Raw genomic sequence first — 55,625 nt, forward strand, 5'->3', positions numbered from 1 at the left:
GGCCTGCAGCATCTTGCGAGTCCGCTCCGTCTGGTACAGCATCAATGCCCGCCACTTGGCGTCCAAGCGGCCGGCGGCGATCTGCGCCTCGTCGATGCCGAAACGCGCCAGATCCTCCTGCGGCAGGTAAACCCTGCCCTTGCCCCAGTCCACCGCCGCATCCTGCCAGAAGTTGATCAGTTGCAAGGCGGTGCAGATGCCGTCGGACTGCGCCAGGCTGCGCGCGTCGGACTCGCCATACAGCGCCAGCATCAGCCGGCCGACCGGGTTGGCGGAGCGGCGGCAGTAGTCGACCAGCTCCGCGAAGCTCTGGTAGCGGGTCTTGGCCACATCCTGGCGGAAGGCGGACAACAAATCGCGAAACGGCTGCAATGGCAAGGCATGCGCGGCGATGGCCGCCGCCAGCGGCGCCATCAGTTCGATCCGGGGAGGCTCGCCCGCCGCGATGCGGTCCAGATCGGCCTCCAGGCGGTCCAGTTCAGCAAGGCGCTCGGCTGGACCGGCATCGCCCTCGTCGGCCACGTCGTCCGCATAGCGGGCGAAATGGTAGATGGCGTGGACCGCGCGCCGCATCTTGCGCGGCAGCAACAGCGAACCCACCGGGAAATTCTCGTAGTGGCCGACCGACATCGCGCCCTCCTGCGTATCCGGGCCGCCGATTATACCCGACGCCCCCTCGCAGCGTCCTGCCCGCTGACAATGCCATGCCCGCATGTCCTGAGCCATGCCGACAGCGCCATCGCGGCAATTTTCACTTTTTGCACGGCAAGGTATTTACAAGCCAAAAAGACACGCATAGAATGCTCAGCACTGTGAACGCAGCGACGGACCAACGGGGGTATAGCTCAGCTGGGAGAGCGCTTGCATGGCATGCAAGAGGTCAGCGGTTCGATCCCGCTTATCTCCACCAATAACTGCTTCACGATGAAACAAGCCCGCTCATGCGGGCTTTTTTCATTTCCCCTCTTCGCTGCAAATTCTCCCGACGCAACTATCATAAATTAACCCGGCCCAGCCTGCCGGCATCATTCCCATCGTTGCGGCGACTCCACCATGACGAGAAAGCGCTACACCTCCTCCGCCATCAGCTGGGCGGCGGCCACCTTGTTGCTGGGACTGTCGCTGACCGCCCTCGCCTGCCAGTACATCGAGTGGCGCAACGCCGATACGCTGCAGCAGGCGGCCAATCAGCAAGCTCAACTCACGCTCAACGACATCGTCGAACGCCTGCAGCGCTACGAATACGGACTGCGCGGCGCCCGCGGCGCATTCATCGCCGCCGGCGACGGCGGGCTGAACCGCGAAACGTTCCACCGCTACGCCCAAAGCCGCGAACCCGGACGGGAATTCCCCGGCGCGCGCGGCTTCGGCATCATCCGCCGGGTGGCGGACGCCGAGCTGCCCCACTTCATCGCCGCCATGCGAGCAAGCGGAAGCCCAGATTTCAAACTACGCCAATTCCGCCCCTACCGCGGCGAGCACGAAATCATCCAGTTCATCGAACCGATATCGGGCAACGGCCCGGCCATCGGCCTGGACATCGCCTCGGACCCCGCGCGCCGCGCCGCGACGCAAGAGGCGACCGATACCGGGCAGGCCAGACTGTCGGAACCCATCACACTGCTGCAGGCGACGCCGCTGCGCGGCCAGGGCTTCTTGCTGCTGTTGCCGATCTACCGCGGCATCGTCGTGCCGGCCGATCGCGACGAGCGCCGCCGCCGAATCAGCGGCTGGAGCTATGCGCCGCTGGCCATGCCGGAAGTGCTCGCCAGCCTGGAGCAAATACCGCGGGATGGCTGGATAGAGTTGAGCGACGCCAGCAACCCGGCGCGGCCGACGCGCTTTTTCCGCAGCGCGGACAATGCGGCCGGCGCCACCGTGGCGACCGCCACCCAAAGCGCCCCGCTGTTCGGCCGGGTATGGCGGCTGAACTTCCACGCCAGCCCCGTCTTCGCGGAAGCCTTGCGGCTCCTCAATCCCAGGCTGATCGCGCTGGCCGGCCTGCTGGCCAGCCTGGCCAGCGCGGCGCTGGCCTATGCCTGGCGCAGCAACGCGCTATCTCGCCGCAAACTGCAGGACACCCGCGAAGACTTGGCCGCCATCGTCGAGAGTTCGATCGACGCCATCATAGGCAAGACGCTGGACGGCGTCGTCATCAGCTGGAACAAGGGGGCGCAGCAAATGTTCGGCTACGCCTCCGACGAGGCCGTGGGCCAATCGCTGCTGCGGCTGATCGTGCCCGAGGACAGGCAGGCCGAGGAACAGGACATCCTCGCCCGAATCGCCCGCGGCGAGCGCATCGCCCATTTCCAGACCACTCGCCGCCGCAAGGACGGCAGCCAGCTAGAGGTGGCGGTTTCCGTAGCCCCCATTTACGGCGACGACGGCAAGGTGACCGGGGCCGCCAAAACCGTGCGCGACATCACCCGGCAAAAGGAAATGGAAGCGGAGCTGCACGCGCTGAACACCAGCCTGGAAGCGCAGGTGGCCGAGCGCACCCGGCAGCTGGAAACCGCGCGCCGCGACCTGCGCACCGTACTGGACGGCGTGCCGTCGATGATAGGCTACTGGGACAAGGAGCTGATCAACCGGGTGGCCAACCACGCCCACCACGCCTGGTTCCACCGGGAGCCGGACACCTTGCCGGGCACCTGGCTGCCGGAACTGCTGGGCGAGGAGTCGTTCGCGATCAGCCGACCCTATGTGGAGGCTGCGCTGGCAGGCCATCCCCAGAGCTTCGAACGCACGCTGGAAGGTCCTGACGGCGAGTTGCGCCATACGCTGGTCCACTATCTGCCCGACAGGGAAAACGGCGAAGTCCGCGGTTTCTACTCGGTGGTGCACGACGTCACCGAGCTGGTGGACGGCCGCACCCGGCTCGCCGCCGCGCTGCGCGAAAACGAAGCGCTGCTGGGCATCATCAACGAACAGCTGCAGTACTCGGAAATCGACGCCGCCGGCCGCTTCCTGGAAGTGAACGAACGCTTCTGCGAAGTGAACGGCTACGCGCGCGGCGAGCTGATCGGCCGCAACCATCTCATGCTGACCGGCGATCTTCAGGACCGGCCCTTCTGGCGTGAGCTGAAACAGACACTGCGGCGCGGCGACGCCTGGCACGGAGAGATATGCAACAAGGCGCGCGACGGCAGTCTGCGCTGGTCCGACACCGTGATCGCGCCGCTGCTTGACGGCAACGGCGCGCTAGAAAGAGTGATCGCGCTGCGGATCGACACCACCCGCCGTCGGCTGGTGGACGCTGAGATCAATCGCCTGAGCCTGCTGCTGAGCAATGTGCTGAGCGCGGCGTCCGAGGTCTCCATCATCGCCACCGACCACGATGGCCTGATCACCGTTTTCAACGCCGGCGCCGAACGAATGCTGGGCTATGCGCAGCAGGAAATGGTGGGCAGCTGCACGCCGGCCCGCTTCCATCTGGAAAGCGAAGTGATGGACAGAGGCCGCGAGCTCAGCGCGCTGTTCGGCGAGGAGATCGGCGGCTTCAGGGCCTTTGTCCACATGCCGGAAATATTCGGCGCGGAAACCCGCGAATGGACTTATGTGCGCAAGGACGGCAGCCATGTGTCCGTCTCGCTGGCGGTGACCGCGATTCGCGCCGCCGGCGGCGACATCATCGGCTATGTCGGCATCGCCACCGACATCACCGAGCGGCGCCGCTCGGAAGCGCAGTTGCTGCAAGCCAAACAGCTGGCCGAGCAAGCCAACCAGGCCAAGAGCCGCTTCCTCGCCAATATGAGCCACGAGATCCGCACCCCGCTGAACGCGGTGCTGGGCCTGCTGCAGCTGATGCAGCACACCGCGCTCGACTTGCGGCAGCGAGACTACGTGTCCAAAACCCAAACCGCCGCCAAATCGCTGCTTGGCCTGCTGAACGACATTCTGGACTTCTCCAAGATAGAGGCCGGAAAGCTGCAGCTGGACAGCCACCCCTTCCAACTGGACGGACTGCTGCGCGACCTGGGCGTCATCCTGTCAGGCAACCGCGGCGACAAGGATGTGGAAACGGTATTCGAGATTGATCCGTCATTGCCGGCAGCAGTCTCCGGCGACCGGCTGCGGCTGCAGCAGATCCTGATCAATCTGGCCGGCAACGCGATGAAGTTCACCGAGCGCGGCCAGGTGGTCGTCAGCGTCGTCCAAACCAAGCGCCGGGGAAAACTCGCGGCCTTGCGCTTCTCCGTCAGCGATACCGGCATCGGCATCGACGCGGAGCAGCTGGGCCGCATCTTCGACGGTTTCACCCAGGCCGAGGCCTCGACCGCGCGCCGCTTCGGCGGCACCGGCCTGGGCCTCGCCATCAGCCAAAGGCTGGTGCGCATGATGGACGGCCGGCTGGAAGCGCAAAGCGAGCCCGGCCGCGGCAGCCGCTTCTGGTTCGAGATCGAACTGGAAACCGCTGACGCCGCGCCGCTGGTGGAAACCGACTCGGAGCTGCCCGCCGACCTGCGCGTGCTGATCGTTGACGACAATCCGCTGATGGGAGAAGTGCTGAGCCGCACGCTGGAGGCGGCGGGCTGGCGCGCCGACTACGCCTCCAGCGGCGACGAAGCGGTGCGGATGGTCAAGGCTGGGCGCCGCTACGACGTGGCGCTGATGGACTGGAAGATGCCGGGCATGGATGGCATCGAGGCGGCGACGCGGATACGCGCAACCTCCTCCGAACCGCCTCGAATAATCATGGTCACCGCCTTCGGCCGGGAAGCGCTGTCTGACCTTCCCGACGGCGTCGATCCACCCCTCGCCGATCTGCTCGCCAAGCCGGTGACGCCGCAGCAGTTGCTGGATGCGATCCGCCGCTGCCTGCGCGGCGAGAGCGCCCCGCCCGCGCCCGCGTCCTCCCGGCAGCGCCTGGCCGGCATGAGACTGCTGCTGGTGGAAGACAACGCGCTGAACCGACAGGTCGCCTCCGAGCTGCTCAGCATCGAGGGCGCCAGGGTAGAGCTGGCCGAAGGCGGCCTCTCCGGCGTCGAGCTGGCCACCGCCGCCGACGCCGACTACGACGTGGTGATCATGGACATGCAGATGCCGGACATTGACGGGCTGGAGGCCACCCGCCGCATCCGGGCCAGCGGTTGCGACACCCCCATCCTGGCGATGACCGCCAACGCGACCAGCGCGGACCGCGCCGACTGCCTAGCCGCCGGCATGAACGACCACATCGGCAAGCCGATCGACATCAACCAGTTGGCACCTCGCCTGCTGGCGCTGTCCGGCCGCTCGCCGGATGCCGAGCCTCCTCCACCGCCGCAAGCCGCTCCAGTCGGCGACATCGAGCCTGAAGAGTGGGTGTTGCAGCGCTTCGGCCAACAAGTCGAAGCCATGCACAAGGCGCTGCGCCGATTCAGCCCGGCAGTCTCCCGGCTGACAACCGATCTGTCGCGTCAGCTGGAGGATGGCGATATGGCGCAACTGGCGATGACCCTGCATTCGCTGAAAGGCATCGCAGCCACCGTCGGCGCTTCGGCGCTGGCTCGTTATGCCGGCGAACTGGAACAGTCAGCCCAGCCGGCAAAGGACCCCGAGCTGGATGCCCAAGCCTGGCGCCGCGCAGAATCGGCATTGCGGAAACTGGCGCAAGACAGTGTGGAAAAACTGCACAGCCGGCTGCCGCCCCTGACCGTCGACGAGCCGGCAGCGCCGCCCCCATCCCTCGCGCCGGAAGAATGGAAATCGCGGCTGGAGGCAATATTGCCGCTGCTGGAAAACGGCAATCTCGCCGCCATCGACCAGGCGATGGCGCTGCTGCCGCTAGCCAGCGAACACACCCGGCGGCAAGTGGAAAATCTGGCGGAGCACGTTGGCAAGCTGCAGTTCTCCCATGCCGTCCAGATCGTCAAAACCCTGATAGAGAGCGAGCCCTGACATGGATCTTCCGCTGATGGACAAGCTGCCCGGCGCCGAGCGGCCGCGCATCCTGGTGGTTGATGACCAGACCTCCAACATCTTGCTGATTCGGGAGCTATTCAAGAACGAATACGAGATTTTCATGGCGCAGGACGGCGAACAAGCCATCGCGCAATGCCAGGCGCTGATGCCGGATTTGATCCTGATGGATCTGATGATGCCCGGCATCGACGGCTTCGAAGCATGCCGCCGGCTGAAAGACAACCCGCTCACCCGGGCGGTGCCCATCATTTTCGTGTCGGCGCAGCGCGAAGAGGCCGACGAAGCGCGGGGATTCGAGTTGGGCGGCGTCGACTACATCATCAAACCAGTCAACCACACCATATTGCGCGCCCGGGTGCGCACCCATCTGGCGCTGAAATTCCAGGCCGACCTGCTCAGCTCGATCGCGCTGCAGGACGGTCTGACCGGCGTGGCCAACCGCCGCAAGTTCGACGAAGCGCTGCAATCCGACTGGCTGCAATGCGCCCGGCAGCAGCAGCCCGTCTCCCTGCTGATGCTGGATGTCGACCATTTCAAGCGCTTCAACGACCGTTACGGCCACCAGGCCGGAGACGACTGCCTGCGCCGGGTCGCCCAGGCGATACGCTTGTCGCTGCGCAGGCCCAGGGACCTGGCGGCGCGCTACGGCGGCGAGGAGTTCGCCTGCCTGCTGCCGGAAACCGACCTCGAAGGCGCATCCAGCCTGGCCGACGAAATCCTGCAGGCGATCAGGGCGCTGGGCATCCCACATGAAGCCTCCGACGCGGAGCCGACAGTGACCGCCAGCATCGGCGTCGCCTCCATGATCCCAAACGGCTCGACGGCGCCGCAAACGCTGGTTGAGCGCGCGGACCACCAGCTCTACCAAGCCAAGCACGAAGGCCGCGCGCGCGTCAGCGCCGGCTGAGCCGACAGCCGGCGGATCAGATCTGCACCAGATCCCTCGCCCCGGCGGTCAGCGTGGACACATATTCCGCCGTGCGGGCTTCGCGCGGCGCGCCGAAAATCTGCGCGGCCGGGCCCGCCTCGACCACGCGGCCGTTCTCCAGAAACACCACATCACGGGCGACGCTGGAAGCCAGACGCAGATCATGCGTCGCCATCAGCATGGTGACGCCATCGGCGGCCAGCTGGCGCAACACCGCCACCACCTCGGCCGCCAATTCAGGATCCAGCGCCGAGGTCGGCTCGTCGCACAACAGCAGTTGCGGCGACGGCGCCAGCGCGCGGGCGATCGCCACTCGCTGCTGCTGGCCGCCGGACAGCGTGGACGGCCAGGCGTCGGCTTTGTGCGCCATGCCCACCTTGTCCAGCAACTCGCGCGCCCGCGCCTCCGCCTTGTCCCGTGACCAGCGCTGAACGGTCAACAACCCTTCCATCACGTTCTGCAGCACGGTCTGATGCGGAAACAGCTGAAAGCTCTGGAACACCATGCCGGTGACGCGGCGCACGCGCAGGATGGCGTCGCGGGACAACTTCCGGCCAGGCTCGAAACGCAAGGTCTCGCCGGCCAGTTGCAGCTCGCCGGCATCCGGCGTCTCCAGCAGGTTCGCGCAGCGCAACAGCGTGCTCTTGCCGCTGCCGGATGGGCCGATCAGCGCGGTGACGCCGCCCTCGGCCAGCTCCAGGCCGACATCATGCAGCACGGTTTGGCCGCCGAAGGATTTGACGATACGGCTCAGCTTGATCATGACGCGGCCCCTACCGGCGCCACATGCCGGTCAAAACGTTTTTCCAACCGCTCCTGCAGCCAGGTCAATACGGTGCTCAACAACAGGTAGATCAGCGCGGTCTCCAGATACAGCAGCAGCGGCTCGTAAGTGGTGGCCGCGATGCGCTGCGCCGCCTGGAACATCTCCGGCACCGTCAGCACAGCCGCCAGAGAGGTGTCCTTCACCAATGAGATGAAAGAGTTGGCCAGCGGCGGCACCGCCACCCTGCCCGCCTGCGGCAGAATGGTGCGGCGCATCGCCTGCGACCAGCTCATGCCCAGCGAGTACGCCGCCTCCCACTGCGCCTTCGGCACCGACGAGATCGCCGCGCGTATCACTTCCGAGGTGTAGGCGCCGACACTGAGCACAAAGCCGAGCAGCGCCGCCGGAAACGGATCAAACACGATGCCGATGCGCGGCAGGCCGTAGAAGATCACGAACAGCTGCACCAACAGCGGCGTGCCGCGCACCAGCCAGGAATAGCCTCGCACCAGCAAAACCAGCGGGCGCGGCCCGAACAGCCGGATCAAGGCCACCGCCAGACCCAGCGCCAGGCCGCCGGCGAAGGACAGCAACGTCAGCGGCACGGTGAACACCAGGCCGGCGTACAAAAGGGACGGCAGCGAATCCGCCATCAACTGCAACCACGGGGGCATTGCCGCTCCTCAGCTCAGCGCGACACGTCGGCGCCGAAATACTTGTGGGAAATCTTTTGATAGGTGCCGTCAGACTTGATCGAGGCCAGCGCCTTGTCGATGGCGGCCTTCAGCTCCGGATTTCCCTTGCGCAGCAGCACGCCGGACGCGTCGCCGTTCGCCTCGGTGGCGGCCACCTTCAGACGGGACTTGGGCTGTTTCTTCTTGAAATCCAGGAAGGACAGGCTGTCATTGATGGTGGTCTCCACCCGGCCGGACTCCAGCAGCGCGACCGATTCGTTGAAGCCCTGGGTCGGCACGATCTCGGCGCCGTAGCGTTGCGCCAGCTTGCCGAAGTTGCTGGTCAGGGTATTGGCCGACTTGCGGCCCTTCAAGTCTTCGAAACGCTTGATGTCGCGGTTGTCGTCGCGAACGATCAGCACCGCCTTGGAGACGATGTAGGGAACGGAGAAGTCGTATTTGACCTTGCGCGCGTCGGTGATCGCCACTTCGTTGATCACCACGTCGTAGCGCTTGACGTCCAGGCCGGCGATTAGGCCATCCCACTTGCCTTCGACGAATTGCGGCTTGACGCCCAGCTTGGCGGCGATCGCCTGGCCGATCTCCACATCGAAGCCGGTCAGGCCGCCCGCGGCGTCATGATAGGTGAAGGGCGCGTAAGTGCCTTCGGTGCCGATCTTCAGCACGCCGGCCTTGCGGATGTCGGCCAGATCGTCGGCATGGGCCGCGGAGCCTGCCGCGGCGAGGATCAGGGCGAAAGCTGCGTTCAGTTTCTTCATTGTCCATTCTCCAGAATATCGTTCCTCCAGCCTGGATTCGGCCGGGCATGGCGACACCATAGCAGTCGAAAATTAGAACACTAAGTAATATTATTTTACTTTGTTATTCTTAAAATGCATATTGATTCGCCATCAGCCTCGCCTTAGCGTACCCAGCAACAGCCATGCTAATCAAAATAGATAAATTATGCTTTTTTTCAAAATATTTTCACAAACCGCTTGCATGGGGAATTTGCTGCATGTATAGTTCGCCTCCTGTCGAGACCGATACGGTCCCGCGAAAGCGAAATCGGCGGATATGTGGGGGTATAGCTCAGTTGGGAGAGCGCTTGCATGGCATGCAAGAGGTCAGCGGTTCGATCCCGCTTACCTCCACCAAAAATTTAGTCCCTATCGTCTAGAGGCCTAGGACACTGCCCTTTCACGGCGGCGACCGGGGTTCGAATCCCCGTGGGGACGCCAAAGCATTACTGGGGGTATAGCTCAGCTGGGAGAGCGCTTGCATGGCATGCAAGAGGTCAGCGGTTCGATCCCGCTTATCTCCACCAAATTACAATTAGGTATTACGTCCCCATCGTCTAGAGGCCTAGGACACTGCCCTTTCACGGCGGCGACCGGGGTTCGAATCCCCGTGGGGACGCCAGCATACTGGGGGTATAGCTCAGCTGGGAGAGCGCTTGCATGGCATGCAAGAGGTCAGCGGTTCGATCCCGCTTATCTCCACCAGTTAAAAAGCCGAAATCTTACGATTTCGGCTTTTTCCTTTTTATTTTCCAAAAAGCTGCATAAATGAAAATTGGCACCCTTGGCGCCAATCTCTTTCCCTCAGGATTCAACGGATGCTCTTGCGGAACTGCCCCGCCAGACCCGCCAGCTTACCGGCATAATCGGGATCGGTCGCATAGCCGCCGCGCGCCAAAGCCTCGGCGAAAGCCTTCGCGTCGCCGCCGACGCCCAGCGCCGCGCGATAGCGCGGATTCGATGCCAAAAGATCGGCGTAATCGTCGAACGCCGCGCGATAATCGGGATAGGCGCGGAACGGCTCCACCCTGCTCTGCTTCTGGCCGTGAATGAACTCCGTGGTCAGCGCCGTCACCACCTCTCCGCCCCAACGCGCGTCGGCCTTGATGCCGAACAGGTTATGGCTGTTGCCGCCGTCGCTGCGCGTCAGCGGCTTGCGCCCCCAGCCCGACTCCAGCGCCGCGTGAGCGAGCACCAGATCCGGCGTCACGCCCAGACGCGCCGCGGCCGCCTGCGCGTGCGGCAGCATTTCCTCGACAAAACCCTGCCGATCCCGCGGCACCGCGGAAAAATCGGCCGCGCCGGCGCGCAGTTGCTGCTGAACGCGCCACGCTTCCGGCGACAACTGTTGAGCCGAGCTCGACTCGCCAGCAGCGATGAAACGCTCCACCTCGGCGCGCACGCCGGCGAACTGCTCGGAAAAACCCGCGCCCTCCGACGGCAGGCTCAGCGACAGGGCCACCGCGTCCGACGAAACGGCCGCGCCGGCCGCCTGCCAAGACTCACTGCGCTGCGTAAACATCGCTCTCGCCCTCCAGCACGCGCTGCAACAGCTGCCTGCGCTCCTGCAGCAGCTGGCCATTGCGCAGATTGCGTTCGCGGCAATCCGCGATCAGCGCGCGCAAACGCCGCCAATGCGCGTCGCCCTGCTCACGCATGGCTTGCGGCAAAACCTTCAGCACTTCGGCCATCGACCGCTCTGCCCGCGGCGGCAGCAGCGACGCCACCAATTCCAGACGCTCGCGGCGGCTGCGCTCCAGCTTGTCGCACAGTGCGGCGATTTCGCCGGCGCACCGATCCAGCTCCGCCGCGTCATGCGCCAGCGCGGCGCGGAACTGCAGCTCCAGCAAGGCGTTCAGCCGCGGATAGTCGGCGAGATCCTCGCCCACGGTGGCGAATAATCGACGATAGAGCTGTTTTCTATCCATCAGCGGCCGCCGTGGTACTGCTCGATCAAGCCCGCCAGGCGCTGAGCATCGAAACGAACTTCGCCCCTGGCCAGCGCGGCGCGCACCGCCTCCACCTTGGACTGGTCGATCTCGGGCATCGCTTGCAGGGAGGCAGCCAGCGGCGCCTCGGCGCTTGCAACCGACGAAATCGCGCGAGGAGCCGCGTCGGTCGCCGACGCGGTTTCAGACTTGCCCGCCGCGGCTTTTTCGCCGCGCCAGGTGGAAAGAGAGGATATCTGCATCTGTCTGCCTAGCAACTGTATGGGTGTGATACCAATACAGGGCGACCCGCGGCCGCCAAACTTAAACCTTGAAAACAAAAAACCGCGCGACTCGGTGTCGCGCGGCCTCTCCGCCGGATTAAAAATTCTCCGGCAACATCTTCAGCACCACAATGCGCCTGTTCTCCAGACGAATGTAATGGCCGTAGACCAATTCCTTAAGGATACGCGCCACCATCTCGCGGGAGGAGCCGATCTGATCGGCGATTTCCTGCTGGGTCAATTGCTTGCGCAATATCAGCACGCCGTCCTGTTCGATCAACATCTGATTGATCAGGATGCGCACCCGGCCGTAGACATCCAGCAAGGCCAGGTTGCGCGCCAACGTGGTCATGTGGCGCACCAGAGAAACCAGGTAGCGCATGATGCTGCAGCGAACCCGGTCGCAATCGGGCAAGCCATCCTCGCTGTCGAACACCTGCCTGAGCGTTTCCCGCGTAAACCGCAGCAACACGCTGTCCTCGTCCGCCACCACATTGTTGCCGCGCTCGCCGCAGTCGACAAACGACTCCATGCCCAGCAACTGGCCCGGCATGACCATCTGCAGCACATACTTCTTGCCGCTCGATTCGGATACGTAAACCTGCATGCATCCATCCAGCAGCAGCCCTACGGAATCGGATTCATCTCCCTCCTCGTAAAGAGAATCGCCCTTCGCCAGACGCACCGTCTCGGAACATTCCACGACATGGTCCAACGCCTCGTCTTCCAAATGACCAAACAGCGGCGTCTGCCGCAACATCTGCCTAACTTGTTCTTGATTCATCTCGGTAACACGTCCCCGACTACCAGGCAAACTCGTCAACCAAAACGAAAATGCAGGAGTCATTATTTATTGTTTACTGTATGAGATATGACTCATACAGGTGACATTGTTATCAACGGTGGGGAAATTGTAAATAATTTGATTAAAATTTATGTGAAAAAAGCACAGAAAAAATTTCTTGAAACAAGATTTTTTCTGTGCTTAACAAATTTTAACAGTAAATTACTGCATACCGATGGTATTTGACCTTAATTTTTTTAATTCATCGGCATTTGGTAGCGCTAACGCAACACCTGGCGGCGCGCCCTTCGCCTCCGCCGCCGCGCCGAACATCGATACCACCGCCTGAGCCTGCCCCGAGGTCAGCACCAAGAGCTCGATCCGGCGATTCAACGCCGCCAGCGGATGCTGCTTGTCCAGCGGCGCCCGCTCCGCCATGCCCACCACCTGCAGCACCGAATCGCCGGCCAGGCCGCCCTGCATCATGTGCAGGCGCGCGGCCATCGCGCGGTTGCTGGACAGCGACCAGTTGGACATCGCGCCGAAGGCGCCGGCCCGGTGGTATTGCGCGGCATCGGTGTGGCCGACCACCAGCAAGCGGTTGTCGATCTCGCCCAGCATGGCGCCGATCTGCTGCAGCAGGCCTCGGAAGCGAGGGTCGACGATGGCGCTGCCGCGCTCGAACATGCCTTGCTGATCCGTGTCGTGCAGCGTCACGCGCAGGCCGTAGGGCGTGATCACCGTCTGAAGATTGCTGGACAGGCCAGCCTTCTGGCTCATTTCGGACAGCTGGGCGGCCAGCTTGCGCAGATCGGCCTCGCTGTCGTAGCTGCGGCGCGGCAGCTCGGGCTGCTCGCTGGCGCGCTTGTCGCTGTCCCGCACCGCCGACTTGCTGGCCACCTGGCTGCCGGTCTGGCCCGGAATCGGATCGCGCGGAATCAGCGTGCCGGGCGGGTTGCCCATGTGGTCTATCTGCCGGCCGTTGCCCTGCAGCAGCGGACTGCCGCCGGAAGTCGTCAGCAATTGCTGCAGGTTTTCCTGATCGCGCGCGGCCAGCACCCACAGCACCAGGAACAGGCACATCAGCGCCAGCACGAAGTCGGCGAACGCCACTTTCCAGGCGCCGCCGTGCCCCTCTTCCGCATTGCGGCGGGACACTTTCTTGATCACCGCGCCTTCGTGATCGCCCTTGTTCTTCAGGCCGGCCATCGCTTAACCCAGCCCTTCCATCGCATTGATCCACGACTCCAGCTGCGAGAAACTGGGCTTGGTGTTCAGCTGCACCAGGCGGCGGCCGGCGTCGATCGCCAGCAGCGGCGGCTTGCCGGACACGTGGGTGGTCAGCACCACTTTCACCGATTCGAAATTGGACAATTCTTCCTTGACCAGCTGGTGCATCACGTTGGACAGCGGGTCCAGCACGCCGTAGCAGAAGAAAATGCCGATGAAGGTGCCGACCATGGCGGCGGCCACGCTGGCGGCGATCTCGCCGGCGCTGGCGCCCTGGGCGACGGTGTTCATCGCCATCACGATGCCCAGCACCGCGGCCAGGATGCCGAAGCCCGGCATCGCCTCGGCGATCTTGTGCAGCGACTTGGACGGCTGGATCAGTTGTTCATGGATGGCGTCCAATTCCTGGTCCAGCACGCCCTCCAGCTCATGGGCATTGATCTTGCCCATCGCCATCAGCCGGAAGTTGTCGACGATGAAGGCCAGCAGCTTGCGGTTTTCCAGCACCATGGGGTAGCGGTTGAACAGCGGGCTCTGACGCGGCGCTTCCACGTGCTGGTCCAGCGCCTTCAGGCCGCGGCTGGCGGTGATCAGCAATTCGTACATCAGCAACAGCTGCTGGCGCTGGAACTCCGCGCCCTGCTTCTTGCGCACCACCACGCGCTTGATCTGGCCGCCCATCTCCTTCAGCACGTGCGGCGGGTTGCCCAGCACCACCGCGCCCAGCGCCGCGCCGCAGATGATCAACAGCTCGGTCGGCTGCCAGATGATGGACAGCACGCCGCCGTGCAGCATGAAGCCGCCGAATACGCAAACCAGCACGATCAGAATGCCAAACAATTGCTGCATGGGGTGTTTCCTTGCTTCAGGCCGCCATCAGGCAGGCCTGCATCTTTTTCAGGGCGCTCTTGTTGATCTGGCAGATGCGGGCCTCGGTCAGCTCCAGCACCGCCGCGATCTCCTTGAGACTCAGTTCGAACTCGTAATACAGCTGGATCACCTGCTGCTCGCGCTCGTTGAGCGCGGTCAGCGCGCGCGCCAGCTCGCTTTGCCGCTCCAGCCTGGCTTCCGGCGAGCCTTCCGCCGCCAGCTCCATTCCGCCAGCCACCAGTTCGTCGAAGCTCGCCATCGCCTCGGCGTTTTCAGCCAGCAGCGCCTCGCGGTAGGCGTCGGCGTCCAGCCCCAGCAGAGTCATCGCCTCCGCCTCGGTCGGCTCGCGCCGAAGCTTGCGCCTCAATTCGCGCAGCCCGTCGCGAACCCGGTGCGCTTCCTGCCGCACCGCGCGCGGCCGCCAGTCCAGCCGCCGCAATTCGTCCAGGATGGCTCCGCGGATGCGCAGCATGGCGAAGCCGGCGAAGCGCTCGTCCGGCTCGCCGCCATAGCGGCGCAGGCAGTCCAGCAGCGCCATCAGGCCGATCTGCTCCATGTCCTCGCGATCGAACACACCACCGGCCTGGCTGGAGAGCTGGCGCGCGGCGCGCTTGACCAGCGGCGCGTAGGTCGCCAGGTGCCGGGCCTCGTCGACGGCTTGGGACGGCTGCTCGTAGCTCTCGGCGTACATCGCGCTTACTCGATGATCAGCTTGCTGACCATCACCTCGGTGAACGGCTGTCCGCGCGCCTCCCGCGCGAAGGTGGCGCGGTAGGAGCGGTCCAGCAGCTTCTGGAAGTCGTCGATGTTCAAGGCGTTGGCGCGCTCGCGCGTCAGTTGCGACAGCGCGCGCACCGCCACGCTCTTGAGCAGCGGCAGCTGCTCCTTCACCTTCCCCTCGCTTTCCGCGGTGCTGCGGAACACCAGGTCCACCGCCATATAGCGCGCGTCGCCGCCCGACTCGCTCTTCAGCATCACGATGATCTTGTCCAAGGTGACGAAGCGGTAATCCACCGGCTGCGGTTTGGCGGGTTCGGCATGCTCCGCCTGCTGGTACCACCACCCGCCGCCGCCGATGCCGGCTACGCCTGCGGCCACCAAGGCGGCCACGATCAGGGTCCTGCTATTCATCTATCGATATCCTTCGCTGTCTCAGCCCTGATCCAATTGAAACGAGCCGGCCGTCTGCCAGCCCTGTTCGCTCAGCGCCCGGCCCGGCTGCTGCTGGGCCTGCTGCTCCCGGCCCTGGCGGCCGCCCTGGCCCTGCCCGGACGGCATGCCTTCGCGCACCTCCACCGCCACCTGCGTGTACTGGCGGCTGCCCAGATCCTGGCGCAGGGCGTCGCCTATGCCCTGCAGCTGGCGCACCACTTCGCCGTGCGAGGCGGTCAGCTCCACGACCAGCGCGCCGGCCTGGTGACGCAGCGAGATTTCCAGCGTGCCCAGCGACGGCGGATCCAGCCGCAGCGTCGCGCGATCCATGTTCTGGCTGGGCATGAGCTGCACACGCTCGCCCAGCGCAGCCTGCAGCTTGCCGCTCCAGCTCTCCGGCTGCGCCGGCGGCAAGGCCAGGCTGAAGCTTTCCGCTGGTTTGGCGGCATCGGCCGGATGAGCCGGCGGCAAGGCCGCGGCGATGTTGTCCATACGCGGCGCGGCTTCCCGCGGCATGGCCAGATCCGCCGCTTGAATCTGCGGCGCCTTGTCGGCCGGCTTTGGAGACGCCGGCGCGGCATCCACAACGGGCGCGGCAACCTTGCCCGTGTCCGCCGGCGCTTCGGCATCCGCCGTAGGCGCCGCCTGGCGCGGCATCAGCGCCTGCCAGGTTTGCGGCTGCAACGCCGGACTCAGCGCGGCCAGATCCACCGGCTTGCGCGTCCTCTCATCCTCGCCGTCGCCAACCGCGGCATTCTGATCGACAGCCGCCGGCATGGCCGGCAGGCTTTGGCGAACAGCATCCGCCAAGGAAGCCGGCTCTTGCGCCGACTCCTCCATGGCCGGCGACTGCCGCGCGCCGGCGTCAGACATCGCGTCGGCGAAGCCTGCCGCCGGATCGGCGTCCATCCACGACAGGTCGTCCATCGCCTGGCTGACGGCCGCGTCGCCATTCCCCGCCTGGGCGGGGGAAACGGGCGCGGATTGCGGCGGTGCCACTCTGCTCATGCTTGTTCCCATTCACTGAATTGCGCGTAGGCCAGGCGGCCTTCGCGCTGTTGTCCCGCCTCTGCCATCTTCGCGCTCAACGCGTCCAGCTCGGCGCCGCTCGCGGCCAGCGCGGCGCGGTAGGCGGCCGACAAGGCCGCCCTGTCGTCCGCGTCCAGGCTGTGGCCAGGCTCGGTCAACAACCGGCGCAGCCGCGCGTCCATGGCCGTCAACGCGTCCCAATCCCGCCGCTCCGCCGCGTCGGCGATGGCCTGGCACCAGCGCTCGACCTCAGGCTGCGGCATGCTGGTCCCGCACGCCTATCCAGCCGCCCTTGAGCGTGACCAGCAGCTTCTCCGCCTCGTCCAGCGCCACGGCGTCGAGCTCGACGCTGGCCTGGTAAAGGCGATGGGCGCAGTAGTCGTACAACCTCGCCAGATTGGTCACCACCTCGCCGCCGGTTTCGAAATCCAGCGAGCTGGACAAGCCGTTGAGGATGTTGATGCACTTGCTGATGCTCTCGCCCTTCTGCTCGAAGCGCTGCTGCTGCAAATGGCCGCGGGCGCGGGCGATTTCCTCAAGAAGGCCGTCGAACAGCACCAACACCAGTTCCACCTGGCTGGCGGCGCCGGTCTGGGCTTCCAGATTGACCGCGTGGTAGCTGCGATAGGCGTCGTAATCCACGATTTCGATCCTGCTTTCTTTAGATTCAGAAGTTGGAGTTGAACATGCCCATGGTCTGGGTCATCTGATCCTGCATGCTCTGCAATTTGGTGAATTGCGCCAGATAGCGGTTGTAGGTCTGCTCGAAAGTCTTTTGCAGCGCGTCTTGCCGCCGGGTCAGATCCTTTTGGCCGCGGTCTTCGCTGTCGCGGCGCTGCTTGAGCAGACCGTTGCTGCCGTTCAGCCACTTGTCCAGATAATCGGCGCTCTGCTTCAGCGCGCCGTTCTGGCCGGCGCCGTTGAAGAAGCGGTCCAGCGCGTCCGGGCTGGCCTTCAGCGTGTCGCCCAGCTTTTTGCTGTCCAGCGCCAGGGTGCCGTCGCGGCTGGCCTTGATGCCCATCTGGCCCAACGTGACGCCGTCGAATGACTGGCGCAGGATGGCGTTGAGCTGGCTTTTCAATACGCGGATGCTGGAGTCGTCGGCGAAGGCCGCGCCCGGCTTGCCGTTGCTGCCTGGCTGGGACAGATCGGCAATCGCCTTGTAGATCTTGTTGTACGAATCGACGAAGGACTGGACGTTGGCCGTGGTGTCGCTGTCGCCGCGGCTGATGGAAATCTGCAGCGGCGGATCGGTGTCCTTGCTCAGCTTGTTCACGGTGAAGCTGACGCCCTCGATGTTGTCGAAGGTGTTGGAGCCTTGCTGCAGCTTGACGCCGCCGACCTTGCCGCCCAGCCAGACGATGGCGTCCTGCGCCTTGCTCAGCTCCTTGGGCGCCGACAGTCCGTTCTTCAGGGCGCTGTCGCTCACGCCGGCCAGATCCAGGGAGATGGTGTTCTTTTCGCCGCTCTTGCCAGCGGACAGCACCAGTTGGCTGGCGCCGTTGTTGTTCAGCACCATGGCGTTGACCTTGCCGGCGTTGCCGCTGGCGCGGTTGATCGCCAGCGCCAGCTCGCTGGGCGACAGCTTGCCGTCCTTGTCGCGGTCGGCGCCGTCCAGCGCCACCTCGAAGCTTTCGCCGCCCGCCAGCTTGACGGTGAACTTGTCGCCGGCCTGGGCGGTGGCGCCGGCCAGATCGCCCATCAGCAATTGCTGGGAGCTGGCCAATTGCTCGACGAACACGCTGTAGTTGCCGGCTTGGGCATTGCCCTTGGCGGTGACGGTTGCCATGCCGTCCGGCGTGGCGCTGGCATTCATCGCCACCAGGCTCTTCTTGCCGGTCAGCGTGGTCAGGCTGGTCTTGTAATCCTGAAGGGCCTTCTGCAACTGGCCCAGCGCGTCGGTGCGCGCCTTGGCGTCCTTGGTCTGGGTATCCAGCTGGGCCTGCTGCTTGCCCAGTTGCTTGCGCGCCAGGTTTTCCGCCCAAGTGGAGGGCGGCACCGCGTTGAAGTCGATCGCCATCAGTATTCCTTTCGTCCGCTAACGGTATGTACCGATACAGGGCGACCATCGCCGGCGCGGACTGAAACGACGTGAATATTCACCACTAGCCGCGCCCTCTCAGCCAGGCCTGGCCGGCGGTCTCGTCGGTGCGCTTCTGCTCCGCCCGCCCTTGCTCGATCCGCCATTCCAGCAGCTTTTCCTCTCGCAGCAGCTTGACCTGCTCTTCCCGCCGGCGCGCGTCCTGCAGACGCGAGCGGCTGACTTCGGCGTCGGCCTGCGCCAGTTGCAAGTCCTGCTGCTGCGACTGGCGCAGCCCCAGCAGATGGCTCTTGTAGCCGGCGCAGTTGAGCGCCAGCGCCGGATGCCCGGCCGCCGCGCTCGGGCCGCTGGCCGCGCTGAGCTGGTCCAGGCGCTCGATATTGCGCCGGTAGCGCTCCTGCAGCCGCCGCTTGGCGGCCAGCTCGGTCTCCAGCCGCTCGCCGTCGCGTTCGCGCAGCCTGAGCAGCAGGTCCAGTTGTCGTATCGGCTGGTTCATGCGCCGGCGAGCTCCTGCAATTGCCTGAGGGTGTCGTCATAGGGCGCTGCCTCGCCGGCGCCCTGGCACAGCAACGCCTCGATGCGCGGCTGCAATCGCAGCGCGCGGTCGGTGGCCGGATCGGCGCCCGGCACGTAAGCGCCCAGCGGCAGCAGGCCGCGCACCTCCTGGTAACGGCTCCAGGCGCCGCGGACGTCGCGCGCAGCGCCGGCGTGCGCGCCGTCGATCAGCTGGCTCATGCAGCGGCTGACCGAACGGGAAATGTCTATCGCCGGATAGTGGCCGCGCTCGGCCAGCTCCCGGCTCAATACGATGTGGCCGTCCAGAATGGCCCGGGCGGTGTCCACCACCGGGTCTTGCTGGTCGTCGCCCTCGGCCAGCACCGTGTAGATGGCGCTCATGCTGCCCTCGCCGCCCTCGCCGTTGCCGGCGCTTTCGGCCAGGCTAGGCAGCAGGCCGAACACCGACGGCGGATAGCCGCGGGTGGCCGGCGGCTCGCCCAGCGCCAGCGCCACTTCGCGCTGCGCCATCGCATAGCGGGTCAGGGAATCCACCAGCAGCAGCACGTTGCGGCCGCGGTCGCGGTAATGGGCGGCGATGGTGTGGCACAGCTCGGTGGCCTTCAGCCGCATCAGCGGCGACTCATCGGCCGGCGCCACCACCAGCACCGCCTTGGCCAGCCCTTCCGGCCCCAAGGCGTGCTCGACGAACTCGCGCACTTCGCGGCCGCGCTCGCCGATCAGGCCGACGACGACGACCTCGGCCTCGGTGTGACGGGTGATCATGCCCAGCAGCACGCTCTTGCCGACGCCGGAGCCGGCGAACAGCCCGACGCGCTGGCCCCGGCCCATGGTCAGCAGGCCGTTGATCGCGCGCACCCCGACATCCAGCGGCCTGTCGACCGGCTTTTTCCTCAAGGGATTGACTTGGGGCGGGTGCGCGGCCAACGGCGCGTCGCCGCCCAGGCGGCCCCTGTCGTCCAGCGGCTCGCCCAGGCCGTTGACGATGCGGCCGAGCCAGCCGTCGCCTATCATCAGCCCGCCGTTGTCCGGCGCGGGCAGCACCCGCGCGCCGGTGGCGAGGCCGACCGGCTTTTTGAACGGCATCAGGAAGGACACCTCGCGGCGGAAACCCACCACCTGCGCCTGCAGCCAGCCGCCGCCGGCGGTTTCCACCAGGCAGCGCTGCCCGGTCTGCAGCGGGCAGCCCACGCTTTCCAGCAGCAGGCCGTTGACGCCCACCAGCTTGCCGCTGACGGTGGCGACCGGCGCGTCCGGCACGGAGAGCTGGCTGAGGGCCTGGCGCAGCATCGCTTAGCCCTCTTCCGCTTGCAGTTGTTCGCGCAGACTGTCCACGCAATGCTCCAGCCGCTGCTGGCAGCCGGCGTCGGCCTCGAACTCGGCGCCGCGCACCCGGCATTCGCCCGGCGCCAGCGACGGATCGGCGCTCAGCTTCCATTGCGCGGCGCGCTCCGGCGCCAGTTCGCGGATGCGCTGGCACTCTTCCGGATTGAGCAGCACTTCCACTTCGCCCTGGGCATGCGCGCCCTGCGGCAGCGCCGCCAGCGTCTCTTCCACCAGGTCGAGGATCTGCACCGGCTTCAGCGCCAGCTCGCAGCGGATCACCTGGCGGGCCACCTTGGCCACCAGGTCCACCACTTCATCGCGCTGCGCGGCCTGGTAGTCGCGGCACAGCTTGCTCAGTTGTTCGATGGCCGCCGCCAGCGGCGCGCCCAGGGTCTCCAGCCCGGCCAGCGTCTCGGCGCGCGCGGCGGCGACGCCTTCGGCGCGGCCCTGCTCCAGGCCCGCCTGGTAGCCGGCGTCGCGGCCGGCGGCCTCGCCGCTGTCGAAGCCTTCGCGGTAGCCGGCATCCATGCCCTGGCGGAAGCCGTCCGCGGCCGAGGCCTGCACTTCGGCCGCGGCGTCAGGCGCCAGCGGCGCGCCGTCTATCAGCGGCGGAAATCGGAAAGGTCGCCAGTGCTTCACTCGACCACTTCCTCAGGGAACAGCTGCAGGTCGATCTCGCCGGCGTCCGCCAGTTGCTTGACCTGGGCCATGATGTCGCGGCGCGCCTCCTCGACGCGGCTCTTGGGCACCGGCCCGGAGCGTCGCATGGTGGCTTCGAAGTTCTGCGCCTGGCGGCGCGGCATGGTCTGGATGATGGCGTCGCGCACCGCGGGCTCGGCGCCCTTCAGCGCGATCGCCCACTGTTCCAGCGGAATATCCTCGCAGATGCGCATCAACACTTCCTCGGTCTGGCGCGACAGGATGAAGAAGTCGTACATCCTCACCTCGATCTCGTCGACGATCTCCGGATCGTGCGCGCGCAGCAGCTCCATCATCCTGCTGCGGTCGCCCGGCAGGCGGTTGATGATGTCGGCGGTCTGCTGCATGCCCTCCACCGCGGTGCTCTGGGTGTGCAGGCTTTCCAGGCAGCGGTTGACCAGTTCGTCCAGCTCGTTCAGCAGTTCGCGGTCCACATCCGTCAGGCGGGCGACATTGACCAGCACGCCGTCGCGGCTGGCCTCCGGCAGCGCCTCCACCACCTGGCCGGCCAGCGCCGGCGGCAGGAAGGCGAGAAAGACGGCCTGCATGCGCACGTGCTCGGCGGCGATGCGGTCAGCCAGCCACTGCGGCGACACCCATTGCAGCCGCGCCATCTTGGGACGGATCGCGTCGCCGTAGATGGTGTCCAGCACGCTGCCGGCGATGTCGCCGCCCAGCGCCAGCTCCAGCGAACGCTTGAGGAAGCTGCGGCTGGCGCCGTGCACGCCGCTCTGCTCGCGGTATTCGTCGAAGAAGCGCTGCATCGTCGTCCTCACCGCGTCCACCTTGATGCCGCTCATGCCGGACATCGCCTGCGTCACTTGCAGCAGCTCTTCGCGGCTCAGGCAGCGCAACACAGCGGCGGCGGGCTCCTCGCCCATGCACAACAGCAGCACGGCGGCCTGCTCGATGGCGCTCATCTGGCCGTTGCCGGCGGGAGGAGAAGGAGGAATGTAGGCCGGGGATTCCGGCGCCGGATTATTGTTTGCGTCCATTATTCTGCACCCATTGCTTGACCACTTCGGCGACGCGCTCCGGCTCCTTGGCAGCCAGGCCCTTCAGGTGTTCCACCATCACGTCCACCGGCGAGCCGGCGGGCGGCAGGTCGTAATTTTCCAGCAGCGGCACCACCGGGCTGTCACCTGGCGCGGCCGACAGCGCCGCCTGGCGCTGGGTCGCGGTTTCGCGCAGCGAACGGTTGTCCAGCAACGGATCGTCCGGCGTCACGTCCAGCTCGTCCGGCGTGTAATCGTTCAGCTTGCGCTCGGCCAGTTGGCGGGCCAGTTTGAGCAGCGGCCGCGCCAGCAACAGGTAGGCCAGCAGCAGCGCCACGCCGTAGACCGCCCAGCGCGCGCCCTCGAACCAGATTTCCGGCTGCTCCCAGAACGGCTCCGCCTGTACCGGCCGCGCGAAGCGCAGCGTGGACACCGCCAACACGTCGCCGCGGTCTGTGTTGATGCCCAGGCCGTTGCGCAGCAGCTTGTCGATATTGGCCAGCTCAGCCGGCTGCCAGCCCTTGCCGCCCGGGGCGGCGGCCTGGTTCAGCGCCACCGCCACGCTGAGGCGGCGCAGCGTGCCGCGCGCGCGCTTGATGTTGGTGATGTTGCGGTCATACGCGTACTGGCGGGTGACGGCGTTTTTGCTGTTGCCGGCCTTGTCGGCGGCCGGAGACGAGGAGTCGGTGTTGACCGGGCGGTTGCTAAGCGAGCCCGGCACGCCCAGCGCCATCCGCTCGGTGCTGGTCTCCTCGCGGGAAGCCTCGTTGGTGACCTTGGGCGACTCGCCGTATTTCTCGCGGGTTTCCTCGACGCGGTCGTTGTCGACATCGGCGGTGACGCTGACCTTGTAGTTGTCGGCGCCCAGCGCCGGCGTCAGCAGGTCGCGCACGTTCTGCAGCGCCTCCTCGCGGAAGCGGCGCGACGCCTCGCTGTTGTTGCCGGCGATGCCGCCGTCGCTCAGGTCCACGTGGGCGGACAGCAGATTGCCGGCCTGATCGACCAGCGTCACCTGGGACGGATCGAGCGAGGCCACGCTGCCGGCCACCAGCTTGACCACGGCGGCGGTCTGCTCGCTGGACAACTGCTGGCCCGGCTTCAGCGTCACCACCACCGAGGCGGAGCCCTTCTCGCCGCCGGCGGTGACGAAGGACGTGCTGCGCGGCAGCGACAGGTGCACCCGCGCCGAACGCACCGGATCGAGCGCCTGGATGCTCTGCACCAGCTCGCCCTCCAGGCCGCGGCGGAAGCGCACGTCCTGCACGAACTGGCTGACGCCCAGCGGATCGTTCTTGTCCAACAGCTCCAGGCCGGCCGGCAACTGGGCGACCACGCCTTTGGCGGCCAGCTGCATGCGGGCGCGGGCTAGATCGCCGTCCGGCACCAGCACCTGGCCGGTCTGCGGATGGACGCGATAAGGAATCTTTTCAGCGTCCAGCACCGCCATCATGTCGGCGCCGCTCACCTTTTCCTGGGCGCCGAACACCGGGCGGTAGCTGGAATCGTCGCGCCACAGCCACAGCGTGGCCACCACGCTCAGGCCGATGGCCAACAGCACGATGGGCAGCAGGTAGCGCCAGGCGTTGGCGGGCACCAGTTGGCGGCCCGCCATTCTTTGTTGAACCGCGGCCAGGCCGCTGCGCAATTGTTTGACCACAGTCGGCTCCCGCTTACAGCTGCATCTTGATCAGATCGTCGACCGCGCCGACCACCTTGTTACGCACCTGCATCAGCATCGAGAACGACAGGCTGGCCTCCTGACTCATCAGCATCGCGCCGACCAGGTCGTCGCTCTGGCCGCTGTCCACCTCGGTCATCTTCTCCGCGGCGAGGCGGTTCTGCTGATCGACGTCGCGCACGGCCGACATCATCGACTGGCTGAAGCTGTGGCCGGCGGCGGGGGCTTCTTCCTGCGCGGCGATAGGCGCGGGGGCGGATTGCCCCAGTTTCGCCATCTCCCCCAGCAACTGGCTGCGGTCGGCGTGGATCATCAAGCCCAGATTGGTGGCCATCGTTCATCCTTAGAAAAGCGGTCTCGAAACTACTCGGTCAACCTGCAGCGCTTGTTAAATGCAGGCTGGCGGATTTTAAACTCACCGCTTTAGCATACCGATGGTACTTTTCACATTCCCAGCCGTGAATTTTCCCCCTTTACCGCTGGCGGACAGCCAGTAAGATGCACACTCCCAGCAATAGCCGGGGGCTGCCGCGCAGCCGCCGACCACGATAACGAAGCTCCGATGCCCAAAGCCAAAATCGTCGCACCGCAGGAAGGCGCCCGCCTGCAGGCCTTGGACCTGCGCACGCTGGGCCGCCCGATACACCTGCTGCCGCTGTTTGCCCGCGCCTTGCGGCAGGAACTGGATGACTTTCTCGAACGCGAGCTGAACCGCCGCTACCACGCCGGCTTCCGCATCAACGCGCTGCGCCAGCAGCTGCCGGCCGCCGACGAGCTGCGCTGGCAGTGGCACGCGCTGGACGACTGGCAGCTGGGCAGCCATTTCGACCGCGGCCTGCTGCTGGGCATACTCGATTACCGCTTCGGCGCCCGCGCCGCCACGCCGGACGGCGAACTGCCGGCCGAAACCGAAACCGAGCGCCGCCTGGCCCGCACGCTGGCCGAGCGGCTGCTGCCGCGCCTGGCCCGCGCCATTCATCAACTGGGCCACGCCCCGCAGCCAGACGCGCCCAAGCCGCAAGCGCTCGGCTATCCGGCCCAATCCGCCTGGCAGCTGGAAGTGGACCTCAGCGACGGCGACGCCAGACTGGGCACGCTGCGCCTGCGGCTGAACGCCTCCGCCTTCGACGCGCTGCTGCAAAACCTGTCCGGCCAGCGGCCGCGGCTGGGCGGCAACGCCGACTGCGCCAATTTCAGCGACCGGCTGCGCATCCGCCTGGACGCCCGCCTGCTGGAACAGGAGCTGCCGCTGGGCGCGGTGCTGGACCTGCGCCCCGGCAGCGTTCTGTCCGTCGCCATGCAGCCCCACGCCGAGGTCTGCGCCCAGGGCTCGCCGCTGTTCCGCGCCCAGGTGGTGGAACGCCAGGGCAAGCTGTGCCTGTCCGGCTTCGCCGACATCGAATAAACCAAGGAACCCGCAATGGAACTGAACCAAGACTTCGACCTGGACGGCATCCTGGACGGCCTGGACGCCGAAGCGCCCGCCGCCACCGAGCCTGCGCCGGCCCCGCGCGACATGACGCCCTTCCTGCGCAAGATCCCGGTCAAGCTGACGCTGGAAGTCGGCAGCGCCGACATCAGCCTGGCCGACCTGTGCCAGATCAGCGCCGGCTCGGTGGTGGAGCTGGACAAGATCGCCGGCGAGCCGCTGGACATCAAGGTGAACGGCACCGTGATCGGCCGCGCCGAGGTGGTGGTGTCCGGCGACAACTACGGCCTGCGCGTGGTGGAGCTGAACGACCTGCAGCTGGACAGCCTGGCCTGATGAAACGCCTCCCCCCCCTGCTGCCGCTCGCCGCCGCGGGCCTGCTCGCGGCCGCGCCGGCCTGGGCCGAGCCGTTGAAGCTGTTGTCCGGCAACGCCGGCGGCATGCCGGTCGACTTCACGATCAAGACCCAGATCCTGATCCTGATGACCGCGCTGGGCCTGCTGCCGGTGCTGGCGCTGATGATGACCAGCTTCACCCGCTTCGTCATCGTGCTGTCGCTGCTGCGCCAGGCGCTGGGCCTGCAGCAAGGCCTGCCCAACCGCCTGATCACCGGCGTGGCGCTGATCCTGACGCTGCTGGTGATGCGCCCGGTGGGCCTGCAGGTGTGGAACGAGGCGATGGTGCCGTTCGACCAGGACAAGATCACCATGCAGCAGGCGCTGGAGATCGCCGCCAAACCGATCAGCCGCTTCATGCTGGCCCAGACCGGCAAGACCGCGCTGGCCCAGGTGGCGCGGCTGTCGGGCGAGGAAAACGTCGCCAAGCCGGAAGACCACGCCTTCACCGTCAAGCTGGCGGCTTTCGTGCTGTCTGAGCTGAAAACCGCGTTCCAGATCGGCTGCATGCTGTTCATCCCCTTCCTGGTGATAGACCTGGTGGTGTCCAGCGTGCTGATGGCGATGGGCATGATGATGCTGTCGCCGCTGGTGATCTCGCTGCCGCTGAAGCTGCTCTTGTTCGTGCTGGTGGATGGCTGGTCGCTGACCGTCAACACCCTGGTCACGTCGATACAGGCTTATTAGGAGAGACGGAGCCATGCTGACGCCCGATATCGCGGTCGACATCGTCAACGACAGCCTGCGCGTGGTCGTGACGCTGGTGGTGCTGCTGGTGCTGCCCAGCCTGATCGTCGGCGTGGTGGTCAGCCTGATCCAGGCCGCCACCCAGATCAACGAGCAGACGCTGTCCTTCCTGCCCCGGCTCTTGATCGTGCTATTGACCATCGCGCTGGCCGGCCACTGGATCACCGGCTACCTGATGGATTTCTGCGTCGCCATGTTCCAGCGCGCCGCGAGCCAGGTGGGATAGCGATGCAGGGCCTGTACGCCCAGCTTCTGGACCTGATCCCCGCCGTCTGGTGGCCGTTCTGCCGGCTGATGGCGGCCTTCGCCATCGCGCCCTTCATCGGCGACGCGGTCGTGCCGATCCGCGCCCGCGTCGGTCTGGCGCTGGCCCTGGCCGTCGCCTGCATCCCCGGCATGCCCGCCCATTCCCCGATCGACCCGTTCTCGCTGCACGGCATCGCCGCCAGCATCGAGCAGGTGGTCATCGGCCTGTTGTTCGGCCTCGCTTTCCAATTGACGCTGTCCGTGCTATCGCTGCTGGGCTTCCTGCTGTCGTCGCAAATGGGCCTGTCGATGGCCATCATGAACGACCCCGGCAACGGCAACAGCTCGGATGTGGTGTCCAGCCTGCTCTATCTGTTGGCGGCGCTGCTGTTCTTCGCGCTGGATGGCCATCTGGTGCTGGTGCAGGTGGTGTACGCCAGTTTCCGCGCCTGGCCGCTGGGCGGCGGCATTCCGCAAGCCTCGTTGCCGGTGCTGGCCGCCAGCGTCGGCTGGGTGATGTCGGCGGCGATGATCCTGGCCCTGCCGGTGGTGTTCGCCACCTTCGTGGTGCAGGCCGGCTTCGGCATGATCAACCGCGTGGCGCCGGCGCTGAACCTGTTTTCGCTGGGCTTCCCGGTGGTGACGCTGTTCGGCCTGTCCACGCTGACTCTGCTGATGCAGGTGCTGCCGCCGCAATACCTGAGCCTGAGCGAGCAGACGCTGCGCCTGTTGGACCGCCTGCTGGAGATGGGCCATGGCTGAGGCGCAACAAGGCGACAAGACAGAAAAGGCGACGCCCCAGCGGCTGCGCAAGGCGCGCGAGCAGGGGCAGGTGCCCCGCTCCAAGGACCTGGCCGCCGCGCTGGGCCTGCTGCTGGCGCTGAAGATGATGTTCTGGCTGGCGCCGGGCTGGCTGGACGACTTCCGCCAGCTGTTCGCGCTGGCCTTCGCCTCGCTGTCCGGCCAGGGCGCGCTGGAAAACAGCTGGTCCAAGCTGTTCGGCGGCACCCTGCTCTTGCTGATCAAGATGCTGGCGCCGCTGGCCGTCATTCCGCTGACCATGCTGCTGCTCAGCCTGTTTCCCGGCGGCTGGGTGTTCGTGCTGAACCAGATCAGCCCCAAGTTCGAGCGGATGAACCCGCTGGCCCACCTGTCGCGGCTGGCCTCGCCCAAGCACGCCAGCGAGATCGGCAAATCCATCGCCAAGGCGCTGGTGCTGGGCTGGCTGCTGTACCGCGTCGCCAGCGACGCGCTGCATGAGTTCTTCGCGCTGCACAGCATGCCGCTGCTGCCCACGCTGGCCGGCGCGGCCGACCTGCTGTTGTCCTGCCTGCTCAAGCTGGCCGCGGTGTTTTTGCTGTTCGCGCTGGCCGACCTGCCGCTGCAGGTTTTCCTGTTCATGAAGCAACAGCGGATGAGCAAGCAGGAAATCAAGGAAGAGCACAAGAACACCGAAGGCCGCCCCGAAGTGCGCCAGCGCATCCGCCAGCTGCAGCAGCAGATGGCGCAGCGCGGCGTGCGCAAGGCGCTGCCCGGCGCCGACGTGATCATCGTCAACCCCAGCCACTACGCGGTGGCGCTGAAGTACGACGAGAACCGCGCCGAGGCGCCGTTCATCGTCGCCAAGGGCGTGGACGAGATGGCGCTGTACATCCGCCAGCTGGCGGACGAACTGAAACTGACGGTGCTGCCGCTGCCGCCCCTGGCGCGCGCGGTGTACCACACCACCCAGGTCAACCAGCAGATCCCCGCGCCGCTGTACCGCGCGGTGGCGCAGGTGCTGACCTATGTCTTGCAACTGAAGGCGTTCCAGGCGGGTAGCCGCCGCAGCCGGCCCACCCTGCCGGACCTGCCCATCCCCCGCGAACTGTCCGACCCCGAGCCCGCATCATGAACTCGCTGACCAAACTGCTTGCCGACATCGGCCGCCACAAGCTCGCCGCCCCGCTGTTCCTGCTCGCCATCCTGGCGATGGTGATGCTGCCTCTGCCGCCATTGGCGCTGGACATGCTGTTCACCTTCAACATCGTGCTGGCCATCATCGTGATCCTGGTCAGCGTGTCGGCGCGGCGGCCGCTGGACTTCTCGGTGTTCCCTACCATCATCCTGGCCACCACGCTGCTGAGGCTGTCGCTAAACGTGGCCTCCACCCGGGTGGTGCTGCTGCACGGCCACGAAGGAACGCACGCCGCCGGCCGGGTGATCGAGGCCTTCGGCAACGTGGTGATAGGCGGCAACTTCGTGGTCGGCATGGTGGTGTTCGTCATCCTGATGATCATCAACTTCATGGTGGTGACCAAGGGCGCCGAGCGGATTTCCGAAGTATCGGCCCGCTTCACGCTGGATGCGCTGCCGGGCAAGCAGATGGCGATCGACGCCGACCTCAACGCCGGCCTGATCAACCAGGAGCAGGCGCAACAGCGCCGCCGCGACATCGCCACCGAAGCCGACTTCTACGGCGCGATGGACGGCGCGTCCAAATTCGTCCGCGGCGACGCCATCGCCGGCATCCTGATCCTGATCATCAACCTGTTCGGCGGCGTGGCCATTGGCGCGCTGATGCACAATCTGTCGATGGGCGACGCCTTCCGCCAGTACGCGTTGATGACCATAGGCGACGGTCTGGTCGCGCAGATTCCGGCGCTGCTGCTGTCCTCCGCCGCCGCCATCATCGTCACCCGCATCAGCGACGACGGCGACATGCAGCAACAGGTGGGCAACCAGATGCTGGCCTCGCCCACCGTGCTGATGAGCGCCGCCGGCATGATGCTGATCCTGGCCATCATTCCCGGCATGCCGTGGCCGACCTTCCTCGGCTTCGCCGCGCTCTTGGGCTATGTGGCCTGGCGCATGCACGCCCGCCGCCCGGTCGCGGCCAACACCCTGAACCAGACCGCGGTGAAGTCCGCGCTGCAGGGCGAAGCGGAAATCGAGCTGGAATGGAACACCTTGCCCTACGCCGACACGCTGGGCATCGCGCTCGGCTACCGGCTGGTGACGCTGTTGGACGCCGGCCAGGGCGCGCCGCTGACCAAGCGCGTCAAGGGCGTGCGCCAGAGCCTGTCCGAACAGATGGGCCTGCTGCTGCCGACGGTGAACCTGCGCGACGACCTCAGGCTCAAGCCCTCGCAATACGCGGTGCAGATCTCCGGCAACACGGTGGCCGAGGCCGAGGTCTACGCCGACCGGCTGATGGCCATTCCCTCGCCCGACGTCTACGGCGAGATCGACGGCATTCCCGGCATCGACCCGGCCTTCGGCATGCCTGTCACCTGGATCGCGCTGGCCGACAAGAGCAAGGCGCTGGGACTGGGCTACCAGGTGGTGGACTGCTCCAGCGTGATGGCCACCCACTTGAACAAGGTGATGCGCGAAAACCTGGCCGAGCTGTTCCGCCACGACGACGTGGCCGCGCTGGGCGAGCGGCTGTCGACGCTGGCGCCCAAGCTGGCGACGGCGCTGGGCCAGACTCTGACGCCGGTGCTGCAGCTGCGGGTGTTCCGCCAGCTGCTGCAGGACAATGTGTCACTGAAGGACATCGTGCCCATCGCCTCCGCCCTGCTGGAAGCCAGCGATACGACCAAGGACCCGATCATGCTGTCGGCCGAGGTGCGCTGCGCGCTGAAGCGCCAGATCGTCCAGACCATCGTCGGCCCGCGCGACGAAATCCGGGCCTTCAACCTGTCCGCCGATCTGGAAAACCTGCTGCTGGGGGCGCTGTCCCAGGCCCAGCAAACCGGCAAGCCGCAACTGGACAGCTTCCCGATCGATCCCAACGTGCTGCAGCAGCTGCAGGCCAATATGCCGGTGATCCGCGACCAGATGAAGCAGCAGGGCCAGGCGCCGGTGCTGCTGGTGATGCCGCAGATCCGGCCGCTGCTGGCCCGCTATGGCCGCTTGTTCGCGCCCGGCCTGCATGTGCTGTCGTACAACGAAGTACCGGAAAACCGCCAGGTCAGCCTGACCGGCACCTTGGGCTGACGCTCGCATTTCTTGCGTCGGATGCCTGCCATCCGGCGCAAATCTTCCCTCCCGCCCACCGGGCAACCCCAAGCTATCCTGCCGATTCCCACATGTTATTCACGCATTTAGCGCCATTCGTCCTCTAATATCCGGGCTATGGAATAGACATGCCCCGACAAAAAATCATCTGTACTTTTTCGCATGTTGTGAAAATGCAAACGCATGATTCGCAAAATTAGGAAAAATTGCCAGTATGAGCATTTTTTGCGCACATGTCGGCCGCATGGATGCTAGGATCACGATTATGAAAATCATGTGACGGGACATCGACATGACCACCCCCAAGTCCGCCAACGAAATCATCTGCGACAACATCCGCAAGCAACTGGAACAGTTCCGCTGGCCAGAAGCCCAACAGGCCAGCCTGATCGAACAGATCCTGGGGCTGAGCACTTCCCAGGCCTACCGCAAACTGAACGGCAGCAGCCCCTGGCAACTGACCCAGGTGGAGCGCCTGGCCCAGTACTTCAACATTCCGCCCTCCAGCCTGCTGGTCGATCACAGCCAGCAGATCGGCCAGAATCCGATGGACAACGAACTGCTGCCCGCCATCCTGCATCTGAACAATCAGAGCGGCGAAGCCCACTGCTGGATTCAGCTGGGCGAACAGCTGGCCGACGACTCCTGCGCGCCGCTGTTCCTGGCCAAGCGCCTGCACGACTGTTGGCACGTGTTTCCCGGCACCCTGTTCGACGGCGAGGACGGCTATGAGGTCGGTTACCTGACCATACGCCCGCCCAAGCGCGCCAACACCAAGCGGCTGCTGGTGGCGGTGCTGGACGACAAGGACGCCGACCTGTTGTCGGCGATCCTGGTGCAGCAAGGCCTGTTCGCGCTGCCCTATCACCAACCGCAGGCGCTGTTGCAGGCCATGCAACATGAAGAGTTCGACGCCTTCGTCCTGGACTGGGTATTGGGCGAGCCCACCAGCTGCATGGAAGTGATCGAGACCATACGCCGCCACTCGACCACGGTGCCCATCGTGGTGCTGACCGGCTATGCGCTGGAGCACGAAAGCGAATTGTCCCGCGCGCTGGAGACCCATGGCGTCTATTACATCGGCAAGCCCGCGCCCGGCTCCATCCTGGCGCTGCAGATCAAGAACATGGTCACCAACGCGCTGGAGCACGCCTGAGCGCGCATGACACCTGCGCATGAAAACAGGCTCCCGCGGGAGCCTGTTTTTTTGTCTCGTCTGTTCCGCCGCTACAGGGGCAGGCTGGCCAGCGCGGCGCGCAGCTGGCCGCTGTCGAAAGGCTTGCTCAGCCGCGCCGCGAACCAGCCGGAACGGGCATCGGCGAACTCGTCCGGATCCGCGCTCATCGCCAGCATCAGCGGCCGCTGCGGCTGCTTGCGGGCCAGTTCGGCCAACTGGTAGCCGCTGTCCCCGCCCAGCTGCATGTCCAGCAGCAGCACATCGAAACGCCGCTGCACCAGGCAGTCGGCCGCCTGGCTCAAGGTGGCGGCGCAGGATACCTGGTAGCCGTCCTGCCCCAGCAGCTCCGCCACCGAGCCGCGAATCTCGTCGTCGTCGTCGACGATCAGCACGCTGCGGCTCTGCTCGCTCCCGCCCACTTCGCGCAGCGGCAGCCTGACGGTGAACACGGAGCCGGCCCCGACCGCGCTTTCCATCTCGATGCTGCCGCCGAACAGCCGCACCAGCTCCTTGACGATGGACAGGCCCAGGCCGCTGCTGCCGGGGCGGCGGTTGCGCCCCTGGCTGAACGGCTGGAAGATGCGCTGCCGGTCCTCGTCGGCGATGCCGATGCCGGTATCGCTGACCTCCAGCCGCAATTCGGAATGATCGGCGTCGTTGACGCCGCGAGCCCTCAGCGTCACGCCGCCCTGATCGGTATAGCGTATCGCGTTGGACACCAGATTGCCGACGATCTGGCGCAGGCGGATCTCATCCAGCAACACCCACTCCGGCAGCGACGCCTCCTCGTAACGCAGCGTCAGCCCCTTGGCGTCCGCCAGCGGCTGCATCACATCCATCACCGCGCGCAGCGCGGCCGACGGCTTCACCCTGCCCGGATTCAGCCGCAACTGCATGTTCTTGATCGCCGAGATGTCCATGATGTCGTGGATCTGGCTGGTCAGCTGCGCCATGCCGGCCTTCATCCGCTTGAGCGCCAGCTGGGCGGCCGGCTGCGGCGTCACCGCAGGCTCCACCAGCTCCATGCACATCTGCATCGATTGCAGCGGCGAGCGGATTTCATGGCCCAGCGTGCCAAGGAAGGTAGTGCGGTCCAGCTCCAGCGCCACCGTCGCCTGGTGGGCGGCGCGCTCTTGCTCCAGCAGCGACTGCCGCACCTCCGCCAGCTCCTTCACCTCCCTGAAACGCATCAGCACCAGCAGCACGCCGCAGATGCCGCCGCACAACACCAGCTGCAGCATCAGCATCTGCGAACGCTGGCTGGCCAGCGCCTTGGTGCGCGCCACCCGCGCCGACACTTCGGCCTCGCGGCTTTGCACCGCGAAATTGGCCAGCACCGGCCGCAGCGCGTCGATGCGCACCACCATGCGGCGCGCCCAGTCGGGCGTCATCCGCAGCCAGCTCTTGTCGTGGATCAGCGGCCCCAGCGCGCCGACCAGGGCGTCGAAACCGGCCACGCGGCGCAATTGGCGGTGCACCAGCACGCTGTCCGGGGCCTCGAACACCTGGTAGCGGCTTTGCAGCAGCTGGAACTGCGCGCCCGGATCGAACGACGACGACTCCGCCGCGTAGCCGATCAGCTCGGCGCGGGTCTTCTCCAGCTCGATGTGCAGTTGCGCTACCGTCCAGTACAGCTGCTCGCTTTTGCCGCCGTCTATCAGCGCCTGGCTGGCGCGGTCGATGCGGTAAAAATTCCACGCTGCGGCCAGCAGCAGCACCAGCAGCGACACGATCAGCCACCATGGCGCCTGCACATAGCGCTTGATGCCGCCCAGCCTCACATGACCTCCATCGCCTCGACCTGCCACACCAGCTTGGCATCCAGCGGCGGCCCTTTGTCGGCGTCGGGTATGCTTTGCAGCGGATACATCAGCCACAGCGGGCCATAGTGGGCGACATCGAAAGGCTTGTTGTCGATGCGGCGCGCCAGCACCACGCTCTGCTTGCCCAGCTCGTCCACCGAGATGTCGTAGCGGTAGTAGTTGATCGCCAGCACCCTCACCATGGAGCCCTTGGCCTCCACCTTGGCCAGGATGTCGCGCACCAGCGGCCCGCTGAAGCGCACTGAAGGCGTCCAGCTGGTGGAGGTGGAGAAGCTGACCTGCCTGAGCTTGCCCAGATCGCTGTCGCGAAACTGGTAGATGCCGCGCTTGGCATCGGTGAAGCGACCGATCTTGCCCGACACCGTCAATACCACCGGATCGCCGCCTGCCAGCGCGGGAGCGCACAGGCAGAGGCCTATCAGCCAGCACAAGGCCTTACGCATAGCCATCCTCGAATCGCAGATAAAAAACGGCCAATTATATTCATCCCGGGCCCTTCGCAACCAGTGTTATACGAAGAAAACGCTTCCCGCCCCACATTTTGCAACCATTTTTCATCCACGCCGCTGAACCATCGAATGAAAAACGCAAAAAGCCAGTGGCGAACCACTGGCTTGCATCGACGCGGCGCAAGGCCGCGCATCGACGATTATTGCAGCAGGGACATGGCCAGGCTGCTCATGCTGCCGCTTTGCTTCAGCATGGAGGTGCTGGCTTGCATCAGCATCTGCTTGGCGGTCATGGTGGAGCTTTCGTTGGCGTAGTCGGTATCCATGATGCGACCCTTGGCTGCCAGCGTGTTGTTGTTCACGTTGGACAGGTTGTTGATCACGTGGTCCAGACGGTTGGCGTTGGCGCCCAGCGCGGAGCGCACGGTGCCGACAGCGTCCAGCGCCTTGGAGATGGTGTCGATGGTGGCCTTGTCGCCCACTTCGGTGCCGGCGTCAGCGCCTGCGGTTACCGCGTCGACAGCTTTTTTCACATCGGCATTGGCAGAAGCGCTTGCAACATAACCATCGTAGTACTTGGCATAAGCTTCTGCTTGGGCTTGTTTCTGAGTATCGTTGGTAACCGGCATGTTGCCGATAGCGGTCAAATCGTTGTTAGCCGCTGCAGTTTTCGCGGCTGTCACTGCATCCGTATCTACATTGCCACCTGCCGTGGCAGCAGCGGCCTTGGCTGCATCATATTTTTTCTGTGCTACGGCCTTGGCGTCGTTGGCCTGTTCCAGAGCAGTCTTAGGAGTCGCGGAAGCCACTTCATACTTGGAGGAAACCGACTTCAGCGCGGTATCCAGGCCGGTCATGTTGTCCTTCAGGTTCAGCGTCATGGACTCGGTGGAGGCCGCGCCGATCTGGAAGTTCAGTTCCTGGGTCAGCTTGCCGCCTTGCAGCAGCTTCTCGCCGCCGAAGGAGGTGTTCTTCATGATGTTGGTCAGTTCTTTGCCCAGAGCATCGTATTCAGCCTGCATCGCCTTCTTGTCGTCGGCGGTGGCGGTGGCGGTGGCGCCTTCGGTGCCCAGGTCCTTCATCCGTTGCAGGATGTTGGTCACTTCGTTCAGCGCGCCTTCGGCGGTCTGCAGCATGGAGATGCCGTTCTGGGCGTTCTTCATGGCGACGTTCATGCCGCGGCTTTGCGCGTCCAGACGGGTGGCGATCTGCAGGCCGGCGGCGTCGTCCATCGCGGAGTTGATGCGCAGGCCGGTGCCCAGGCGGGTCATGGAGGTGGACAGCGCGCCTTGGGTGCTGTTCATGTTGGACTTGGTGTTCAGTGCCGCGATATTGGTGTGCAGGCTCAGCATGGGAATGCTCCGTCGGTTTGGTTTGGTAAGCGGCATCGCTGCCGTTACCCCAACAAGGCGGCGCTTATCGCCGGGAACTTAAATCGCAACAGAACGTGAAAAATCACAGCGGTTTTTATCAAGCCCAGGCACAGTCCCGCATAATGTCTATAACATATTAATCGCAGTCCGAACGCTTGCCCTCGCCGCCGAGCGGAAAGAACCCATCGATGAACGTGCAATCGAATCCCTTCCTGTTCGAAAGCGCCGCCCTCAGCCATCTGCCTGGTTTCGGCGCAGTCCGGACCACCCAGTTCGCCGGCTATCTGTCCGTCGGCGACTCGGCCGGCGGCTGGCTGTATTTCTGGTTCAGCGAGGCGGGAGACCATCCCGAGAAAGCGCCGCTTCTGGTCTGGATCAACGGCGAGCCGGAGTGGAGCGCGCTGGACGCGATGCTGGATGAGCATGGCCCCTATCTGCTGGACCCGTCCGGCCGCGTCTACTCCAACCCCTTCAGCTGGCATCATCATGCCAATCTTCTGGTCATCGACCAGCCGCTGGGCCAGGGCTTGTCCTTCACCACCCATCCGCGCTATCTGCCGGAGAATCATGACGAAGCCAGCCAGCAGTTGTATCACGCGCTGCAGGAATTCCTGTTGCGCTGGCCGCGCTACCGCGAGCGGGACTGCTATCTGTTCGGCAGCGCCGCCGCCGCCCATTCGATCGCGCGGCTGGCCCACCGCGTGCTGGACGGCAATAGCGGCGGCCAGCCCCCGATACCGCTCAAGGGCCTGGGCCTGGGCAACCCCCAACTGGCGCCGGAAATCCAGCTGCCCAGCCATATCGAATATGCGTACCAGCACCGGCTGATCAATCTGGATGAGAAAAACCGCGCGCAATCCATGCTGGACGAATTCATTCGCGCCTATGCATCGCCCATCGCGCTGCAACGCCAACTGGCCAGCCAGACTGCGATCGAGATCGACCGCTTCATGCAACATTGCTGCGGCCGCGACTTGCGCGACATCCGCCATCCTCCGCAAAAGCCTTCCAAAACCTTGGGCGAATACCTGAAAAAACCCTCGGTGCAGCAGGCGCTGCATATCGACCGCCGCTCCAACAACGAATTGCAGCCGCAATCCGGCCTGATGGCCGAAGCCGCCTGGCTGGAAAACTCGTCCCATTTATTGCCCGCGCTGCTGGATCGACTGAAAGTGCTGTTCTTCCACGGCGAATGCTGCATGGCGGGAAACTATCTCGGACTCGATGCCTGGCTCAACACCCAGACCTGGCCTCAAGCCGACGCTTTCCGGCAGCAAAAGCGCCAGGCCTGGCGGCCTTACGGCCTGGCCGCGGGCTTGATCCGCAGCCATGGCAACCTCAGCCAGATCATCATCCAGAACGCCGGGCTGCGCGTGGCCCGGGATCAACCCGCCGCCGCTCAAGCGATGCTGCGCGACTTCCTCTGCGGCAGCGAAGCCTGAAAGTCCTTTCAAAGCATGCCGCCTGTGCACGGCATGCACCGCCCAGCAGGCCGGCTCGCCGGCACGGAATAGATCCTCGCATCTCCAGGCCCGCTAACGGATTCACGCCGCTAGCTTCGCGCTGCGGCGCGGGACAGCCACGCCCCGGCTGGACTGGCTGAAAAGACAGGTTTCACCGCGGACGGCCTCGCTAAAACTGGCGGTTTTCCCTATCCGGCGAGGCCAGGATGAAAGCCAATAAATACCTGATCGAAGCGCTGCTGTTTGCCAGCTACGCCCTGTTCGGCATGAGCTGGGCCGGCGGCAGCGCCTTCATCCCGCAAATCATGCGCGAGCTTGGCATCCACGATCTGGCCGCCGGCTCCCATATCAGCAACGCCGTGGCCGCGGCCAAATTGCTGGGGGCCTTCGTCGCCGCCGGCATATTATCCCGGCTGCTGGCCAAAAAAGCGGTCGCGCTGGCGATGGCGCTGATGGCGCTGGGAATCTTGACGCCCTTCGTCCACAGCTATCCCTGGCTGTTGCTGACGCGCTTCCTGATGGGACTTGGCGGCGCGCTGGTCATCGTCTATTTCTCGCCCATCGTCATGCAATGGTTCTCTCCGGCGGAACGGCCCTTCGTCAATGGTTTGAACGCGGTGGCCTTCAATGTCGGCACCGCCACCATCCTGTTCGGCCTGCCGTCGATGCTGGGATGGTTTGGCGACTGGCGCGCCACGTTGCTGGCCATCTCGCTGGGCAGCGTGCTGTGCCTGGCGCTGTGGCTGACGTTCGGCGCCGATGGCGTCGCAGAGACGAAACCTGCCGGCGACGGACCCCGCCACACGCTGCGCCAGGGCTTGGCCGAGCGCTTCAACTGGCTGCTGGCCTTCACCTACTGCGGCACGCTGTCCTTCTACGTGATTTTGTTCAGCTTCTACCAGAACGCCGGCATCCAGCAGGCGAAATACGTGGTATTGGCGGGGCTGGCCGGCACGGCGGCCGGCATCTGGCTGGCCAGGAAGATCACGCGCAGGCTGCCCATGCTGCGGCTGTCGGGCTTGATGCAATTGCTGGCGGTGACCGGCCTGCATGCCCAGGCCTGGGGCTGGAGCGGCGATGCCGGACTGGTGGCCGCGGCCGCGCTGGCCGCCGGCTTCTTTATTTTCCTGCCGCTGCCCAGCCTGGTGACGCTGGCGCAGGAGCAGCCCGGCATGACGCCGGACAAGGCGGCGGTCACCTTTAGCCTGTTCTGGTTCCTCAGCTATCTCGTCGCCACGGCGGCGCCCTATGTGTTCGGCTTGCTGGTCGATTTGCGCCATGGCGACTACGCGCTGGCGATGGCGTTCTCCACGCTGCTGTCGTCCACCTTCCTGCTGGGTTCGCTGATGATGCGCGAAGCGCGCGAACCCGCCGGGCGGCAGGCTGCGCAATCGGCCTAAACCGCCAGGCGGCGCAGGTTGAGGCTGGCCGGCACGCGCAGATCGCGCTCGGCCAGCGCCTCGCCTTGCAACAAGGCCAGCACCTGGGCCAGGCTGGCTTCGGCCAACGCCGCGCTGTTCTGGCGGATGGCGTCTATCGGCAAGGGCAGACAATCCAGCAAGGGATGATCGTCGAAAGTCAGCAGATATTGCGGCGCCTCCCGTAGCCGGTGGTGCTCGCGGATGAAGGACAATACGCCCTCCAAGAGCGTGATCGACGCGGTGAACAGCGCGCGCGGATAGCGGCCATGCCGCGCGTGCCAGTCAGCCATCATCCGGTAGCCGGATTCGCGTTGGAAATCCCGCTCGGCCACCCAGTCCGTCCCCTCTTCCAACCTTGCGGCTTTCAGCGCCTGCCGGTAGCCGGCCAGACGCTCGCGGCTGGCCGACAGCTCCGGCTGGCCGCCGAAATACGCCAGCTCATCCACCCCATCCGCCAGCAGCGGCGACAGCAGTCTGGCGACGCTGTCGCCGGCGTCTGTCACTGTAGACGGTATGCCGCTGCCCGGGATGTGGCGGTCGGCGAACACAAACGGCAGCCTGCCGGTCCAGGGCTGATAGCGCGCGGCATCGCCGCTGCACGGCACCACGATCATGCCGTCCACCTGGCGCGCCGCCATCTGGCCGATGCCCGAGCTTTCCCGCTCCGGGTCTTCGTCGCTGGTCACCATCAGCAGCTGGTAACCGCGCTCGCGGCAGCCGTTCTCCAATGCCTGCGCCAAGGCGGCATGGGTGGAGTTGGTCAGATCCGGCACCACCAGGCCTATGCTGCTGCTGCGCCGGCTGCGCAGGCTGCGCGCCTGCTGGGAAGGCTCGAAATGGTGCTCGCGCGCAGCCTTCTCCACTTTTTCCACGGTGGCCGGCGAAATGCGGTAGCGCTCGGCATGGCCATTCAGCACCATGCTGGCGGTGGTGCGCGACACGCCGGCCAGGGCGGCGATGTCGTCTATGGTCAGGCGTTTGAAGCTGCTCATGGAGTATGGCTGGGCAATGAAACGGAAATGATAATCGCAATATGGCAAAACGGGGCCCGACGCGCAGGCGCCGGCCCCGTTGGTTTATTGCGGCTTATTGCTGGACCAGGTTCAGCGGCACCGGAATGAACTTGTCCACCTTCTGGCCGTCGGCCAGCTTCTTGGCGGCCTGCACGCCGTACTGGCCGATCAGGGCCGGCTGCTGCTGCACGGTGGCGGACAGCGTGCCGGCCTTGACCGCGGCCACCGCGTCCGGGGTGGCGTCGAAGCCGACCACCGCCACGTTCTTCAGGCCGGCGGCCTGGATCGCCTTCACCGCGCCCAACGCCATTTCATCGTTGTGCGCGAACACGCCCTGGATGTCCTTGTTGCCCTGGATGATGTTTTCCATCACCGACAGGCCCTTGGCGCGGTCGAAATCGGCCGGCTGCTTGGCCAGCAGCTTGACGCCTTCCTTCTTGTCCACCACCTGGTGGAAACCCTCGCCGCGCTCGCGGGCGGCGGAAGAGCCGGCGATGCCTTCCAGCTCGACGATGCGGCCCTTGCCGCCCAGCTTGTCCAGCAGGTACTTGCCGGCCATCACGCCGCCGGCGATGTTGTCGGAGGCGATGTGGGCGCTGACTTCGGCGCCGTTGACGCTACGATCCAGCGACACCACCTTGATGCCCTTGGACGTCGCCTCCTTCACCACATTGGCCACCGCGGACGAGTCGGTCGGATTGATTAGGATCACGCTGACCTTCTTCTGGATCAGGTCTTCCACGCTGGCCTGCTGCTTGGCCGGATCGTCCTGCGCGTCGACGGTGATCAGGCTGATGCCCTGCTTCTTGGCTTCGGCCGCCGCGCCGTCGCGCAGCTCGACGAAGAACGGGTTGTTGAGCGTGGACACCGCCAGGCCGACGGTGACCTTGCCGTCGGCCGCCGCTGCGCTGGCGTCGCCGGCCGGCGCGCTGCCCGGACCCTGCTTGGAGCAGGCGGCGATGCCGAAGGCCAGAATGCCGGCCACGAGCGGGGTAAGAATGCGTTTCATGCTGATGCTCCCTGGAAAATGGAATGATGCACTGCATTGGGCGGCGCGCGCCGCCATCGTCACTTCTTGTTGCTGCGATCCAGCAATACCGCCAGCAGAATCACCGCGCCCTTGATCACCTGCTGGTAGAACGAGGACACGCCCAGCAGATTCAAGCCGTTGTTGAGCACGCCGATCAGCAAAGCGCCGATCAAGGTGCCGAAAATCCAGCCGCGGCCGCCGCTGAGGCTGGTGCCGCCCAGCACCACCGCGGCGATCGCGTCCAGCTCATAGCCGGTGCCGGCCGTCGGCTGCGCCGAGTTGAGCCGCGAGGTCAGCACCACGCCGGCCATCGCCGACATCGCGCCGGAAGCGGTGTACACCCACAGCTTGACCCGGTCCACTTTGACGCCGGACAGCCGCGCCGCTTCCTCGTTGCCGCCGGTCGCGTACAGATGGCGGCCGAACACGGTCTTTTTCAGCAGGAACCAGAAGCCGGCGAACAAAATCAGCATCCACACCACCGGCACCGGCACCAGGCCGGCCACGTAGCCGCCGCCCAGCATCGAGAACAGCTCGCTGTCGAAGCCGGTGATCGGGCTGCCGTTGGAAAACACCAGCGCCAGGCCGCGCAGGATGGTCATCGTCGCCAGCGTGGCGATGAACGGCGCCACCTTGCCCTTGCTGATCACCAGGCCGTTGAACAGGCCCATCGCCGCGCCGGCCAGAATGCCCAGCAGCGTGGCGAGCATGGGGTCGACGCCTGCCTGCAGCAGCGTGGCGGTCAGCACCGAGGACAGCGCCAGGATGGAGCCGACTGACAAATCTATGCCGCCCAGCAGGATCACCAGCGTCATGCCGAAGGCGATCAGCGCGTTGATCGACACCTGCCGCATCACGTTCAGCAGATTATTGACGGTGAGAAAGTCCGGGCTCATCACGGACAGGCCGACGGCCACCAGCACCAGGGCGATGAAGGGGCCTAGGCGTTGCAGATTGGCTTTCTGTTGCGGGGTCATGCTTGTTTCCTGGTTTCGGTGGATGCGGCTCCGCCGGCGGCGGCGGCCATCAGGGTTTCCTGGTCGCAGCCGGCGGCGTCGAAGATGCCGGCCTGGCGGCCCTCGTGCAGCACCAGGATGCGGTTGCTCAGCGCCAGCACTTCCGGCAATTCGGACGACACCATCACGATGGCGGCGCCGGCGGCGGCCAGTTGGTTGACGATGTGGTAGATCTCGGCCTTGCCGCCGACGTCTACGCCGCGCGTCGGCTCGTCCAGCAGCAATACCTTGGGCGGACGCGCCAGCCATTTGGCGAACACCACTTTCTGCTGGTTGCCGCCGGACAGCGATTTGACGTCCAGCTCGGCGTCGCGTGTGCGGATGCGCAGCTGCTCTATCAAGCCGTCCACCGCCCGCTTCTCGTCGCCGGCGCTCACCACGCCCAGGCGGGCGTAACGGTCCAGGTGCACCAGCGTCGCGTTCTCGCGCAGCGACATGCCCAGCACCAGCCCCTTGCTCTTGCGGTCTTCCGGCACAAAGCCCAGGCCGGCGGCGATGGCGTCGCCCGGCGCGGCCACTTTCAACTCCTTGCCGTCCAGCTCGACGCGGCCGGCGGTGCGGCGCTTGGCGCCGAACAGCGTCTTCAGGATGTCGCTGCGGCCGGAGCCCATCAATCCAGCGATGCCCAGCACCTCCCCGGCGCGCACTTCGAAACTGATGCCGGCGATCATGTTCTCGTCGGCCAGGTTTTCCACCTTCAGCCGCACCGCGCCCGGAACGGCTTCGCGCTTGGGATAGCGGTCGCCGATCTCGCGGCCCACCATCATCCGCACCACCTCGTCGAAATCGGTGCCGGCGATTTCGCGCTCGCCGACGAAGCAGCCGTCGCGCAGCACGCTGATCCGGTCGCAGACGCGGAAGATCTCCTCCATCCGGTGCGAAACGTAGACGATGGCCACGCCGCTTTCCTTCAGCTGGTCCATCAGGCCGAACAGCGTGTCGATCTCGCGCTCGGTCAGCGCCGCCGTCGGCTCGTCCATGATCAGCGCGCGGGCGTTCAGCGCCAGCGCCTTGGCGATTTCCACCATCTGCTGCTGGCCGATGGACAGGCTGCCGGCCTCGGCGTCGGGATCGATGCCGCCGACGCCCAGCGCAGCCAGCTGCGCCTTCGCCTCGCGGCGCATGCGGCCATAGTCGATCAGGCCGAAACGCGACGGCTCGCGGCCGAGGAACAGGTTTTCCATCACCGACAGCTGCGGAATCAGGTTCAATTCCTGGTGGATGATGGCGATGCCGGCCGCTTCCGCCGCCGCGGTGTCGCGCAGCTCGGCCTTGCGGCCGTCCAGCAGGATTTCTCCGGCGTCGGCGCGATGGACGCCGCTGAGTATCTTCATCAACGTGGATTTGCCGGCGCCATTCTCCCCCATCAGCGCGTGGATTTCGCCGCCGCGCAGCGTGAACTCGACGTTTTCCAGCACCTTGACCGGCCCGAAAGCCTTGCTGATGCCGCGCATGGTCACTTGCATGGTCCGTCTCCTCAGAAGATCACGCCGGAGTGCAGGATCACGTTGGCGTACGGCGTGCATTCGCCGGTGCGGATCACGGCCCGCGCCGCCAGGCAGCGCTGCTTGAATTCTTCGTGGCTGACGAAATCCAGCGCCGCTCCGTCCTTCGCCATCCGCTCGGCCCTGTCCTGCACCGCCGGGTTGTGCTGGCGGCACTCGATGGCGAACACCGCGCGCTCGCACTGGAAATCGGCCAGGACGCTGTCCAGCGTTTCGATGAAGCCGGGCTGTCCCAGCCTCAGCGACAGGTCCACGCACTCGACGCCGGGCGGAATCGGCAGGCCGCAGTCGGCGATCACCAGGCTGTCGGTATGGCCCATCGACGCCAGGATGCGGGCGATGTCGCGGTTCAGATGGCCGTGCTTCTTCATGCTTTGCTCTCCAGGAAGGCTTCCAGCTCCGCCAGCGCGGGCATGCCGCCCTGCGCGCCGTGGCGGGTGACCGACAGCGCGCCGGCCGCGTTGGCGCGGCGCACCGCCTCTTCCAGGCCCAGCGGCAGGAAGGCCGCCAGCGCGCCGTTGAAGGTGTCGCCGGCGCCGGTGCTGTCCACCGCCTTGACTTCGAAGCCCGGCTGATGGCGCAGCTGGCCGCGCGCCAACGCGAAATAGGCGCCGTGCTTGCCGTGAGTCATCACCAACTTGCCGGGGCGCTCGGCCAGCAGCGAGCGCCAGTCGGCGTCGGGCTGGGCCAGCATGGTCAGGAATTCGTGCTCGTTGGGCGTCAACAACGCCACCCGCTGCAGCAGCTCTTCCGGCAACGGCACCGCCGGCGCGGGATTCAGCAGCAGCGGCTTCTTGTGGCGGGCGGCCAGTTCGGCGGCGCGGCGCACTGTCGCCAGCGGAATTTCCAGCTGGGTCAGCACCACGTCGGCGTCGATGAAGGCCTGCTCGGCGGCGTCCAGATGGGCGGGCGTCAGCTTGTGGTTGGCGCCAGGCACCACCAGGATGGCGTTGTCGCCGCCGCTGACGGTGATGGCGGCGATGCCGGTGGGACCATCCACGGTCCCCACCCGGCCGCAATCCACGCCTTCGCGCTCCAGATGGGCGCGCAAGTCGCGGCCGAAAGCGTCGTCGCCGACGCAGCCCAGCAGCGACACTCGCGCGCCCAGACGGGCGGCGGCTACGGCCTGGTTGGCGCCCTTGCCGCCCGGGTAGGTGGAGAATCCCTCGCCCAGCAGCGTTTCGCCCAATTTCGGCATCCGCTTGGCGGATGCCACCAGGTCCATATTGATACTGCCGACTACCAGCACCCGAGTCATGCCGTCTCCTTGTGTACCTTTGCTACATTGCAACGCACAAATTGCGATTTTTTTGCTAAAACGTAATCAGCACCGATTTATAGCAGAGATGGACAGCTTCACGAAAGAGGGGAAGCGCAAAAATGTAGTCATCTCACTACATATTTTCACGTAAAGATATCAATGCGGCCCGGCAGCCCCCTCGCCGACAAATGCCTGCCGGATTGAGAAAGCGTCGCGCGGTATGCCATGATGCCCGCTTAAGCAAACCGACACCGCATGCGCGCCCGACGGCGCCGGAGGAAGAAAATGGATTTGAGCTGGCAGCAATTGGCCGACCTGTACTGGAACGCCGGCAAATGGCAGGTCAACCTGCTGGTCGTCGCCCACCTGTTCGGCGGCCTGGTCCTGGGCAGCCTGCTGGGCTATGAGCGCTGGTACAACGGCCGCGCGGCCGGCATGCGCACCTACGGCTTGGTGTGCATGGCATCGTCGGCGGCGATCAGCATCATCGGCTACTCCGGCTACTGGTACGGCGGACAGTCGGCGGACATCATGCACGGCGACATGACGCGGGTGGCGCAAGGGGTGCTCACCGGCATCGGCTTCCTGGGCGCCGGCATGATCATGAAGGAAGGGCTGAGCATCAGCGGCCTGACCTCGGCCGCCTCGGTGTGGATGTCGTCGGTGATCGGCATCCTGATCGGCGTCGGCTTTTACGGCGCCGCCATCGCGCTGACCTTGCTGTGCATGGTCTTCGTCACCGTGGTGAACCGCATCGAGAACATCCTGCCGCGGCGGGTCAGCCTGTTCGTCAGCGTCAAGCTGAGCGCCGACCACGACTGGACGGTGGAGCGGCTGGCGGAGCGGCTGGCGCCGTCGGGCCTGAAGCTGCACGAGGAAAGCATCAGCATCCGCGCCGATCAGAACGGCGCCAGCTGGAGCTTCCTGGTGTCCGCGCACGACCGGCGCAGCTTCATCAGCGTGGTGGACCTGGCCCGCGACATCATGGTGGCCGACCACATCCTGGAGCTGGACCTGCAGCCGGCGCGCAACTGAGCGCGGCCGGCCCGCTTACAGCGCCACGCCCGGCGGCGGCTGGTCGTGGCTTTGCGCCATCGACTGGTGCGGCAGCTCCAGATAGCTCTTGGACTGCATCTCGGTCAGCCGGCTGGCGGTGCGGAAGAACTCGCCGGATTGCAGGCCCTCGGTGTAGATCTCTTCCGGCGGCGCGTCGGCCGAGGCGATCAGCTTGACGCGGTTGTCGTAGAACACGTCCACCAGCCAGGTGAAGCGGCGGGCGATGGACGCCTGCTTGGCCGTCAGCCGGGGAATGCCGGACACGAACACCGTATGGTATTCGCTGGCGATTTCAAGGTAGTCGGTCTGCGCGCGCGGGCCGTCGCACAAGGCCATGAAATCGAACCAGATCACGCCAGGCGACATCCGTTTGACCTCGATCTCGCGATCCAGCACGGTAATGCTTTTTTGCGGCAGGTCCGCGCCAGTCCCCACTTTGTGGAACAGTTGCTCCATCTTCCGCTCGCAGCCCTCGTCGGCCGGCACCATGAACAACGGCTCCCGCGTCAGTTCGCGCAGCCGGTAGTCATGTCCGCCGTCGACGTTGAGCACGTCCATCTCGCGTTTAATCAGCTCTATCGTCGGCAGGAAGTTCTGCCGCTGCAGGCCGCCTGGGTAGAGATCGTCCGGAGCGTAATTGGAGGTGGTCACCACCACCACGCCGCGCTCGATCAAGGCAGACATCAGGCGGCCCAGAATCATCGCGTCGGCGATGTCCGACACGTGGAATTCGTCGAAGCACAGCAGCCGCGTCGACTTGGCGATCTCGTCGGCGTAGGCCAGCAGCGGGTCCTTGCCGCCGGCGAACTTGCGCAGCTCGCGGTGGGTTTCCGCCATGAAATTGTGAAAGTGGATGCGGCGCTTGCGGCGGTACGGCACGCAGGCGTAGAACGCGTCCATCAGGAAGCTCTTGCCGCGCCCTACCCCGCCCCAGAAATACAGGCCGCGCGGCACATCCGGGCTTCTCAGGCTGCGGCCCAGGAAGCGATTGCGCTTGGTCTTGAAATCCACCAACTCGTGCCACAGCCGGTCCAGCTGCTCGATGGCCGCGGCCTGGGCCTCGTCATGGATGAAGCCGGGCTTTTCGCTGGCCAGTTGGTACCAGCCCCTGGGGCTACAATGGACGTTCTCGTCCGGAGAGAATGCGTGTTGCGACATGATTATGCTTGTTCTGCGCTGCGTTTGGCGCCGCCGCCGGCGGCGAAGGATTCCCTGAATGATAACCGCTTTGACCCACCCTTGCCGCACTCAGCGGCAGGTGGCCAGCCGAATGCCGGACGGCGCGGCCAGCCTGGCCAGGCTGCCGTCGCGGCACATGCCGTCCAGCGCCATGTTGAACGTTTCCAGCATGCCGGGCTTCACCCGGCTGCGGGTGAAGCCGTACAGATACGTCAACTGCTTGACCTCGGCCAGCTTGCGCAGATTGCCCAGGCCGTCGCGCTTGATCCAGTAACGGGCAACATCGTCGTTGGAAAACGCCACCGCATTGTTGCCGTAACGACCCGCCGCCAGCTTGCGCAGCACCGTCTCCGGATCCAGCTCCACGGTCAGGTTCACGCCGGCCACGCCCTGGACCAGCCGCTCGCTATTGGTCTGCGACAGCGACGGGCCATACACCGCGATGGTTTTCCCGGCGAGATCGCCAGGCTGGCGGTAACGCAAGGAACTGTTCGTTTTCACGTAGAGGCCGTAGCTGCTGGCCAGCACCGGTTTGGACAGCTCCATCACCGCCCGCCGCTCCGGCGCGTCCTGCGCCAGCACCAGCCCGTCGGCGCCGCCCTGGCTTATCGTCAGCAACGCTCGCTTCCACACCATGGCCTGGACGGTGCAATTCCATGACGAACGCCGGCAGGCCTCGCGCAGAATCGCCACCAGCGCGCCATCCAGCCTGCCGTCCGCATCCTGGGTGATGAAGGGGGGGAACAACTGGGTGACGAAATACAGATCGCGCGACGCCGCGTGCGCCTGCGCGCCGGCGCAGGCCAGCAGCAGGCCGGCCCACAGCCTGGAACTCGTCTTCGCGATGCCCATCGTCCCCGTCCCCCGCTCTTCTTTACCCGCAGTATAGAGCGGACGGGGCCGGCTCAGCGAGCCTGCCGGGCGCGCCAGGCCACAAGCGACGGCCGCAGCCACTGCCGCTCGGCGTAGGCGGACAGCCGCGGCGGCATCTCCTCCGCCGTCAGTCGCTTCAGCAGCAGGGCCAGTTCCGCGTCCGCCACGCACCAGTCGCCGAACAGGTTGCCGCCATCCGCCGGCACCACCGCTTCAGCCACCGCGATCAGCTTGTCCGCAGCCTTGCGCGCAGCCTCGCCCAGCGGCAAAGCCGGCTTGCGGCCGAACACCGTCTCAGTGCTGCGCTCGTCGCGCAGCGGCAGCAGATCGCTGCGCAGCCAGCCCTGCAGCTGGCGCGCGCGCGCGCGGGCTTTCAGATCGACGGGCAGCACGCGCAGGGTGTCGGGGTAGGCGTCTTCCAGGTATTCGATGATGGCCGATGATTCGCTGAGCGAGAAATCGCCGTCCACCAATGTCGGCACGCGGGAGGTCAGCGATTGCGCGCGGTAGGCGGGCTCGAACTGCTGGCCTGCGGCGAGGTCGCGGGTGAGCGCCTCGAAAGGCAGGCCCTTTTCAGTCAGCGCGGCGAAGGCGGCCATCGCGTAGGGGCTGAAGAAATCCTGATCGACGTAGAGTTTCAGCATATCGGCATCTTTCGAACAAAATGCCATGCTAATCGCCGCCGGGCCGGCTGCCAAGCCGGCAACCGGCCACACTGCGTCAAGCGCGGTCGAACAATCCGGTGGACAGGTAGCGGTCGCCGCGGTCGCACACCACCGACACGATCACCGCATTCTTCAATTGCGCATCCAGCCGCAAGGCCACCGCCAGCGCGCCGCCGGAAGACGGGCCGGCCAGGATGCCCTCGCGCCGCGCCAGCAGCCGGGCGGTGTCTTCCGCTTCCTGCTGGCCGACATGCAGGATCTCGTCGATGCGGGAAAAGTCGCAGATCTTCGGCACGTACGGGTCTTCCCATTTGCGGATGCCGGCGATCTGGCTGCCCGGTTCCGGGTGGACGCCGACGATGCGGATGGCCGGATTCTTTTCCTTCAGGAAGCGGCCGGTGCCCATGATGGTGCCGGTGGTGCCCATGCTGGACACGAAATGGGTGATCTTGCCTTCGGTCTCTTCCCAGATTTCCGGACCGGTGCCCTCGTAATGCGCCTGGGGATTGTCCGGATTGGAAAACTGGTCGAGGATGCGGCCCTCGCCGGCCGCCTCCATGCTGCGCGCCAGGTCTATCGCCGCCGGCATCGAACCGGCGGCCGGCGTCAGGATCACCTCCGCGCCGTAAGCGCGCATCGCCTGCACCCGCTCGGCGCTGGAGTTCTCCGGCATGATCAGCACCATGCGGTAGCCCATCATCGCCGCCGCCATCGCCAGCGCGATGCCGGTGTTGCCGCTGGTGGGCTCGATCAGCGTGTCGCCCGGCTTGATGTCGCCGCGCCGCTCCGCGCGGCGGATCATCGACAGCGCCGGCCGGTCTTTCACCGACCCCGCCGGATTATTGCCCTCCAGCTTCAGCAGCACCACGTTGCCGTTATCGCCCGGCAGGCGCTTGAGCCGCACTAGCGGCGTGCCGCCGACGAAATCTTCCAGATATTTGTACACAGAGCCTCTCCCAGAACTGGCCCCATTATATCGATTGGCTATCAGCAGATGCGAAATCGTTATTTCTAATCTAATAACCATCTGTAACTGGACAGTCCGCTCCGCGGCGGCGCTTGCCGCCGCGGGGAATCCGCGTCAGCCCATGTACGCCATCAGCCAGGTCAACAGGCCGACGAAGCTGCAGAAAATCAGGCTGTGTTTCAGCGTGAAGCGGAACAGGTCCGCTTCCCTGCCTATCAGCCCCACCGCCGCGCAGGCCACGGCGATGGACTGCGGCGAGATCATCTTGCCGGTGACGCCTCCGGTGGTGTTGGCCGCCACCAACAGCACGTCCGACACGCCCAGCTGGTGCGCGGTGGCCGCCTGCAAGGCGGAAAACAGCGCGTTGGACGAGGTGTCTGAGCCGGTCAGGAACACGCCCAGCCAGCCGAGGAACGGCGAGAAGAACGGAAACGCCTTGCCGGTGCCGGCCAGGCACAGCGCCAGCGTGCTCGACATGCCGGAATAGTTGGCGACGAAGGCGAAGGCCAGCACCATGCCTATCGACAATATCGGCCGGCGCAGCTCGACCAATGTCTCGGCCAACGTGCGCAAGCCATCGGCCGGGCGGAATTTCAGTAGCGCCATCGACAGCAACGCGGACAGGAAGATGGCGCTGCCGACGGCGGAGACGATGTCGAACTTGTATAGCGCCTCGTACGGCGCGTCATGGGCGACGATGGGCGCGGTCTTCAGCACCAGCTTGTCCAGCCCCGGCACATGCAGCTTCCAGATCCAGCCCTCCAGCGCGCCGCCCTTGATGAACAAGGCCTTGAACGGCTTGACGCTCCACACCGTCACCAGCGCGGTCAGAATCAGGAAAGGGCTCCAGGCGCGCGCGATCTGTCCCAGGCTGAAGCCGCTCGCCTGCCGGACGGACGGCGCGCGGCGGCCGTTGAAAGTGAAGATTTCGGCCGGCTGCCACGTTTTCAGAAACAGCGTCAGGCATACCAGGCTGACCAGCGCCGAGGTGATGTCCGGCAGCTCCGGCCCGATGTAGTTGGAGGTGAAAAACTGGGTGACGGCGAACGAGACGCCGGCCACCAGGATGGCGGGCCAGGTCTGGCGCACGCCCTTGAGGCCGTCCATCATCATGACCAGCCAGAACGGCACGATCACCGACAGGATGGGCAGCTGATGGCCGGCCTTGGCGCCGATCAGGAACGGATCCAGCCCGGTCACCTGCCCGGCGACGATGATCGGTATCCCCATCGCGCCGAAAGCCACCGGCGCGGTGTTGGCGATCAAACACAGCCCGGCCGCGTACAGCGGATTAAAGCCCAGCCCCACCAGCAGCGCGGCGGTGATGGCCACCGGCGCGCCGAATCCGGCCGCGCCCTCCAGGAAGGCGCCGAAGGAAAAACCCACCAGCAGCATCTGCAGCCGCTGGTCCTCGGTCACCGACAGCACCGAGGCGCGGATGATGTCGAACTGCCCGGTCTTGACCGTGATCTTGTACAGGAAGACCGCGGCGACGATGATCCAGGCGATCGGCCACAGCCCGTAGCCGAAGCCGAAGGCAGCGGCGGCCAACGCCATCTGCGCCGGCATGCCGTAGAACAAAATGGCCACCGCCAGCGCGATCAGCACCGTCAGCGTGCCGGCGACGTGGCCCTTCAATCGCAGCACCGCCAGCGCGACGAAGAAAAAAGCGATGGGCAACGCGGCCATCAATGCCGACAGCGCGGAGCCGCCGGCGGGAAAGTACTGTTGGGTCCAGATGCCTTGCATGTGAAGCTTCTCCTCATTCCTGGTTTCGCAGGCGCAGCCGCTCCCCTGCCGATGAACGGGATCGTTTCGGCATGGCAGGACTGGCTTGCGTTTCTTGGGTTTACATCAGCGTTGAAAAGGCGGTCTTCATGGCGGACCGCTTGGGTTGGTGCAGAAATCCAGCAGCGCCTCGATGCTGGCGTAGGGAATCCCGCCATGCTCGGTCAGGCCGATCTGGCAGGTGCGGCTCATCGACACGCCGTGGCGGCAAGCATCCGGCAAGGCTGGCTTCAATCTCCTCAGGCTATGGGCGTTCAATTCCGGCACGGTGAAACCCTTGTCGCCGGCGAAGCCGCAGCAGGCGATGTCCGGCACGGTCAGCTCTTCGCAGCAACTGGCGGCCAGTTGCTTCAAGTTTCCAGCCGCACCCATCGCCGTCGCGCTGCACGGGATATGCAGCGCCAGTTGCGGCAGCCGCCGGACGATGCTCAGCCGCGGCAGGACTTTTTCCGTCAGAAAACCGGCGGCGTCGAACAATTTCAAGCGCTGGTCCAGCAAGCCCTCGGCCTGCGCCTGCTTGACGCGGGCCGCGCACGGGCTGTTGTCGAGATAAACCGGGTGGCGGCCGTCGGCGCTCGCTCGCAGCAAGGCCTGGTTCAGCGATGCCTGGCTGCTGGCCAAGGCGTTTGCGGCGTTGGCCGAGGCGAAAGGCTGGCCGCAGCACAGGCCGTCATGGCCAGGCGGATAGACCGGCGCGAACCCCGCGCGGCGCAGCAGACTCATGGTATGGACTGCGACGGACTCTCCACCCTCGCCCTCCGCCAGCGCGCGGTTGACGCAACTGACGAACAGCACCACCGGCTCGCCGTCGCCGGACAAACGGGGCAGCGGCGCGGCGGCGCGCGGCAGGCTGGCCGGGATCAGCGGAATCACCTTGCGCTCGCCCGGCTGGCGGCGCGTCCACTCGTTCAAACGCCGCGCCCCAGCCAGATGCGCCAGCCGCAAGCCGGTCCGCGCCGCCGCCGTCATCCAGCCCATATGCCGCTCGGCGAAGCCGGCCAGAGCGGGACGCCGGCTCGGACCCTGCAGTTTTTTCATCAACAGGCCGGTGTTGATGCCCACCGGACAACGGGTCGCGCACATGCCGGTGGCGGCGCAGGTATCGACAGCGCGGTAGCGATAGCCGGACTTCAGCGCCGCCAGCTCCATCGCGCCCTCGCCGTCGCGCTCCAGCTGGCGGATGCGCCGCCAGGCGACGATGCGCTGGCGCGGGCTCAGCGTCAGCCCGTGCGACGGGCAGGCCGGCTCGCAGAAGCCGCACTCGGTGCAACGGTCCACCAGATCGTCCGCCGCCGGCATCGGCTTCAGGTTTTCCAGGTGCAGCCTGTCGTTGTCGGTGATGATCACGCCGGGATTGAGCAGGCCTTCCGGGTCGAACAGCGCCTTGATGCGGCGCATGATGTTCCAGGCGGCATCGCCCCATTCCTGGCGCACGAAGGGCGCCACATTGCGGCCGGTGCCGTGCTCGGCCTTCAGCGAGCCGTCATACTCGCCGGCCACCAGATCGCTGACGTCCTGCATGAAAGCCTGGTAGCGGTCGACCTCCGCGGGGCTTTCGAAACCGGGCGCGAACACGAAGTGCAGATTGCCGTCCAGCGCGTGGCCGAACAGCAGCGCCTCGTCGTAGCCGTGCTTGTCGAACAGCGCGGTCAGCTTGGCCACGCCGTCGGCCAGCTGAGGGATGGGAAAGGCCACGTCCTCGATCACCACCGTGGTGCCCACCGGCCGCGCCGCGCCCACAGCAGGGAACAGGCCCTTGCGCAAAGCCCAGTAGGTTTCGCATTCGCGCGCGTCGCGGCTGAAGCCGCTGGATACTTGCGGCTGGTAATCGGCCAGCAGCCGCTCGATCGCGGCGCAATCCTCTCCCAGCCGCGCCTCGTCGCCGGCGCGCAGCTCGATCAACAGACAGGTGCTGCCCGGCCCCACCGGCTGATAGAGAAAATCCGGCAGTCCCGGCTTGCCCTGCACCGCGCGGATGCTGCGGCTGTCTATCAACTCCACCGCCGACACCCCGCTGGCGTCGCGCGCCGCGCTCAGGGCCGATACCGCGCGGCAGCAGCGCTCCAGATCGTCGAACAGCACCAGCGCCGACGCCTTGTGCGGATGCTCGGCCACCGTGTGGAAAGTGATCTCGGAGATGAAGCCCAGCGTGCCTTCGGAGCCGATCATCAAGTGGCTGAGCATCTCCAGCGGATCGGTGAAATCCAGCAAGGCGTTGATGCCGTAGCCGGTGGTGTTCTTCAGCCGGTATTTGCGGCGCACCCGCTCGGCCAGCTGCGAATCGCCGGCCAGCTCGCGCGACAGCTGCGCCAGGCCGTCAAGCAGGCCGGCATGCGACTCGCGGAAGGCCGCCACGCTGGCCGCGTCGGCGGTATCCAGCACGGCGCCGTCAAGCAGCAGCAGCCGCAGCGACTGCATGGTGTGATAGCTGTTGTCGCGGGTGCCGCAGCACATGCCGCTGGAGTTGTTGGCGGCGATGCCGCCTATCTTGGCGGTGTTGATCGACGCCGGGTCGGGGCCGATCTTGCGGCCGAACGGCATCAGCATCGCGTTGGCGTGCGCGCCTATCACGCCGGGTCTCAGCCGGATGCGCGCGCCGCCGTCCAGCACTTCGCCGTGGTTGAAGCCGTCGCCCAGCACCGCCAGTACCGAATCGCTGACCGCCTGGCCAGACAGGCTGGTGCCGGCGGCGCGGAAGGTGACGGCCACATGATGCCGGCGAGCCAGACGCAGCAGCTCGGCCACCTCGCCCTCGCTCTCCACTCGGGCGACGATCTGCGGCCGCAAGCGGTAGAAGCTGGCATCGGTGCCGTAGGCCAGCGTGGACAATGGGTCGGTGAAAATGCGCGCCGCCGGCATCGTCTGGCGCAGATCCTGCAGAAAATCGGCGTGGGCGGGCGTCATGCGGATTCCCCCTTGTTCGCCTCGCGTTCGCGCAGCAGCTCATGCAGCGTCTTGGGCGCCGGCGTCAGCGGCAAATGGTTCTGCGTCCAGCCCAACTGATTCTTGGGCGCGTGCCTGCGCAAGCGCGTAGCCGCCCAGCCGAACATCCGGTACAAATCGGGCGAGGCGTTGACCAAGCGCCAGCCTTTCCAGGCCAGGCGTTCCGCGCCGCTGGCCGCCGCGCCCTGGCCGCGCAGCGGATGCGCCACCCGCTCTCCGGCCGGCCGCTGGCTCTCCTCGCGCAGCCGCATCAGCATCTCCGGAATCGGAATCCGCACCGGGCACACTTCGCCGCAAGCGCCGCACAGGCTGGACGCGGTCGGCAGGTCCTGGGTGTTGTCCAGCCCCATCAGATGCGGCGAGATGATCTCGCCTATCGGCCCCGGATAGGTGGTGCCGTAAGCGTGGCCGCCGATGCGGGTGTAGACCGGGCAGTGGTTCATGCAGGCGCCGCAGCGTATGCATTGCAGCGTCTTGCGCAGCTGCTCGTCGGCGTAGGCCTGGCTGCGGCCGTTGTCCAGCAGCACCAGGTGCACCTCGCGCGGGCCGTCCTTCTCGCCCGGCTTGCGCGGGCCGCTGATCATATTGAAGTAGGTGGTGATGGGCTGGCCGATGGCGGAGCGGGTCAGCAGGCTGTACAGCGGCACCACGTCCTCAAGCTTTTCCACCACCTTCTCGATGCCGGTGACGGCGATGTGCGCGTCCGGCACCGTGGTGCACATGCGGCCGTTGCCCTCGTTTTCCACCAGGCACAGCGTGCCGGTTTCGGCCACCGCGAAGTTGACGCCGGACAGGCCGACGTCGGCGTCCAGGAACTTGCGCCGCAGCACGCGGCGGCCGATCTGGATCAACGCGTCCACATCCTCGGTATACGGCGTGTCCGGCAGCTGCTCGTGGAACAGCTTGGCGATGTCCTGCTTGGTCTTGTGGATGGCAGGCATGATGATGTGGGTGGGCTTCTCGCCGGCCAGCTGGACGATATACTCGCCCATATCGCTCTCCACCGCTTCCACGCCTTGCTCGGCCAGATAATGGTTGAGCTCGATCTCCTCGCTGACCATGGACTTGCCTTTGACCATCAGCTTGCCGCGCCGGGCAGCGACTATGCCGTGAATGATGCGGTTGGCCTCCTCCGCCGTTTCCGCCCAATGCATTTGCACGCCGTGGGCCGTAAGCTTGTCTTCCAGTTGCTCCAGCAAGTCCGGCAGCCTGGACAGGCAGCGCTGGCGTATGCCCTCGCCCAGCGTGCGCAAGGCGGCAAGCTCCGCCTCGTCCGGAAACGACGCCAGCCGCTTGGCCATCAAAAAGTCCATCGATCCGCGCAGGCTTCGCCTCAGCTTGTCGTCAGCCAGCGCCAGCTTGGCGTTGTCCTTGAAGGCGCGCGAAGGGTAGATGGTGATCTTGCTCTCGCTCATCGCCCGTCTCCTTCCACGTCATGGATGGCGATATGCGACGGCAGCAGCGCCAGCACCAGCAGCTCGCGCGGGCCGTGCGCGCCGTAGGCCAGGGTCTGCTGGATGTCGGCGGTCTTGGACGGGCCGGAAATCAGCAGCGCGTTGGTGGGCATGCCCGCGGCCCAGCTTTCGCCCTGCAGCGCCGAATAGAAATCCGGGTACAAGGTCGCGGCGTCGAACAAGGCGATGTGCAAGGGAGGAACCAGGCTCATCGTCCGCGGCTCGGCCTCGTCCGGCCACAAGGCCAGCGTGCCGGTGGCGGCGATGCCGCAGCGGGCGGCGGTGAAACCGGCCGCGATGTCGAACAGCTCCGCCTTCCAGCCATCCACCTCGCGCTCGAACCAGACGATGCGCGGCGCGTCTGCCCTGCCCTCAAGACATTGCGCCAGCCGCCGGCCATGCGGCGTGTCGGATAACAGGATGGAATCTTGCGGATGCGCGGCCAGCCAACCGGCCAAGTCCGCGTCCCACTCGGCCTCGTGCGTCCACAGGATGTCGGTTTTCACAGCGCGCATCATCGCCGCCCAATGGCGCAAGCGGGCGATTTCATCGTTCGGGCTGGCGAAGCGCTGGAAATGGCCGGCCAGGTCGGGCCGCGCGCGTTCCTGCCTGGGCGCGGCGCGCAGCTTTTGCAAGATGGAGGCTCGGGCGCTCATCGCTTGCCTCCGGTGCGCTCCAGCAGAAAGCTGGCCAGATGGCGCCCCCTGAAACCGCTGCCGCACTGGCCGAGCTTGCCGTTGATATTG

At 65.8% G+C, this 55,625-nt stretch carries 53 protein-coding genes and 6 tRNA genes (2 of these 59 running past the window's edge); 19 read left to right on the forward strand and 40 right to left on the reverse strand.

The genetic code is table 11. The features are described 5' to 3' along the window. Window positions 1-630, reverse strand: the 5' portion of a protein-coding gene (gene hpnC / locus VA599_RS14185; protein ID WP_346789146.1) for a squalene synthase HpnC. The gene continues 183 nt to the left of window position 1, outside the view; the window shows 630 of its 813 coding nt (coding positions 1-630); it begins with the start codon at window positions 628-630; its stop codon lies off the left edge, out of view. Window positions 631-834: 204 nt separating this feature from the next. Here hpnC and VA599_RS14190 point away from each other — a divergent pair. The 3 genes from VA599_RS14190 (at window position 835) to VA599_RS14200 (ending at window position 6,811) form a co-directional block, all read left to right on the forward strand. Then, window positions 835-910 (forward strand) — tRNA-Ala (locus VA599_RS14190). A 143-nt stretch (window positions 911-1,053) separates the two neighbouring features. After that, window positions 1,054-5,880: a CHASE domain-containing hybrid sensor histidine kinase/response regulator gene (locus tag VA599_RS14195; RefSeq protein WP_346789148.1), complete on the forward strand. Its 4,827-nt coding sequence runs from the start codon at window positions 1,054-1,056 to the stop codon at window positions 5,878-5,880. Between the two features lies 1 nt (window position 5,881). Further along, window positions 5,882-6,811 (forward strand): diguanylate cyclase domain-containing protein, encoded by a 930-nt coding sequence (locus tag VA599_RS14200; protein WP_346789150.1) that lies wholly within the window; start codon window positions 5,882-5,884, stop codon window positions 6,809-6,811. 16 nt (window positions 6,812-6,827) lie between these two features. Here VA599_RS14200 and VA599_RS14205 read toward each other — a convergent pair whose 3' ends face one another. From VA599_RS14205 to VA599_RS14215, 3 genes are read right to left on the reverse strand one after another with little or no spacing between them, the layout of a single operon-like run. Beyond that, window positions 6,828-7,595, reverse strand: a complete 768-nt coding sequence (locus VA599_RS14205) for an amino acid ABC transporter ATP-binding protein (protein ID WP_346789151.1) — start codon at window positions 7,593-7,595, stop codon at window positions 6,828-6,830. Next, entirely contained in the window at window positions 7,592-8,272 is a 681-nt protein-coding gene (locus tag VA599_RS14210) for an amino acid ABC transporter permease (RefSeq protein ID WP_104947562.1), read from the reverse strand. Before VA599_RS14210 ends, VA599_RS14205 begins: the two co-directional genes overlap by 4 nt. A gap of 14 nt (window positions 8,273-8,286) precedes the next feature. After that, a complete protein-coding gene (locus VA599_RS14215; RefSeq protein WP_021475123.1) occupies window positions 8,287-9,051 on the reverse strand; it encodes an amino acid ABC transporter substrate-binding protein in 765 nt (254 codons plus the stop codon). A gap of 302 nt (window positions 9,052-9,353) precedes the next feature. Here VA599_RS14215 and VA599_RS14220 point away from each other — a divergent pair. From VA599_RS14220 to VA599_RS14240, 5 genes are all read left to right on the forward strand, one after another. Next, window positions 9,354-9,429 (forward strand) — tRNA-Ala (locus VA599_RS14220). An 8-nt stretch (window positions 9,430-9,437) separates the two neighbouring features. After that, window positions 9,438-9,513: transfer RNA gene (locus tag VA599_RS14225), tRNA-Glu, on the forward strand. A 10-nt stretch (window positions 9,514-9,523) separates the two neighbouring features. Next, window positions 9,524-9,599 (forward strand) — tRNA-Ala (locus VA599_RS14230). 19 nt (window positions 9,600-9,618) lie between these two features. Further along, window positions 9,619-9,694: transfer RNA gene (locus VA599_RS14235), tRNA-Glu, on the forward strand. 7 nt (window positions 9,695-9,701) lie between these two features. Then, window positions 9,702-9,777: transfer RNA gene (locus VA599_RS14240), tRNA-Ala, on the forward strand. Window positions 9,778-9,883: 106 nt separating this feature from the next. Here the strand turns inward: VA599_RS14240 and flgJ are convergent. The 18 genes from flgJ to fliE form a co-directional block, all read right to left on the reverse strand. Continuing rightward, window positions 9,884-10,594, reverse strand: coding sequence for a flagellar assembly peptidoglycan hydrolase FlgJ (gene flgJ / locus VA599_RS14245; protein ID WP_346789153.1), 711 nt, complete (start codon window positions 10,592-10,594; stop codon window positions 9,884-9,886). Beyond that, entirely contained in the window at window positions 10,575-11,000 is a 426-nt protein-coding gene (locus VA599_RS14250) for a flagellar protein FlgN (RefSeq protein WP_031295349.1), read from the reverse strand. The genes flgJ and VA599_RS14250 overlap by 20 nt, the downstream gene beginning before the upstream one ends. Beyond that, complete coding sequence (gene flgM, locus VA599_RS14255) at window positions 11,000-11,341, reverse strand: flagellar biosynthesis anti-sigma factor FlgM (RefSeq protein WP_081665738.1); 342 nt, start codon at window positions 11,339-11,341, stop codon at window positions 11,000-11,002. The genes VA599_RS14250 and flgM overlap by 1 nt, the downstream gene beginning before the upstream one ends. A 40-nt stretch (window positions 11,342-11,381) precedes the next feature. Next, entirely contained in the window at window positions 11,382-12,068 is a 687-nt protein-coding gene (locus VA599_RS14260) for a Crp/Fnr family transcriptional regulator (RefSeq protein ID WP_021475127.1), read from the reverse strand. Window positions 12,069-12,290: 222 nt separating this feature from the next. Beyond that, entirely contained in the window at window positions 12,291-13,277 is a 987-nt protein-coding gene (locus VA599_RS14265) for a flagellar motor protein MotB (protein WP_021475128.1), read from the reverse strand. Between the two features lie 3 nt (window positions 13,278-13,280). After that, complete coding sequence (gene motA, locus VA599_RS14270) at window positions 13,281-14,147, reverse strand: flagellar motor stator protein MotA (protein ID WP_021475129.1); 867 nt, start codon at window positions 14,145-14,147, stop codon at window positions 13,281-13,283. Between the two features lie 16 nt (window positions 14,148-14,163). Continuing rightward, a complete protein-coding gene (locus VA599_RS14275) occupies window positions 14,164-14,859 on the reverse strand; it encodes a FliA/WhiG family RNA polymerase sigma factor (RefSeq protein ID WP_021475130.1) in 696 nt (231 codons plus the stop codon). Between the two features lie 5 nt (window positions 14,860-14,864). Then, window positions 14,865-15,299, reverse strand: coding sequence for a flagellar basal body-associated FliL family protein (locus VA599_RS14280; protein ID WP_346789157.1), 435 nt, complete (start codon window positions 15,297-15,299; stop codon window positions 14,865-14,867). Window positions 15,300-15,320: 21 nt separating this feature from the next. Beyond that, entirely contained in the window at window positions 15,321-16,328 is a 1,008-nt protein-coding gene (locus tag VA599_RS14285; protein WP_346789159.1) for a flagellar hook-length control protein FliK, read from the reverse strand. Beyond that, window positions 16,325-16,612, reverse strand: a complete 288-nt coding sequence (locus VA599_RS14290; protein ID WP_021475133.1) for a hypothetical protein — start codon at window positions 16,610-16,612, stop codon at window positions 16,325-16,327. The genes VA599_RS14285 and VA599_RS14290 overlap by 4 nt, the downstream gene beginning before the upstream one ends. Beyond that, complete coding sequence (gene fliS, locus VA599_RS14295; RefSeq protein WP_021475134.1) at window positions 16,599-16,991, reverse strand: flagellar export chaperone FliS; 393 nt, start codon at window positions 16,989-16,991, stop codon at window positions 16,599-16,601. Before fliS ends, VA599_RS14290 begins: the two co-directional genes overlap by 14 nt. Before the next feature lie 25 nt (window positions 16,992-17,016). Further along, complete coding sequence (fliD, locus tag VA599_RS14300; RefSeq protein ID WP_346789162.1) at window positions 17,017-18,369, reverse strand: flagellar filament capping protein FliD; 1,353 nt, start codon at window positions 18,367-18,369, stop codon at window positions 17,017-17,019. Between the two features lie 85 nt (window positions 18,370-18,454). Beyond that, window positions 18,455-18,886 carry a flagellar export protein FliJ gene (gene fliJ / locus VA599_RS14305; RefSeq protein WP_104947568.1) on the reverse strand — a complete coding sequence of 144 codons (432 nt, stop codon included), beginning with the start codon at window positions 18,884-18,886 and terminating at the stop codon, window positions 18,455-18,457. Continuing rightward, window positions 18,883-20,196 carry a flagellar protein export ATPase FliI gene (gene fliI / locus VA599_RS14310; protein WP_346789163.1) on the reverse strand — a complete coding sequence of 438 codons (1,314 nt, stop codon included), beginning with the start codon at window positions 20,194-20,196 and terminating at the stop codon, window positions 18,883-18,885. Before fliI ends, fliJ begins: the two co-directional genes overlap by 4 nt. A 3-nt stretch (window positions 20,197-20,199) precedes the next feature. Then, a complete protein-coding gene (fliH, locus tag VA599_RS14315) occupies window positions 20,200-20,871 on the reverse strand; it encodes a flagellar assembly protein FliH (protein ID WP_104947570.1) in 672 nt (223 codons plus the stop codon). Continuing rightward, window positions 20,868-21,926 (reverse strand): flagellar motor switch protein FliG, encoded by a 1,059-nt coding sequence (locus VA599_RS14320; protein ID WP_021477814.1) that lies wholly within the window; start codon window positions 21,924-21,926, stop codon window positions 20,868-20,870. Before VA599_RS14320 ends, fliH begins: the two co-directional genes overlap by 4 nt. After that, window positions 21,910-23,583: a flagellar basal-body MS-ring/collar protein FliF gene (gene fliF, locus VA599_RS14325; protein ID WP_346789166.1), complete on the reverse strand. Its 1,674-nt coding sequence runs from the start codon at window positions 23,581-23,583 to the stop codon at window positions 21,910-21,912. The genes VA599_RS14320 and fliF overlap by 17 nt, the downstream gene beginning before the upstream one ends. A 13-nt stretch (window positions 23,584-23,596) precedes the next feature. After that, on the reverse strand, window positions 23,597-23,938 hold the full coding sequence (gene fliE / locus VA599_RS14330; RefSeq protein ID WP_021477812.1) for a flagellar hook-basal body complex protein FliE: 342 nt from the start codon (window positions 23,936-23,938) through the stop codon (window positions 23,597-23,599). A gap of 228 nt (window positions 23,939-24,166) precedes the next feature. Between fliE and VA599_RS14335 the strand changes: the two genes are divergently transcribed. The 8 genes from VA599_RS14335 to VA599_RS14370 all read left to right on the forward strand — a co-directional run bounded on the left by VA599_RS14335 (window position 24,167) and on the right by VA599_RS14370 (window position 31,579). Then, on the forward strand, window positions 24,167-25,009 hold the full coding sequence (locus tag VA599_RS14335) for a flagellar motor switch protein FliM (protein WP_346789168.1): 843 nt from the start codon (window positions 24,167-24,169) through the stop codon (window positions 25,007-25,009). A 15-nt stretch (window positions 25,010-25,024) separates the two neighbouring features. Continuing rightward, window positions 25,025-25,369, forward strand: coding sequence for a flagellar motor switch protein FliN (fliN, locus tag VA599_RS14340; RefSeq protein WP_346789170.1), 345 nt, complete (start codon window positions 25,025-25,027; stop codon window positions 25,367-25,369). Continuing rightward, window positions 25,369-26,115 (forward strand): flagellar type III secretion system pore protein FliP, encoded by a 747-nt coding sequence (gene fliP / locus VA599_RS14345; RefSeq protein WP_021477809.1) that lies wholly within the window; start codon window positions 25,369-25,371, stop codon window positions 26,113-26,115. The genes fliN and fliP overlap by 1 nt, the downstream gene beginning before the upstream one ends. Before the next feature lie 13 nt (window positions 26,116-26,128). Further along, a complete protein-coding gene (gene fliQ, locus VA599_RS14350; protein ID WP_011136551.1) occupies window positions 26,129-26,401 on the forward strand; it encodes a flagellar biosynthesis protein FliQ in 273 nt (90 codons plus the stop codon). Window positions 26,402-26,403: 2 nt separating this feature from the next. Further along, window positions 26,404-27,183, forward strand: coding sequence for a flagellar biosynthetic protein FliR (gene fliR / locus VA599_RS14355; protein ID WP_346789173.1), 780 nt, complete (start codon window positions 26,404-26,406; stop codon window positions 27,181-27,183). Beyond that, window positions 27,176-28,315, forward strand: coding sequence for a flagellar type III secretion system protein FlhB (gene flhB / locus VA599_RS14360; RefSeq protein ID WP_104947576.1), 1,140 nt, complete (start codon window positions 27,176-27,178; stop codon window positions 28,313-28,315). Before fliR ends, flhB begins: the two co-directional genes overlap by 8 nt. Beyond that, window positions 28,312-30,402 carry a flagellar biosynthesis protein FlhA gene (locus VA599_RS14365; protein ID WP_346789175.1) on the forward strand — a complete coding sequence of 697 codons (2,091 nt, stop codon included), beginning with the start codon at window positions 28,312-28,314 and terminating at the stop codon, window positions 30,400-30,402. Before flhB ends, VA599_RS14365 begins: the two co-directional genes overlap by 4 nt. A 313-nt stretch (window positions 30,403-30,715) precedes the next feature. Beyond that, complete coding sequence (locus VA599_RS14370; RefSeq protein ID WP_021477805.1) at window positions 30,716-31,579, forward strand: helix-turn-helix domain-containing protein; 864 nt, start codon at window positions 30,716-30,718, stop codon at window positions 31,577-31,579. Window positions 31,580-31,650: 71 nt separating this feature from the next. Here VA599_RS14370 and VA599_RS14375 read toward each other — a convergent pair whose 3' ends face one another. The 3 genes from VA599_RS14375 to VA599_RS14385 form a co-directional block, all read right to left on the reverse strand. Further along, window positions 31,651-33,381 carry an ATP-binding response regulator gene (locus VA599_RS14375; RefSeq protein WP_104947579.1) on the reverse strand — a complete coding sequence of 577 codons (1,731 nt, stop codon included), beginning with the start codon at window positions 33,379-33,381 and terminating at the stop codon, window positions 31,651-31,653. Further along, window positions 33,378-33,872: a putative pterin-binding protein gene (locus VA599_RS14380; protein ID WP_144408767.1), complete on the reverse strand. Its 495-nt coding sequence runs from the start codon at window positions 33,870-33,872 to the stop codon at window positions 33,378-33,380. Before VA599_RS14380 ends, VA599_RS14375 begins: the two co-directional genes overlap by 4 nt. A gap of 200 nt (window positions 33,873-34,072) precedes the next feature. Next, a complete protein-coding gene (locus tag VA599_RS14385) occupies window positions 34,073-35,224 on the reverse strand; it encodes a flagellin N-terminal helical domain-containing protein (protein WP_346789178.1) in 1,152 nt (383 codons plus the stop codon). 209 nt (window positions 35,225-35,433) lie between these two features. On the opposite strand from VA599_RS14385, the gene VA599_RS14390 reads away from it, so the two are divergent. Together VA599_RS14390 and VA599_RS14395 are read left to right on the forward strand one after the other, a co-directional pair. Further along, a complete protein-coding gene (locus tag VA599_RS14390; RefSeq protein ID WP_346789179.1) occupies window positions 35,434-36,687 on the forward strand; it encodes a S10 family serine carboxypeptidase-like protein in 1,254 nt (417 codons plus the stop codon). A 227-nt stretch (window positions 36,688-36,914) separates the two neighbouring features. After that, on the forward strand, window positions 36,915-38,108 hold the full coding sequence (locus VA599_RS14395) for an MFS transporter (RefSeq protein WP_346789181.1): 1,194 nt from the start codon (window positions 36,915-36,917) through the stop codon (window positions 38,106-38,108). Here VA599_RS14395 and VA599_RS14400 read toward each other — a convergent pair. The 6 genes from VA599_RS14400 to rbsK all read right to left on the reverse strand — a co-directional run bounded on the left by VA599_RS14400 (window position 38,105) and on the right by rbsK (window position 43,951). Next, window positions 38,105-39,121 (reverse strand): substrate-binding domain-containing protein, encoded by a 1,017-nt coding sequence (locus VA599_RS14400; protein WP_346789183.1) that lies wholly within the window; start codon window positions 39,119-39,121, stop codon window positions 38,105-38,107. The genes VA599_RS14395 and VA599_RS14400 overlap by 4 nt on opposite strands. A 94-nt stretch (window positions 39,122-39,215) precedes the next feature. Next, window positions 39,216-40,151 (reverse strand): ribose ABC transporter substrate-binding protein RbsB, encoded by a 936-nt coding sequence (gene rbsB, locus VA599_RS14405; protein WP_346789185.1) that lies wholly within the window; start codon window positions 40,149-40,151, stop codon window positions 39,216-39,218. A 59-nt stretch (window positions 40,152-40,210) separates the two neighbouring features. Next, on the reverse strand, window positions 40,211-41,149 hold the full coding sequence (locus VA599_RS14410; protein WP_021477797.1) for an ABC transporter permease: 939 nt from the start codon (window positions 41,147-41,149) through the stop codon (window positions 40,211-40,213). Beyond that, the gene (locus VA599_RS14415) at window positions 41,146-42,654 is read right to left on the reverse strand and encodes a sugar ABC transporter ATP-binding protein (protein ID WP_346789187.1); all 1,509 of its coding nucleotides are present in this window, start codon (window positions 42,652-42,654) and stop codon (window positions 41,146-41,148) included. The genes VA599_RS14410 and VA599_RS14415 overlap by 4 nt, the downstream gene beginning before the upstream one ends. 11 nt (window positions 42,655-42,665) lie before the next feature. Continuing rightward, window positions 42,666-43,064: a D-ribose pyranase gene (gene rbsD, locus VA599_RS14420; protein WP_021477795.1), complete on the reverse strand. Its 399-nt coding sequence runs from the start codon at window positions 43,062-43,064 to the stop codon at window positions 42,666-42,668. Beyond that, a complete protein-coding gene (rbsK, locus tag VA599_RS14425) occupies window positions 43,061-43,951 on the reverse strand; it encodes a ribokinase (RefSeq protein WP_346789189.1) in 891 nt (296 codons plus the stop codon). The genes rbsD and rbsK overlap by 4 nt, the downstream gene beginning before the upstream one ends. 288 nt (window positions 43,952-44,239) lie before the next feature. Here rbsK and VA599_RS14430 point away from each other — a divergent pair, with 288 nt between their 5' ends. Continuing rightward, window positions 44,240-44,989: an MgtC/SapB family protein gene (locus tag VA599_RS14430; RefSeq protein WP_166438193.1), complete on the forward strand. Its 750-nt coding sequence runs from the start codon at window positions 44,240-44,242 to the stop codon at window positions 44,987-44,989. Between the two features lie 15 nt (window positions 44,990-45,004). On the opposite strand, the gene zapE is transcribed toward VA599_RS14430, so the two are convergent. The 9 genes from zapE to VA599_RS14475 form a co-directional block, all read right to left on the reverse strand. Next, window positions 45,005-46,168, reverse strand: a complete 1,164-nt coding sequence (gene zapE, locus VA599_RS14435; protein WP_346789191.1) for a cell division protein ZapE — start codon at window positions 46,166-46,168, stop codon at window positions 45,005-45,007. A 90-nt stretch (window positions 46,169-46,258) separates the two neighbouring features. Continuing rightward, window positions 46,259-47,041 (reverse strand): substrate-binding periplasmic protein, encoded by a 783-nt coding sequence (locus VA599_RS14440; protein ID WP_346789192.1) that lies wholly within the window; start codon window positions 47,039-47,041, stop codon window positions 46,259-46,261. A gap of 53 nt (window positions 47,042-47,094) precedes the next feature. Next, complete coding sequence (gene yfcF, locus VA599_RS14445) at window positions 47,095-47,706, reverse strand: glutathione transferase (protein WP_346789194.1); 612 nt, start codon at window positions 47,704-47,706, stop codon at window positions 47,095-47,097. A 76-nt stretch (window positions 47,707-47,782) separates the two neighbouring features. Beyond that, window positions 47,783-48,673, reverse strand: coding sequence for a cysteine synthase CysM (cysM, locus tag VA599_RS14450; protein WP_346789196.1), 891 nt, complete (start codon window positions 48,671-48,673; stop codon window positions 47,783-47,785). Window positions 48,674-48,808: 135 nt separating this feature from the next. Continuing rightward, entirely contained in the window at window positions 48,809-50,443 is a 1,635-nt protein-coding gene (locus VA599_RS14455; protein WP_346789198.1) for a lactate permease LctP family transporter, read from the reverse strand. A 126-nt stretch (window positions 50,444-50,569) separates the two neighbouring features. After that, on the reverse strand, window positions 50,570-53,386 hold the full coding sequence (locus tag VA599_RS14460; protein WP_346789200.1) for an FAD-binding and (Fe-S)-binding domain-containing protein: 2,817 nt from the start codon (window positions 53,384-53,386) through the stop codon (window positions 50,570-50,572). Next, the gene (locus VA599_RS14465) at window positions 53,383-54,840 is read right to left on the reverse strand and encodes a LutB/LldF family L-lactate oxidation iron-sulfur protein (RefSeq protein WP_346789201.1); all 1,458 of its coding nucleotides are present in this window, start codon (window positions 54,838-54,840) and stop codon (window positions 53,383-53,385) included. Before VA599_RS14465 ends, VA599_RS14460 begins: the two co-directional genes overlap by 4 nt. Continuing rightward, complete coding sequence (locus VA599_RS14470) at window positions 54,837-55,535, reverse strand: LutC/YkgG family protein (protein ID WP_346789203.1); 699 nt, start codon at window positions 55,533-55,535, stop codon at window positions 54,837-54,839. The genes VA599_RS14465 and VA599_RS14470 overlap by 4 nt, the downstream gene beginning before the upstream one ends. Next, window positions 55,532-55,625: the 3' end of a (Fe-S)-binding protein gene (locus tag VA599_RS14475; protein WP_346789205.1), read on the reverse strand. It continues 650 nt past the right edge of the window; only the last 94 of its 744 coding nucleotides appear in the window; its start codon lies off the right edge, out of view; the stop codon is at window positions 55,532-55,534. The genes VA599_RS14470 and VA599_RS14475 overlap by 4 nt, the downstream gene beginning before the upstream one ends.

It is taken from the genome of Chromobacterium indicum (assembly GCF_039708975.1).
GTDB classification, from domain to species: Bacteria; Pseudomonadota; Gammaproteobacteria; order Burkholderiales; family Chromobacteriaceae; genus Chromobacterium; species Chromobacterium piscinae.

Excerpts from the sequence above, each read along its gene's own strand:
- flhB (WP_104947576.1), top strand. The coding sequence starts at position 27,176 with ATGGCTGAGGCGCAACAAGGCGACAAGACAGAAAAGGCGACGCCCCAG.
- VA599_RS14470 (WP_346789203.1), bottom strand. The coding sequence starts at position 55,535 with ATGAGCGCCCGAGCCTCCATCTTGCAAAAGCTGCGCGCCGCGCCCAGG.
- VA599_RS14430 (WP_166438193.1), top strand. The coding sequence starts at position 44,240 with ATGGATTTGAGCTGGCAGCAATTGGCCGACCTGTACTGGAACGCCGGC.
- VA599_RS14455 (WP_346789198.1), bottom strand. The coding sequence starts at position 50,443 with ATGCAAGGCATCTGGACCCAACAGTACTTTCCCGCCGGCGGCTCCGCG.
- rbsD (WP_021477795.1), bottom strand. The coding sequence starts at position 43,064 with ATGAAGAAGCACGGCCATCTGAACCGCGACATCGCCCGCATCCTGGCG.
- fliQ (WP_011136551.1), top strand. The coding sequence starts at position 26,129 with ATGCTGACGCCCGATATCGCGGTCGACATCGTCAACGACAGCCTGCGC.
- VA599_RS14440 (WP_346789192.1), bottom strand. The coding sequence starts at position 47,041 with ATGGGCATCGCGAAGACGAGTTCCAGGCTGTGGGCCGGCCTGCTGCTG.
- rbsK (WP_346789189.1), bottom strand. The coding sequence starts at position 43,951 with ATGACTCGGGTGCTGGTAGTCGGCAGTATCAATATGGACCTGGTGGCA.
- VA599_RS14335 (WP_346789168.1), top strand. The coding sequence starts at position 24,167 with ATGCCCAAAGCCAAAATCGTCGCACCGCAGGAAGGCGCCCGCCTGCAG.
- fliI (WP_346789163.1), bottom strand. The coding sequence starts at position 20,196 with ATGCTGCGCCAGGCCCTCAGCCAGCTCTCCGTGCCGGACGCGCCGGTC.
- VA599_RS14365 (WP_346789175.1), top strand. The coding sequence starts at position 28,312 with ATGAACTCGCTGACCAAACTGCTTGCCGACATCGGCCGCCACAAGCTC.
- VA599_RS14250 (WP_031295349.1), bottom strand. The coding sequence starts at position 11,000 with ATGGATAGAAAACAGCTCTATCGTCGATTATTCGCCACCGTGGGCGAG.
- flgJ (WP_346789153.1), bottom strand. The coding sequence starts at position 10,594 with ATGTTTACGCAGCGCAGTGAGTCTTGGCAGGCGGCCGGCGCGGCCGTT.
- VA599_RS14260 (WP_021475127.1), bottom strand. The coding sequence starts at position 12,068 with ATGAATCAAGAACAAGTTAGGCAGATGTTGCGGCAGACGCCGCTGTTT.
- VA599_RS14320 (WP_021477814.1), bottom strand. The coding sequence starts at position 21,926 with ATGGACGCAAACAATAATCCGGCGCCGGAATCCCCGGCCTACATTCCT.
- zapE (WP_346789191.1), bottom strand. The coding sequence starts at position 46,168 with ATGTCGCAACACGCATTCTCTCCGGACGAGAACGTCCATTGTAGCCCC.
- VA599_RS14290 (WP_021475133.1), bottom strand. The coding sequence starts at position 16,612 with ATGCCGCAGCCTGAGGTCGAGCGCTGGTGCCAGGCCATCGCCGACGCG.
- VA599_RS14390 (WP_346789179.1), top strand. The coding sequence starts at position 35,434 with ATGAACGTGCAATCGAATCCCTTCCTGTTCGAAAGCGCCGCCCTCAGC.
- rbsB (WP_346789185.1), bottom strand. The coding sequence starts at position 40,151 with ATGAAACGCATTCTTACCCCGCTCGTGGCCGGCATTCTGGCCTTCGGC.
- fliE (WP_021477812.1), bottom strand. The coding sequence starts at position 23,938 with ATGGCCACCAATCTGGGCTTGATGATCCACGCCGACCGCAGCCAGTTG.
- fliP (WP_021477809.1), top strand. The coding sequence starts at position 25,369 with ATGAAACGCCTCCCCCCCCTGCTGCCGCTCGCCGCCGCGGGCCTGCTC.
- VA599_RS14385 (WP_346789178.1), bottom strand. The coding sequence starts at position 35,224 with ATGCTGAGCCTGCACACCAATATCGCGGCACTGAACACCAAGTCCAAC.
- fliN (WP_346789170.1), top strand. The coding sequence starts at position 25,025 with ATGGAACTGAACCAAGACTTCGACCTGGACGGCATCCTGGACGGCCTG.
- yfcF (WP_346789194.1), bottom strand. The coding sequence starts at position 47,706 with ATGCTGAAACTCTACGTCGATCAGGATTTCTTCAGCCCCTACGCGATG.
- VA599_RS14380 (WP_144408767.1), bottom strand. The coding sequence starts at position 33,872 with ATGGCTATGCGTAAGGCCTTGTGCTGGCTGATAGGCCTCTGCCTGTGC.
- VA599_RS14285 (WP_346789159.1), bottom strand. The coding sequence starts at position 16,328 with ATGAGCAGAGTGGCACCGCCGCAATCCGCGCCCGTTTCCCCCGCCCAG.
- VA599_RS14205 (WP_346789151.1), bottom strand. The coding sequence starts at position 7,595 with ATGATCAAGCTGAGCCGTATCGTCAAATCCTTCGGCGGCCAAACCGTG.
- VA599_RS14265 (WP_021475128.1), bottom strand. The coding sequence starts at position 13,277 with ATGGCCGGCCTGAAGAACAAGGGCGATCACGAAGGCGCGGTGATCAAG.
- motA (WP_021475129.1), bottom strand. The coding sequence starts at position 14,147 with ATGCAGCAATTGTTTGGCATTCTGATCGTGCTGGTTTGCGTATTCGGC.
- VA599_RS14280 (WP_346789157.1), bottom strand. The coding sequence starts at position 15,299 with ATGAATAGCAGGACCCTGATCGTGGCCGCCTTGGTGGCCGCAGGCGTA.
- VA599_RS14195 (WP_346789148.1), top strand. The coding sequence starts at position 1,054 with ATGACGAGAAAGCGCTACACCTCCTCCGCCATCAGCTGGGCGGCGGCC.
- VA599_RS14410 (WP_021477797.1), bottom strand. The coding sequence starts at position 41,149 with ATGACCCCGCAACAGAAAGCCAATCTGCAACGCCTAGGCCCCTTCATC.
- VA599_RS14200 (WP_346789150.1), top strand. The coding sequence starts at position 5,882 with ATGGATCTTCCGCTGATGGACAAGCTGCCCGGCGCCGAGCGGCCGCGC.
- VA599_RS14210 (WP_104947562.1), bottom strand. The coding sequence starts at position 8,272 with ATGCCCCCGTGGTTGCAGTTGATGGCGGATTCGCTGCCGTCCCTTTTG.
- VA599_RS14370 (WP_021477805.1), top strand. The coding sequence starts at position 30,716 with ATGACCACCCCCAAGTCCGCCAACGAAATCATCTGCGACAACATCCGC.
- fliD (WP_346789162.1), bottom strand. The coding sequence starts at position 18,369 with ATGGCGATCGACTTCAACGCGGTGCCGCCCTCCACTTGGGCGGAAAAC.
- VA599_RS14215 (WP_021475123.1), bottom strand. The coding sequence starts at position 9,051 with ATGAAGAAACTGAACGCAGCTTTCGCCCTGATCCTCGCCGCGGCAGGC.
- VA599_RS14400 (WP_346789183.1), bottom strand. The coding sequence starts at position 39,121 with ATGAGCAGCTTCAAACGCCTGACCATAGACGACATCGCCGCCCTGGCC.
- VA599_RS14465 (WP_346789201.1), bottom strand. The coding sequence starts at position 54,840 with ATGAGCGAGAGCAAGATCACCATCTACCCTTCGCGCGCCTTCAAGGAC.
- fliJ (WP_104947568.1), bottom strand. The coding sequence starts at position 18,886 with ATGAACCAGCCGATACGACAACTGGACCTGCTGCTCAGGCTGCGCGAA.
- VA599_RS14460 (WP_346789200.1), bottom strand. The coding sequence starts at position 53,386 with ATGACGCCCGCCCACGCCGATTTTCTGCAGGATCTGCGCCAGACGATG.
- VA599_RS14275 (WP_021475130.1), bottom strand. The coding sequence starts at position 14,859 with ATGTACGCCGAGAGCTACGAGCAGCCGTCCCAAGCCGTCGACGAGGCC.
- VA599_RS14415 (WP_346789187.1), bottom strand. The coding sequence starts at position 42,654 with ATGCAAGTGACCATGCGCGGCATCAGCAAGGCTTTCGGGCCGGTCAAG.
- fliR (WP_346789173.1), top strand. The coding sequence starts at position 26,404 with ATGCAGGGCCTGTACGCCCAGCTTCTGGACCTGATCCCCGCCGTCTGG.
- VA599_RS14395 (WP_346789181.1), top strand. The coding sequence starts at position 36,915 with ATGAAAGCCAATAAATACCTGATCGAAGCGCTGCTGTTTGCCAGCTAC.